The following is a 55,970-nucleotide window of genomic DNA, read 5'->3' as shown; positions in this document are numbered from 1 at the left end:
CCGGAGCAGGGGCTCTGGGTGGTCGCGGACGGCATGGGCGGGCATCAGGGTGGCGACATCGCCAGCCAGTTGATCGTCGCCAGCCTGGCCGAGTTGCCGGCGCAAGACAGCTTCGACGAGCGGCTCAAGGGCCTGCGCCAGTGCCTGCACTGGCTCAACCGGCGCCTGGGTCAGGAGTTGACTGTCACCGCCGAGCGCCACGACAGCATCATGGGCAGCACCGTGGTCGCGCTGTTGCTCGAAGGCGACCGCGCGGCGTGCATCTGGGCCGGCGACAGTCGTTGTTACCTGTGGCGCGGGCAGCGTCTGTACCAGCTGTCCAAGGACCATTCGCTGCAGCAGCAACTGATCGACGAGCAGCAGATGAGCGTCGAGCAGGCGCGGGCCCATCCGGCGGCCAATGCCCTGACCCGGGCGGTGGGCGCCAGCGAGCAGCTGACCCTGGATGTGCTGGAGTTGCAGGTCTACCCCGGCGATGCCTTCCTGCTGTGCAGCGACGGCCTGTACCAGGGCCTGACTAGCGATGCGCTGGGCAATGCCTTGAGCCTGGCTTCGCCGCAGGTGGCGCTGGAGCGTCTGTTCGACGGCGCCCTGCGTGGTTCGGCGCGGGACAATCTGACCGCCGTGGTGATCCGCCAATGAGTGATCTCAAATCCGGTCTGGATAACATCCTGATGAGCGAGGAAGAGGCCAGCAACCTGACCTATTTCGCCTTCGCCAAGGCCAATGAGGCGCCGCGTCCCGTGGCGCCCAAGGCCAAGGGCAAGGGTCGCAACCGCTCCAGGAACCGCCCCCGTTCCAAGGCCCAGGCCGTGGCGCCGGTGGGCGGGTTGCCGAACGTATTGGCCGGACGTTACCGCCTCGAGCGCCTGCTCGGGGCCGGTGGCATGGGCGCGGTCTACCGCGCGCGGGACCTGCTGCATGAGCAGTTCGGCGATCCCGACCCTTATATAGCGCTCAAAGTCATGAGCGAAGAATTCTCCGAGACGCCGGATGCCAGCGCCTTGCTCTACAGCGAGTTCGCCCTGACCCGACGCCTGCGCCACCCGAACGTCGTGCGCCTGCACAGCTTCGAGGTGGACACCCAGTGCCAGCGCGCCTTCATCACCATGGAGCTGATGCGCGGCCTGACCCTGGACAAACTGCTCTGCGAGCGGCCATTGGGGCTGCCGTGGAAAGAGCTGCGCGATGTGGTGCGGCCACTGCTCGATGCCCTGGCGTACAGCCACGCTCGCGGTGTGCTGCACGGCGACCTGAAGCCGAGCAACGTGATGCTCTGCGAAGACGGCGTGCGGCTGTTCGACTTCGGCCTGAGCCAGGCCGAGGAGGGCATCCTTCCTGGCCTGCCGCAACTGAGCCGCAGCCGCTTCAACGCCTGGACGCCCGGCTATGCCGCCCCCGAATTGCTGGAGGGCGGCGCCTTGTCGGCCAGTGCCGACCTGTACGCGGTGGCCTGTGTGATCTATGAACTGGCCTGCGGCAAGCACCCGTATCGCCGGTTGCCGTCGACCCAGGCCCGCGACGAATGCCTGGACCGCTCGCTGCAAGCGCCTAGGCATTTACCCAGACACTGTTGGCCAGCCCTGCGTGCGGCGCTGGCCTTCGACGTGGCGCAGCGCACCATCTCCGCCCAAGCATTGCGCGACGCCATGCGCGCGGACTCGTCCTGGCTGCAACGCTGGTTCCATCGGCGTAACGGATGACCATCGAACAGGGAGCAAGCTATGTTCAATCCTTCCAATGAAACCCATTTCAGCCTGACGGTCGACGACTTCCAGGGTGACTTGCAGGTGCTGTCTTTCGAGGGGATCGAAGGCATCAGCCAGCCGTTCCGTTTCGATCTGGAGCTGGTCAGCGAGAACCCCGACCTGGACCTGGAAACCCTGCTGCACAAGCAGGCTTTTCTAGCGTTTGATCCGCAAGGCAGTGGCATCCACGGCCAGATCTACCGCGTGGCCCAGGGCGATGCCGGCAAGCGCCTGACCCGCTACCAGGTGTCGCTGGTGCCGCAGCTGGCCTACCTCGAACACCGCACCAACCAGCGCATCTATCAGCAGCTGTCGGCGCCGAAGATCATCGCGCTGATCCTCGAAGAGCACGGCATCCAGGGCAACGCCTACCGGTTCCAGCTCGGCACCCCGTGCCCGGAGCGCGACTACTGCGTGCAGTACGACGAGACCGACCTGCACTTCATCCAGCGCCTGTGCGAAGAGGAAGGCCTGCATTACCACTTCCAGCACAGCCCGCAGGGCCACTTGCTGGTGTTCGGCGACGACCAGACGGTGTTCCCCAAGCTCGGCCAGCCCACCGCCTATATCCAGGGCAGCGGCATGGTCGCCGACGAGCCGGTGATCAAGGGTTTCAACCTGCGCCTGGAAACCCGCACCCGCCGTACTACTCGCCGCGACTACGACTTCGAGAAGCCGCGCCTGCAACTGGAAGCGGCCTATAAACCCGAGACCGACAGTGAAGAGCCGGACCTGGAAGACTACGACTACCCGGGCCGTTTCACCGACCGCGCGCGCGGCAAGTTCCTCAGCCAGCGCGCCCTCGAACGCCACCGCGCCGACTACCAGCAGGCCGAAGGCTGGGGCGACCAGACACGGCTGGTCAGTGGCCACTTCCTGGAACTGTCCGAGCACCCGCGCAGCGAGTGGAACGACCTGTGGCTGCTGACCCATATCGTCCACGAAGGTAAGCAGCCGCAGGTGCTGGAAGAGTCGGTGACCAGCGACACCACCGACAACAAGGATGACTTCCACCAGGGCTACCGCAACCGCTTCCTCGCCACGCCCTGGCAGGTGTTCTACCGCCCGGCCCTGAACCACCCGAAACCTCGGGTGCTGGGCAGCCAGACCGCGGTGGTCACCGGGCCCAAGGGCGAAGAAATCCACTGCGATCAGTACGGCCGGGTCAAGGTGCAATTCCACTGGGACCGCGAGGGCAAAGCCGACGACAAGACCAGCTGCTGGCTGCGCGTGTCCTCCAGCTGGGCCGGCGACCGCTACGGCGCCCTCGTCATCCCGCGCATCGGCATGGAAGTGCTGGTGACCTTCCTCGAAGGCGACCCCGACCAGCCGTTGATCACCGGTTGCCTGTACCACAAGGAACACCCGGTGCCTTACGCCCTGCCGGCGAACAAGACCCGCACCGTGTTCAAGTCCATGAGCTCGCCGGGCGGCGCCGGCTTCAACGAACTGCGCATCGAAGACAAAAAAGGCGCCGAGCAGATCTTCATCCACGCCCAGCGCGACTGGGATGAAAACATCGAGCACGACCAGAAAATCCGCATCGGCCATGAACGCCACGACACCGTGGTGAAGAACACCTACACCGAGCTCAAGGCCGAAGAACACCGCATCACCCACGCCGACCGCAAGACCGAAACCAAGGTCGACGACCACCTCACCGTGGGCGAAAACCAGCACATCAAACTCGGCACCGCGCAACTGACCAAAGCCGGCCAGGAAATCCACCTCAAGGCTGGCGCCAAGATGGTGATCGAGGCGGGCAGCGAACTGACGATCAAGGCCGGCGGCAGCTTTATCAAGCTGGATGCCGGCGGCGTCACAGTGGTGGGGCCGGTGGTGAAGATCAACGCGGGGGGCTCGCCGGGGAGCGGGACGGGGATTGGTATTAAGCCGCCGACATTGCCGGGGTTGGTGGACAAGGACAAGGCGGGGAGTTTGATGGATGAGGCGTTGGTGAATGCGGTGGCAGAGCAGGCTAAGCGCAAGCCGAAACGGATGCTCAATTTTTCTGGTTAACAGGCCTTGAAAAGCGCCCAAGCCACCAAGGATCAGGATTCAGGTAAGTAGTTATGGCAGAGACAACAAGCAGCAAGGTTGAAAAGTGGGCATACCCTCTGAAAGCTGGAGCTTCAGAGGTCACAGATTCGATGCAGTATTACAAGGCTTTGGCCAAGGCCAAGGATGGGTATTACCCGCTTGGTTCCAATGGCTTGTGGCACGGAGGTGTTCATTTCGATGAGGACACCGGGTTAATCGCAGACAAGAGCGAAGTTCGTTGCATCGCCGATGGCGAGGTGGTCGCTTATCGAATTGATGAGAAGTACCCGACCTCGAATTACGGTTCAACGCCGTCAGTATTCTCGACCGGTTTCGTGTTGGTTAAACACCGTCTTGAGCTGCCTGCGCCTCCTGCTCCAGCAGGCAGCCCACCACCAGCAGCCGGTCCAAGCCTCACCTTCTTCAGCCTATACATGCATCTGCTGGACTGGGAGGGTTACAAGGCCAGTCCTGCGCTTAAGAGGCCTGCGTTCTGGGGTAAGGGCTCTTATCAAGTGAAAGCAAATGCGCCAGACAAGTCGTTAGGGCTGCGAGTTCGCAGCGGTAACTCTAAGCAGACGCCGGTATTAACGGTTCTACCCCGTGGCACCACCGTAACCACCAAGCCGGCTCCGGCTACACAGAAATGGCTCGAGATTGTCAGTGTCACCCCTGAAGTTGCAACTCTGCCAGCGAATACCGGCTGGATATTCAAGGGGGAAATGAAGCACCTGTCCGGAGATATTTACTTTGTAGGAGAGCAGGCCAACGACGTTCCTCCAGGGCAGCAAAAAGGGGCGTACGTCCGTAGTGCCGTCACCCATGGACTGCCTTTAGGCTTTCTGCCGGCAGGTACACAAATCAAAATCAGCGATGAGCCCACGGCCAACAAATATCGCAAATTGTTGGAAATCGTCACCGGCGAATCCGTCCCTGCTTTAACGCTGGGGGCAGATGGAACATTGCCTGGATATGTTTCGCTCGATTCTCTGGAGGCAAAAAGCGAGCCCAAAACCCCGGGGACGATTGTCCCGTTGACACCGGTTCATAAAATCAAAGCCGGTGAACTCATCGGACATGTGGGGAAGTATCAGAACTACTCGGACGCTGCTCCGAAAAACTTGCTGCATCTGGAAGTGTTTAGCTGTGAGGACATCAAGGCTTTCATCGACCAGACCAAAGAGCAGGCCGTCAGACTGCCAGCAACAGAAAAGACACTGGTCAAAATCCTGCCAGACACCCCGCTGATTACTCATGTGCCGGGTATGAATGCTAGCAATCCCCCCAAAGCGAACGATGCTAGCAAAAAGGTCGGTTATGGTCTGCTCATTCCTGTGAGCGTATTGGAAGCCCTGCCTGCCGAGAAAAAAATCAAAGCGCCGGTGGTGATGAATGGAGTCACTACCTATACGCAGTGGTGGCATCTGGAAGGGCTACTCGCCGATGCTCAAGGAGAGAGCATCGATGGCTGGTTTGCCGAGCCTAACACCACGTTGTACCGCCACTCGCCTTTTGAATGGGAAAACTTCACCTTCATTGAAGAAACTGGGAGCAATGTCGATCTCTACGCAGATTTTCTTCATGCGCAAGAGAATATGACGGATGAAGAGCGCAAGGCTTACCACCCAAATATCGTGACTGCCGGGGCAGGTCCGACAAAACAATCTCTCTACACCATCCTTGATCGAAATCGCGACACGAAACTTCCACCGGAAGAGATAAGAAATGCCCTAAGCAAGCCTTGGTTTGCCCAACCGGTCTCACAGATGATTATCAAGTATGAGAGTGAGTGGGATTACAAGGCAGCGAAGTGGGACTCATTGGATGAGTTGATGGGGCATAGTAATTCGAATCCTCATAAAGAGTGGGTGGAAGAGAAGGCTCGCATAGGTAAGTTGAAATGGCTCCGTGAATTAATTGAGAAGGGATGTATCGCGGGGGATGAGAAAGTTTGGCATATTCACCCTGTAGGCCTGCTGGGGAATTTTGCTTCCGGGTGCCCGGAAAAATGTAAGGCTACAGTGCATGAATTGCAAACAACCGTGGGGAAATATGTAGTCTCTAAAAAACTTTTCGAGTTTATTTTGGAGATTGAAGCTTATAGAGAGCATCCTTATGCGTTGTCTGATAATAATAGTGGTGTAACTATTGGTTATGGCTATGACCTGGGACAACAAACTGCGACGTCAGTGGATAATGATCTTGAGGGTTTGTATACCGCTGATGAAATAACAAGCCTTAAAGGCGCGTTGGGTAAAAAAGGACAAGATGCTCGTGACTATGTTCACAATGTGAGCTCTATTTCTATAAGTAAAGATAATGCGCTGAAGCTTGCGCTAATTATGAAGAAAAGATATGCCCAGCAGGTCGTTGATGTCTATCCTCAAGCAATAAACCTGCATCCTGATTGCCAAGGGGCCTTGTTGTCTCTTGTCATTAACCGGGGCAATGCTTTAAGTGGCACTACTCCAGCTAAAGCAGAAAAGCGCTTAGAAATGAAGCAGATAAAAGAAGATTTTGATGCTGGCAAACCTGAGTTAATACCCTCCCGCTTTCGTAGCATGAAAAGGCTATGGGAGAATAATTCATCGACTAGTGGTCTCGTTACGAGGCGTGAGAAAGAAGCAGTATTTTTCGAGGAGGCACTGAAATGCAATTGCTGGAGATAACTGGTAAGGCTACGGCGTTTTTAGGGTGTCTAATGATGTTCGCTAGCCCAGTGATGGCAGATACTAAGTGTGATGCTAATACAACAGTAAACGCAGATATAGTGCGTTGCTCTCAAGCTTCTCTTTCAAAAATCGATAAGATTTTGAATGAGCAATATAAAGCTCTTTCTGATGAGCTAGCCTCTGATTTTAAGGCTGACTTGGTTTCTGCACAAAAAAGCTGGATTCGTCTGAGGGACGAGCAATGTAATGATGAGGATGAGGAGTCTTCCGGTCAAGAAGCTCCCATTGAAAGACTTTCTTGTTTGAACCAGTTTACGAGCTTTCGTGTAAATGAAATTGTATATCTGCGAACTGGAGTCATTGGGGATGGGTTCTATAAAGCGGTATCCATTGTGAATAAAAAAGCAACCTCTATGGATTATGCTAAAGCTGTTGCATATGTGGGCGGAGATATGGATTTTGGATCGGGCTGGTCTGAATATGCCAAAAAGAACTGTGTGATGACACAGAAAATTTATGGTGAAGCTACTGAGCGGTGTTTGTCTAGGATGCGTTTTCAAATGCCGATCTATTGAGTGACTCTCTGAGATTACACTAGGCAAGCCATTAGTTTTAATGGCTTGCCTTCTATGTATCAAATGTTCATTGAGTACTGTTTTTACTGACTTGGCGAAATGGCATTCGAAAGGTCATCCACTACAGCTTTGCCCATTTCGCACAGATAGTAAGCTGGCCAAGCATAACGCTCTCCTTGCTCCTCCATCGCGGCATCGAGCATGAGTTTCTTGGCGTAGTAGAACAGGTTGGAAGCATGCTCCAAGGCTTCCCGAGCTGGGATATCTGGATTGACGCGGAACAAGCTTTGTTCTTTTTCGCCGCAGTCGGCGAAGGTGACGATGCCGATGGTTTTGATGGTGCTGGTCATTGCTCACCTCCTGCTGTTTGCAGAGGGTGGATCTTGGGCTGATGGGTGATGTACATGGCAGTAACTCCGTTTACTGGGTTATAGCCGCCACTTCGTTACCAAGCGAATGGGTGGCAGCTGTACGCAGGTTGGTAAACCGGGGTAAACGAGCCCGGCAGACCCGAAGGTCTCCCGCGCACAGCTGCCATAACGAAAATGCAGGCGCAAAAAAAGCGCCAGCATTCGTTATGGAGGGCGCTTACGCGCCGTTTACTCGTCGGGTTACCAAGCCCGGCCGCTGATTTTGCAGCGACGGCGGAAGGATAGCGGGGAGGCTGGGCAGCTGCAATGACAGGATTACCGCATTTTATGACGATGTATTTTCGACGTGTTCAGTGGGCTTTGGCGGCAGCGTCAGGCAGATCTTTGTGAGTCGCGTATCAAATTAGGAATCATCCTGCCGATGCTCGGTGTTTTCCTACAATCGTTATGCGTTCTACTTGATAGCGTCTGTATTCTGAGGACCACCTTTTCATAGCGCCACCGATGTCATGGATGATCACCAAGCAGGGAGCAAGCTATGTTCAATCCTTCCAATGAAACCCACTTCAGCCTGACGGTCGACGACTTCCAGGGTGACTTGCAGGTGCTGTCTTTCGAGGGGATCGAAGGCATCAGCCAGCCGTTCCGTTTCGATCTGGAGCTGGTCAGCGAGAACCCCGACCTGGACCTGGAAACCCTGCTGCACAAGCAGGCTTTTCTAGCGTTTGATCCGCAAGGCAGTGGCATCCACGGCCAGATCTACCGCGTGGCCCAGGGCGATGCCGGCAAGCGCCTGACCCGCTACCAGGTGTCGCTGGTACCGCAGCTGGCCTACCTCGAACACCGCACCAACCAGCGCATCTATCAGCAGCTGTCGGCGCCGAAGATCATCGCGCTGATCCTCGAAGAGCACGGCATCCAGGGCAACGCCTACCGGTTCCAGCTCGGCACCCCGTGCCCGGAGCGCGACTACTGCGTGCAGTACGACGAGACCGACCTGCACTTCATCCAGCGCCTGTGCGAAGAGGAAGGCCTGCATTACCACTTCCAGCACAGCCCGCAGGGCCACCTGCTGGTGTTCGGTGACGACCAGACCGTATTCCCCAAACTCGGCCAGCCCACCGCCTATATCCAGGGCAGCGGCATGGTCGCCGACGAGCCGGTGATCAAGGGCTTCAACCTGCGCCTGGAAACCCGCACCCGCCGTACTACTCGCCGCGACTACGACTTCGAGAAGCCGCGCCTGCAACTGGAAGCGGCCTATAAACCCGAGACCGACAGTGAAGAGCCGGACCTGGAAGACTACGACTACCCGGGCCGTTTCACCGACCGCGCGCGCGGTAAGTTCCTCAGCCAGCGCGCCCTCGAACGCCACCGCGCCGACTACCAGCAGGCCGAAGGCTGGGGCGACCAGACACGGCTGGTCAGTGGCCACTTCCTGGAACTGTCCGAGCACCCGCGCAGCGAGTGGAACGACCTGTGGCTGCTGACCCATATCGTCCACGAAGGTAAGCAGCCGCAGGTGCTGGAAGAGTCGGTGACCAGCGACACTACCGACAACAAGGACGACTTCCACCAGGGCTATCGCAACCGCTTCCTCGCCACACCCTGGCAGGTGTTCTACCGTCCGGCCCTGAACCACCCGAAACCCCGCGTCCTCGGCAGCCAGACCGCCGTAGTCACCGGCCCCAAGGGCGAAGAAATCCACTGCGATCAGTACGGCCGGGTCAAGGTGCAATTCCATTGGGACCGCGAAGGCAAAGCCGACGACAAGACCAGCTGCTGGCTGCGCGTGTCCTCCAGCTGGGCCGGCGACCGCTACGGCGCCCTCGTCATCCCGCGCATCGGCATGGAAGTGCTGGTGACCTTCCTCGAAGGCGACCCCGACCAGCCGTTGATCACCGGTTGCCTGTACCACAAGGAACACCCGGTGCCTTACGCCCTGCCGGCGAACAAGACCCGCACCGTGTTCAAGTCCATGAGCTCGCCGGGCGGCGCCGGCTTCAACGAACTGCGCATCGAAGACAAAAAAGGCGCCGAGCAGATCTTCATCCACGCCCAGCGCGACTGGGATGAAAACATCGAGCACGACCAGAAAATCCGCATCGGCCATGAACGCCACGACACCGTGGTGAAGAACACCTACACCGAGCTCAAGGCCGAAGAACACCGCATCACCCACGCCGACCGCAAGACCGAAACCAAGGTCGACGACCACCTCACCGTGGGCGAAAACCAGCACATCAAACTCGGCACCGCGCAACTGACCAAAGCCGGCCAGGAAATCCACCTCAAGGCTGGCGCCAAGATGGTGATCGAGGCGGGCAGCGAACTGACGATCAAGGCCGGCGGCAGCTTTATCAAGCTGGATGCCGGCGGCGTCACAGTGGTGGGGCCGGTGGTGAAGATCAATGCCGGGGGCTCGGCGGGGAGTGGGACGGGGATTGGCATCAAGATACCGGGTCTGCCAGGGGCGGCCGATGCGGACAAGGCTGGCAGCCTGATGGAGGAAGCATTGGCCAACCCGGCGAAAGAAACCGTGCCGGGTCAGCTGTGCATTCGTATTTCCCCGTTGCCCAACATGCCGGGGTATCCGGATGAGCCCTATCAGCTCTACGCCGATGGCGCACTGATCGACAAAGGCTTCAGCGACGAGAAGGGCAATGTGCTTTTCCAGCATATTCCCGGTACCCGCAACTATTCGGTGGAAACGGTGAACGGACACCGTTTCAACCTGGACATGAGCGAAACCTCGACCGAACAGACGCGCCAACGCAGTGAGCGCCTGGGGCGTGAGGGATATCGCGACTTCCCGGGTGCGGCTGCCTCTCTGGAGGCGTTGAGCAGCAGTGAGGCGTTCCGCCAATTGTGGGCGGATCAAAGCGAGCAGGAAGAGTAAAGGAAGCACTCCATGACATACCTCGATCAGAAACTGTCGATCTCGCTTGAAGAAAGCGCCGCAACCCTGACTTCGGATTGGTTCGCCCACAAGAACAATCCGCTAAGCCCGCCACGTCCGGCAGGCAACGTGGTGACGCCGCTGGTGTGTGGCGAGGAAGCCTTCAAGAAGGTCTATGAATGCATCCAGGCAGCTACGAAAAGCATTGACCTTATCAGTTGGGGCTTCGACCCGGGATTGCGTCTCGACCGGGCCTCGACCGACAGCCCCAGTCTGGGAAAACTGCTCAGGCAGAAGGCCGAAAGTGGTGTCGAGGTACGGGTACTGATCTGGAACAACCGGCTGGCCCAGCTCGGTGAAAACTCGGTGATCGGCGAGGGCTGGAGCGGCGCCGGCGGAACATCGATGGGTTCCGGAATGACCGCGGGCAAGCCGGCTGACACCAGCGCCCTGGGTGAAAAACGGAAAAAGCTCCTGGAAAAACAGCAGCAGGAGCAGGCACGCCTGGAAAAACTTCCGGCAAACGACGAGGCCGGCCGACGAGCCACGCGCGACCGTCTGATCGACATCCAGCAAAGCCTGGATGCCCTGGACAGCGGCTACACCAAGGGCCGTGATTCGGGAGGGACGGTTCAAGCCCCGAACGAACAGGTCGAGACCCGAGATTGGTATCGCTGGGTACACAGCCGCGAAGCCCGCAATATCGAGTTTCGTACGCGGGACTTCAAACTCGTAGGAGAGTTGACCTACGACGATCAAAATGGCCTGCGCATGCATTGGGGGCGTCTTGCCATCCTGTGGCGACTGCTCAAGGACGAGTCTCACGATGTGCCCTTCATGCAGATGCTGGCCCTGAGCCTATTTCCCAGCCATCACCAGAAAACCCTGGTGGTCGACTACATGGACCCGCAAAAAGCGAAAGGTCTTGTGATGGGCCACAATCTGCAGCGCAACTACTGGGACACCACCGCCCACGCCTATGACGATGCAGCCGGCAAGCGCGATCTGGGCTTCGGCCCCTGGCAGGACCTTTCCCTATTTGTACGCGGTCCGGTGCTGTTCGATCTCAATCACAATTTCTGCAATGCCTGGGACAAGAGCAGCAGTTGGATACGCCGTGTCTTCAAGGGGACCCTGAATCACGAGCGGTCGTCGGTCAAACCACTGAGCCTGATCCTCGATGGTGGAGAGCCCGCGCAGATTTGCCGGACTCAACCGGAAGAAGGCCCGGAAAAAACCATTCTCGAGGTATATGAAAAGGCCCTGGGCAATGTGCATCAGTACGCCTATATCGAGAACCAATACTTCCGCTACAAACCGCTGGCCGAACGCCTGAAGAAAGTTGCCGCCGACTATGTCGCTGCCGGCAAACAACAGGACTTGCACCTGTTCGTGGTCACCAACAACCCGGAGAGCGGGCATTTCTCCAGTTCCACCTACGAGATGCTCGACACCCTTGGCCAGGGCGAACTGATGCCCCTGGCCCACCGCGACCTGCTCTACGATCAACGCCAGCTTGCCTATCGCCAGCGCGAACTGAAGGCCCGCGACGAATCGCCGACACGCGATCAGGAGCTGGCCAAGGTACAGACGCAAATGCATGAGCAGGGTATCGATCCGAGTCGCGCCGATGAACTCCTGGCCATGGACCCCAACAAACACTACAACCAGGCCGCGGCTCGCGAACTGGAGCCGGAGATGCTGCCGCCCAAGGGGTTGAAAATCATTGTCGCGACTCTGGTCAGTTGCAAGGACGGCGGCGAAACCGCTACTGCCAAGACGCGCGAGCAGCGCCAGACCGAACGCGATATCACCGAACATCTCGGCCCGGAACAAGGAATGGCGCAGTACAAGTCCATCTATGTACACAGCAAGCTGCTGCTGGTGGACGACCTCTTCTTCACCCTGGGCTCCGCCAACATCAACGAACGCAGCCTGAACTCCGACTCCGAACTGAATATCGCCATGCCAAGCCCGCAAACCACCCGGACCTGGCGGGAGCGGTTGTGGGGGATGCATTCGGGGAAAGCAATCAATACGAGCAAAAGCAGCTTAAGTGAGAACATTGCATTCGATTATGAAAATTGGGAGCAAGTGGTAACTGATAACTGGAGAAATCAGAAGAAAAACTTACCGCTTAATGGAAATTTGGTCAGATTTTGGGACGTGGTGACACCTTATGCAAAAGCCCTTGATTAAATATTTATCTTTTTTGTTCTTTTGTTTTTTTGGAGCAGCTATGGCTGATGAATTCAAGTGTGTCCATGAAATTAATACGGCTCCCCCTCTTGATCAGCAAGCCGATCAATGGTTTAAGCAGGCAAGGGGTATGAGTAAAGAGAGACTTCCTGACTGGGTAAAAATTGCTGGTCTCTATCAGCAAGCAGTAGATAAAGACCATTGGAAAGCAATGCATAACTTAGCAGAGCTATACCTCCGTGGTGATGGCGTAACCAAAAATACAAATAAAGCCATCGATCTATATTTGCATATGGTCAAACTACAAGTTCCGTTGGGTTATTATGATATGAGTGTGATGACTCAGAGAGGTGTTGGGGTAGTTCAGTCAAATAGAGATGCTATGAATTTTTTGCTCAAGGCGGGTGACTTGGGTAGCCCGCTAGCCCAGACTAGGCTGGGTAATATATATATATATGAATTAAATAAAGATAAGCTCGGCGAGTCTTATCTGCGTTGCGCGGCACATCAGAATGACGCCGAGGCGAATTACGAACTTGCCGCATACTATAAAGTAGTAGACAAGAATTACCCTGTCGCCATGCATTATTATCAAAATGCTGCGGCTCTAGGTTTGAAAAAAGGCTCGTTGTTAATTGAAAATACTTTCAGGGATGGCGACTTTGGGTATGTGAGAAATGAAAAAATAGCAAATACCTACAGTGATATTTCTAGTCGGCTATATAAAGATCCTGATCTCCGATTTCCTAATTTGGCCAAAGACCATCCACTTCCACCGCACCCTATTCAGGGCTATCACGCCGACAAAGACATCAACTGGAAACCGACCGGACGTGATGACGACTATTAAAGCACTGTTGGCTGTTGTGCTATTGGGCGGTAGTGGCTTTTCCATGGCATACGATTTCAAGTGTGTTCATGAAAAAGATATTGCTCCACCCCTGGACCAGCAAGCAGACCAATGGTTTAAACAAGCTCGGGTGCTTAGCAAAGAGCGTCCGGCCGATTGGAGCAAAGTGGCCAGCCTGTACCAGCAGGCTGTAGAAAAGAACCATTGGAAAGCAATGCACAATCTTGCAGAGCTATACTTACGTGGTGATGGGGTTGTTAAGGATACGAACAAGGCTATTGACTTGTATCTGGAAATGATCAAGCTACAGGTACCGCTGGGTTATTACGATATGAGTGTAATGACCAAAAGAGGCGTCGGTGTGGTGCAGTCTGATAAGCAGTCAGTAATATATTTGCTCAAGGCGGGAGATGTAGGTAGTCCTATGGCTCAAGTCAGGTTAGGGAATATCTATATTTATGAGGCCAAGAAAAGAGATCTGGGGGTTTCCTACCTACGCTGTGCTGCAGATCAGAACGATGCAAGTGCAAATTATGAGTTGGCCACATACTACGAGATCTTGGATAGAAACTACCCTGTTGCCTTGCATTATTATCAAAGAGCTGCAGCTCTAGGTGAGCGGAAAGGTGCCATGGAAATAGAAGATGTATTTCAAAATGGTAAGTTTTCTTATAATAAAGACAAGAAGACTGAAGATGCATACTACAAAGTATCCAGGGAGCTAGCCAATAATCCAGACTTGCTCTTCCCCAATCTGGCCAAAGACCACCCACTGCCACCGAACCCTGTGCAGGGCTATCACGCCGACAAAGACATCAACTGGAAGCCGACCGGACGTGATGACGATTATTAAAAGAAAACCCATAACGAGAAACATCCCGAAAAAATAGCTTCAACGAGCCTATGCGAATCATCAAAGCGCAACTTATGGGCCGTCCCGATAAAGGAGCCGCACAATGCATAAGATATTCACGGTACTGGCGATCTTACTGCTAGCGATCTCGATACTCAGCACGTTACTTGGGTTGGCTGGCATTGCTGGCGGGGCAAGCGGCAGTGGGAGGATCTCCGATTCCGTTGACGTTGCGTTCCTGATTGCCAAAGTACTGCTCGCCTTGAGCCTGTTGTCTGGAGTGCTGGCTATTGCCTGGCCGAGGAGTGGATGAGGATCAGGTTTCAGGATTCACAGGGCTATAAGCGGACCGCTTCTCGCCCGATTTGTAAGGTTGCTGGTAAATGAGTGTGACTTGGTAGTCATAATCCCCAATAACGCACTCATCTTCCCTTAACATTGCATAACGGTGGCGTTCCCCTCCGAAGCCGCTACACTGCGCCAGCCGTTCATTTTTCCTTTGGGGCTTTGCGCATGAAATTTCGTTTTCTTCTGTGGATGCTGGGGCTGTTGATGGGCAAGGCCAGTCGGACCAATCCGGCGTTCCAGCAGCAGTTGGGTGACAAGGAACTGGTGTTCCAGCTGCAGACGCTGGATGGCAAGGTGGCGCGGCATTTCCGGGTGAAGGATCAGCGGATTACCAGCAAGGCGGGTGTGTATCCCGAGCCAGCATTCGCCATTGCCTTCAAGGATGCGGCCTATGGTTTTGCCACGATGCAGGCGAAGAACAAGCAACTGGCCTTTATGACCGGGATTCAGGACAAGTCGATCCAGATCAAGGGCAACCCGGCGCTGGTGATCTGGTTCCAGGGGCTGACCAAGTACCTGAAGCCGAAGAAGGCCAAGCCGAAGGCTTGAAGGCGAGCGGTATACACGCCGCAAGATGATCGCGGGCAAGCCTCGCTCCTACGGGAGCGGGGCTTTTTTCTGGGTGTCAGTGCTGGCTGAACTGCGAGGCCAGTTCGCGCAGCAGCACTTCGGCTTCGAGGACTTTGCTGACCACGTCTTCGGCTTTGTCGCGGGACAGGCCGAGGCGTTCGAGCAGGGCTTCAGGGATGTCTTCGACAGGGCCGGAGCCAATGCCGCGGCTGCGCAGCAGGCGCACGGCCAGGCACACCAGGTTCGGGTATTCGGCGTAGGCGCCGTCGTAGCTTGGGTCGTGCTGGAAGCGCAGGGCGGTGGACAACTCGTCCGGCATGTCCCAGTAGCGCATCAGCCAGGCGCCGATCTGTTCGCGGCTGATGCCCAGCAGGTGCTGTTCGACGTAGCTGTGACACAGGTGCGGGTTGACCTCCAGGTGGCGGCAGATCAGCGAGAAGTGCGGCGGGAAGACGTGGGCCAGCAGCAGGTAGCCGAAGTTGTGCAGCAGGCCGGCGAGGTAGGTCAGGCCGGCTTCCGGGCGCTGGGCGCGCGGCATGGCGCGAGTCAGGCCTTCGATGACGGCGGCGGTATAGATCGACTGCTGCCAGTACGGTGTGCTGTGTTGCGGGTGGTCCTTGGGCAGGCTCAGGGTCTTGCCCAGGGCCAGGCCCAGCGCCAGGTTGATCACCAGGTCGAAGCCCAGCACGCGGACGATGGCGTCTTCCACCGAGCGGATCTTGCCCGGCGAGGCGTAGTAGGGCGAAGCCGCCCAGCTGACGACTTGCGCGGCCAGGGCCGGGTCGGTTTCCACCACGCCGGTGATGTCGTCGATGGTGGCGTTGGGGTCGACCCGCAGCTTGATGATCTTCTGCGCGGTTTCGGCGAGCGGCGGAATCTCGATGGTCGCTTCCAGGCGTTGCTGGATGCGCCGGGCGGTGAAGGCCTGCATCGCCTGGGTGATTTCCTCGCGGTCGTCGTCCGGACGGTCGAGGTTCGGGCGGATGCTGCTCAGGGCCTCGCCGAAGTTGCCGGCGCTGGCCTTGCTCAGCATGCCCTTGAAGGCGTCGCTGGTGATTTCCAGCAGTAGGCCCGGCTCGCCGGAGTTGATCAGCAGGGTCGGCTCGCGCAGCAGGCTTTCGTCATACAGGCAGGGCGAGCTGGTGAGCGCCGGCAGGCCGGGCAGCAGGCTCAGGTTGTGTTTGCCGAGCATGCGCTCCAGGCGTTCCGTGGAGACGGCGGTCAGGCGGCGGCCGGTCAGTTCGGCGAGGCGGTTGAGGTCCAGCAACTGGCTCTGTGGGAACAGCACCATCAGCGCGCCGACGGCGTCGTCCAGCAGGACCGCCTGTACCTTGCGCGCGGCCGGCAGGCCAGGATGGTCGAGGACTTCCGTGAAGCCGATGTCCAGCTTGCCGAGCAGCAGCCGGATTACAGACGGAGCGTGCGGGGCTGCGGTGGCGAGGGCAACTTCTGTCATGGTCTGTATCCGTTTTCAAACAATTTCAGGAGTATAACCAGCTTGATCGGGGCATTCGCCCCTTAACTGAGACGCTGCTCACACTTGGCCGTATTGCTGCCCGTGGCGCAGCCAGCGCTCCAGCAGCGGGCTGACGTGGTGCGGCCAGCGCTCGAGCAAGGCCTGGGCGGCATCGCGCACGGCCGGCAGCAGGTCGGCATCGCGCATCAGGTCGGCGACCTTGAATTGCAGCAGGCCGGTCTGGCGGGTGCCGAGCATCTCGCCGGGGCCGCGCAGTTCCAGGTCCTTTTCGGCGATGACAAAACCGTCGTTGGTTTCGCGCATGATGCCCAGGCGCTGGCGGCCGATCTGCGACAAGGGAGGATGGTAGAGCATGACGCAATGGCTGGCGGCGCTGCCCCGACCAACGCGACCGCGCAACTGGTGCAGCTGGGCCAGGCCCAGGCGCTCGGGGTTCTCGATGATCATCAGGCTGGCGTTGGGCACATCGACGCCGACTTCGATCACGGTGGTGGCCACCAGCAGCTGCAATTCACCGGCCTTGAACTGGCCCATGACCTCGGCCTTTTCCGTCGGCTTCATGCGCCCGTGGATCAGGCCGACCCGCAGTTCGCCCAGGGCGCTGCTCAGGTCTTCGTAAGTGGTTTGCGCGGCCTGGCAGGTCAGCTCTTCGGATTCCTCGATCAGCGTGCACACCCAATAGGCCTGGCGCCCTTCGGCGCAGGCGGCGCGCACCCGCTCGATGACTTCGACGCGCCGCGAGTCGGTCACCAGCACGGTGTTCACCGGCGTACGGCCAGGGGGCAGCTCGTCGAGGATCGAGGTGTCCAGGTCGGCGTAGGCACTCATCGCCAGGGTCCGTGGGATCGGCGTGGCGGTCATGATCAGTTGGTGCGGGCACAAGCGTCCGCCCACGCCTTTCTGGCGCAGGGCCAGGCGCTGCTGCACGCCGAAGCGGTGTTGTTCGTCGATGATCACCAGCGCCAGGTTCTTGAACTGCACTTCGTCCTGGAACAGCGCGTGGGTGCCGACCACCATCGGCGCGCCGGCGGCGATCTGTTCCAGGGCGGCTGTGCGGTTCTTGCCCTTGAGCTTGCCGGCCAGCCAGGCGACTTCCAGCCCCAGCGGCTCGAGCCAGCGCTTGAAGGTGATGAAGTGCTGCTCGGCGAGGATCTCGGTCGGCGCCATCAGGGCCACCTGATAGCCAGCCTCCAGCGCCTGCAGGGCGGCGAGGGCGGCGACCACGGTCTTGCCGGCCCCTACGTCGCCCTGGATCAGCCGCAGCATCGGCTCGGGCTGGCTGAGGTCATAGGCGATCTCGTTGCCGACCCGTTGCTGCGCGCCGGTGGGTGGAAAGCCGAGGTTCTTCAGGTACAGCGCCGGCAGTCGGGTGGCCTTGGGCAGCGCCGGGGCGAGTTGCGAGCGCAGGCTTTCGCGCAGGCGCTGCTGGGACAGCTGATGGGTCAGCAGTTCTTCGAACGCCAGGCGATGCTGGGCCCAATGGTGTCCCAGGGCCAGTTCGTCGACATCGGCGTCGGCCGGCGGGTGATGCAGGTAACGAATCGCATCGTCCAGCGGCGCCAGCTGGTAATCCCGCGCCAGCTCTTGCGGCAGCCAGTCCGGCAGGCTGCGCGGGCCGAGCAGGGCCAGGCTCTGCTGGCACAGCATGCGCAGGCGCTGCTGGGTCAGGCCTTCGGTGAGCGGGTAGATGGGGGTCAGGGTCTGGTCCACGGGCGGCGGTTCATCGCCGCTGATGGCGCGGTATTCCGGGTGGTAGATTTCCAGCCCCGAGGCGCCTGGGCGGGCTTCGCCATAACAGCGCACGCGGGTGCCACGCTTGAGGCCTTCCTTCTGCGCGTTGCTGAAATGGTAGAAGCGCAGGCTGAGCCCGCCGGTGCCGTCCTGCAGGCGCACCAGCAGGCTGCGGCGCTTGCCCATCACCACGTCGGCGCCGCTGACGGTGCCTTCGATCACCGCGTCCTGCCCGGGGCGCAGCGCGCCGATCGGCACCACGCGGGTGCGGTCCTGATAGCGCAGGGGCAGGTGGAACAGCACGTCCTGCAGGTTCTCCAGGCCGACCTTGGCCAGCTTTTCGGCCATGGCTTCGCCGACGCCCTTGAGTGCCGTGACCGGCACGTTCGACAGCTCAGTCATCGCGACGGCTTAGCTCGCGGCAGGCGGCTTGGCCACCGAACACAGGCGGATCGAGTCGGCGAGGATTTCGATGGCTTTCGGCCGCGGGAAGCTGGCACGCCAGGCTATCGCTACGGTGCGGAACGGCACGGGCGCGGTCAGCGGCCGCACTTCGATCACGCCCGGAGCGTAGTGATGGCTGTCCACCGCCGAGAGTGGCAGGATCGAGACGCCAAGGCCGGAAGCGACCATATGACGGATGGTTTCCAGGGAACTGGATTCCACCGTGGTGTGCTTGGCGCCGTCGTTGCCCTTGGTCAGGGTCGGGCAGGCTTCCAGGACCTGGTCGCGGAAACAGTGGCCTTCGCCCAGCAGCAACAGGCTCTTGTCGTTGAGCAGGTTGGCGTCGATGGTCTCTTTCTGGGTCCAGGGGTGGGTGCTGGGCATCAGCACGTAGAAGGGTTCGTCGTATAGCGGCAGGGTCAGCACGTCGGCTTCGTTGAACGGCAGGGCGATGATGATCGCGTCCAGTTCGCCGTTGCGCAGCTTGTCGCGCAGCACGTGGGTGAAGTTCTCTTCGATATACAACGGCATCTGCGGGGCGACCCGGTGCAGTTGCGGGATCAGGTGCGGGAACAGGTACGGGCCGACGGTGTAGATGGCGCCGACCTTCAGCGGGGCGGTCAGCTGGTTCTTGCCGGCCTGGGCCAGTTCGCGAATGCCCTGGGCTTGTTCGAGGACCTTTTGCGCTTGGGCGACAATGCCTTCGCCGACCGGCGTCAGACGTACCGCACTCTTGCTGCGCTCGAAAATCAGCACACCGAGTTCGTCTTCAAGCTTCTTCACGCCCACCGACAGGGTCGGCTGGCTGACATGGCAACGCTCGGCCGCGTGGCCGAAGTGCTGCTCTTGGGCGAGGGTAACGATGTAGCGTAATTCAGTAAGAGTCATAGCGGACGTCCATGAGGTTGCGGGCCAAGCATACCGGCTGCAATCGATAGACGCACGTTATCAGACTCAATGCTCGCTGTGACACCGGGCAATGCATGCCGGTCATGCCTGGAAAAGCAAAAAGGCACCTTTGGGTGCCTTTAATAGGTTTGCGCTGCCGCCCTCATGCCCTGTAGGAGCGAGCTTGCTCGCGATCCGCCTAAGCGGCCAAATGCCCGCTTATCCGGCGGTAGCTGCGCTGGCCTCATCGCGAGCAAGCTCGCTCCTACAAAGGCGCTGGTGCTGTCAACGGCGACGTTTCTCCAGGGAGTAAACGAAGGGCGCGACGATCTCGATCGAGCCGTTGTTGAGCATGTCCGCCGGCGGCTTGGGCAGCGGCTGGGCGCGGCGGATCATTTCCAGGGTGGCCCGGTCCAGATCGGCGTTGCCCGAGCGTCCTACCAGTTCATAGGACAGCACGTTGCCTTGCGCGTCGACCACGAAGCGCAGCCGGTTCAGGCCTTCCTTGCCGCGCGCCTGGGCACCCGGCGGGTACTTCTTGTACTTGGCCAGGTGCGCCAGCAGCGTGCCTTGCCAGCTTTCCTTGGCGGCGATCTGCGCCGGCGACGGGCCCGGAGCAGGTGCCGAGGACGGTGCCGCGGTGGGCGTCGGCGGAGCGTCGCTAGGCTTCTCTTCGCTCGGCTTTTCCTTCGGCGGTTCCGGCTTTTTCTCCACCGGCTTGGGCGGTTGAGGCTTGGGCTTGGGTTTGACCGGCTTGGGCACGGAAATCGTCGGTTTCGGCGCTTCCGCGAGTTTGGGCAGCGGCAACTCTTCGACCGGAGCCGGCGGCTGCGGTGGCGTCACAACCTTGGGCGGCGCGGGAGGAGGCGGTGCCGGAAGCGGCGCCAGCTCGACCATCATCGCCTGCGGTGGCAGCTCGACCGGCATGGGGGAGCTCCAGTTGAGCGCGAGCAGGATCGCGACCGCATGGACCCCCAATACGATGGCCAGGCTACCGCTGTAACGCGTCAGTTTTTGGCGCGTCGTGATCATTTCTTGGTAGCCGTCTCAAGTCCGACCAGGCCGACCTTCAGGTATCCGGCGGCCCGCAGGGCATCCATCACGCTCATCAGGTCGCCGTAATCCACGCCTTTGTCGGCCTGGAAGAAGATCGTCGTGTCTTTCTTGCCCTGGGTCTTGGCGTCGAGGGTGGCGCCGAGGGCTTCGGCCTTCACTTCGTCGTCGCCGAGGTACAGGCGTTGGTCGGCCTTGACGCTGAGAAACACCGGTTTCTCGGGGCGTGGTGCCGGTTTGGCCGTCGAGGCCGGAAGATCGACCTTGATGTCCACGGTCGCCAGCGGCGCGGCGACCATGAAGATGATCAGCAGTACCAGCATCACGTCGATGAACGGCGTGACGTTGATTTCGTGGTTTTCGGCGAGATCGTCTTCTGCGCCTTCTTTCAAATGCAGGCCCATGGCGGATTACCCTACTTTGGCCACATGAGGTTGCGCAGAGCGCTCGGCGGTCGGCAGGTGATCGAGATCACGGCTGACCAGCAGCAGGACTTCCGCGGAGGCGTCGGAGACCTGGGCCTTGTAGCCGGCGATGGAGCGGGCGAAGACGTTGTAGATGACCACCGCCGGAATGGCCGCGACCAGACCCAGGGCGGTTGCCAGCAGAGCTTCGGCGATGCCGGGGGCGACGACGGCGAGGTTGGTGGTCTGGGTTTTGGCGATACCGATGAAGCTGTTCATGATGCCCCACACGGTACCGAACAGGCCGACGAAGGGCGCGGTGGAACCGATGGTGGCGAGCACGCCGGTGCCGTTGCTCATGTTGCGGCCGCAGGCGGCTACCAGGCGCTCGAGGCGGAAGCTGACGCGTTCCTTGATGCCTTCTTTCTCGCGGCTGTTGGCCGACAGGCGCATTTCTTCCAGGGCGTCGTGGACCAGCAGGTTGGCCAGGGTGCCTTCTTTGGCGGCGGTGACGCTGGCTTCCTTGAGGGTGGTGGCCTTTTTCAGGTTGAGGATTTCACCGCGCAGGCGACGCTTGGCGCCCATCAGCTCGAAGCCTTTGGCGATCCAGATGGTCCAGGTGATGATCGAGGCGATGGCCAGGCCGATCATCACGAGCTTCACGATGATGTCGGCGTTCTGGTACATGCCCCAGGGAGACAGGTCGTGGGCCATGCCCAGGGAGTTGTCCGCTTCGAGGACTTCAGGTGCATCGACGGCTGCTTCGCCTTCGGCAGGTGTCGGTGCTGCAGCGACCGGGGTGGCTACCGGCGCCGTGGCGTCGGCCGGCGCGTGGGCTGCCGCAGGTGTCGCAGGTGTCGCGGCGCCAGCCGGGGCCTGCTCATCGGCGAAGGCCGCGGTCGGTGCCAGCAGCAGGCTGAACAGCAACGCTGCAGCCGCGCTCATGGCGCGCAGCGGGCTTGGGCGTTGGGTTGGCGAAGCGGAGATTTGATTGCGTGTCATGCTGGCCGGACCTGAGAGGGAAAAGGGTAAGTGTCCTTCTAGGCCTCGCAGGGCCGAGAACAAATGGGCCGTCATTATTGCAACTAATTCTTGTTAACAGAAGTAATAGAGTATCTTTTTTTCTTTGATTGCTAGCCGCTCGTCCATTGCCGACGCTAGTCTGTGCCTTTCTGATAGGAGTTTTCTGATGTCCGCCCCTTCTGTTCTGATCGCTGGCTGCGGTGATGTCGGCAGCCGTCTGGCGAAGCAACTGCTGGCTGAAAACTGGCAGGTCTACGGCCTGCGGCGCACGGTTTCGCAATTGCCGGAAGGGGTGATCGGCGTGGCGGGCGATCTTTTCAGTGAGCAGTGTCCGCCAGCCTGGCCCACTACACCGCTGGATTACCTGGTGTACAGCGCGGCCGCCACCGAGCATGACGAGGCGGGCTATCGTGCGGCCTATGTCGAGGGGCTGACCCATGTCCTGGGCTGGCTCAAGCAGAACGGGCAGTCGCCGAAACGCTTGCTGTTCGTTTCCAGCAGCAGCGTATACGGGCAGAAAAATGGCGAGTGGATCGACGAGACCTCGCCGGCCCAGGCCGACGGCTATTCCGGGCGGCTGATGCTCGAGGCCGAGCAAGTGGCCTTGCAGAGTGGCATTCCAGCCAGCCTGGTGCGGTTGACCGGGATTTACGGTCCGGGGCGGGAATGGCTGTTGAATCAGGTGCGTCAGGGTTATCGCGTCGCCATCGATCCACCGCTGTATGGCAACCGCATTCATGCCGACGATGCCGCGGGGTTGCTGGCCTTCCTGTTGCAGGCCGATCGGCGCGGCGTGGTGCTTGAGGATTGCTATATCGGGGTCGACGATGCACCGGTGCCTTTGGCCGAGGTGGTGGGCTGGCTACGGGAGTACCTGGGCGTGACCGAGTGGGCGGACAGCTCGAGCGTGCGGCGTTCCGGCAGCAAGCGCTGCAGCAATGCCCGCGCCAGGGCCCTGGGCTGGGCGCCGCGTTATCCGAGTTTTCGCGAGGGGTATGCGCAGATTATCGAAGGGCAGGGCTGAGCCGCATCATGAATAAAGAAAAAGGAGCCTTTCGGCTCCTTTTTGCTGGATCACTGTTTTTCCAGTAGCCACTGGCGCGTACCCGGGGTGAGGGAAGGTACCTCGTTCGCCTGGGAGGCGTTGATGGGCTGGAAGATCTCCAGTTGCTTGCCGTTGCGCGCAAAGATCCATGGGTTGCCCTGGCCGTTGAGCTGCAGCCACAGGTTGTCGTAGCCGCCGCTCATCGAGGCGCAGTCGCCGGCGAGGCACAGTGCGTAGCGATCGGCGCCCGGCAGGCCCATGACCTGGCCGTTGGACTGGAACAGCACGGTGCCGCCTTCGCCCGGGCCGTTGACGATTTTCCATTCGCCGCCCAGGTAAGCCGAGTACAGCGCGCGCTCGAAGTTGGCGCCCAGTGGCGCGCCTTCCGGGGCCGGGTCCTTGGGACGATCGAAGACCTGTTCCGGCTCGTTGTCGTTGGCTTCTTGCAGCAGCTGTTTGCCGTCGCGCTTCAATTCGCTGGCGGAGCTGCCGTAGAAATCGATTTTCCAGGCGCCGGACTCTTCAGCCAACACCTTGCCTTCAACGTTTTCGAAGCCATTGGTGTAGCGCGCCTGGCTGGCCTTGGTGTTGACGTCCCATTCCAGGTTCGGGCCGTAGCCTTGCAGGGCTTCGCGCAGCGGTCCGCCTTTGGCGGCGGCGTCGATGGCGACCTGGTTGATCCAGGTACCACTGATGTCACGGTCGGCGGGATCGCTGGCGCAGCCACCGAGGAACAGGGCGCACAACGAGAGGGCTAGCGCTTTGCGCATGAGAAAATCCTTTCAGAACGGAGACGGCACGGCCTGGGTAGCCGCGCCGGACGTGTTACTCGATGACCAGGATGGCATCCATTTCAACCTGCGCGCCTTTTGGCAGGGCGGCAACGCCGATGGCGGCACGGGCAGGGTAAGGCTGCTGGAAGTACTTGCCCATGATCTCGTTGACCTTGGCGAAGTGGCTCAGGTCGGTGAGGAAGATGTTCAGTTTGACGATGTCCTTGAACGAACCACCGGCGGCCTCGGCCACGGACTTGAGGTTCTCGAATACCTGGACGGTCTGGGCTTCGAAGCCTTCCACCAGTTCCATGGTCTTTGGATCGAGCGGGATCTGGCCGGACATGTAGACGGTGTTGCCTGCCTTGATCGCCTGGGAGTAGGTGCCGATCGCGGCGGGTGCCTTGTCGCTGGTGATAACGGTCTTGGTCATGAATGACTCCTTGTAATGGGCGGGCTATATAGCGAGCTATGCACGCATGCGAGTGATGCGAATGACGCCGGTCAGGGCGCGCAGTTTCTTGATCACGCGGGCCAGGTGCACGCGGTCGTGCACGCTGACCACCAGTTGGACCACGCTGATGCGACCATCCCGTTCGTCCATGCTGATTTTCTCGATATTGCCGTCGGCCGCGTTGACGCTGCTGGCCAGCAGGGCGATCAGGCCGCGCTGGTGCTCCAGCTCGACGCGCAGCTCGACGTTGAATTCGCCGGTGACATCCTTGGCCCACGAAAGCTGGATGCATTTTTCCGGGTTGTGGCGGATTTCGCTGATGTTGCGGCAGTTGTCTAGGTGCACCACCATCCCTTTGCCCGCGGACAGGTGGCCGACAATCGGGTCGCCCGGGATCGGCGTGCAGCACTTGGCATAGCTCAGGACCAGGCCTTCGGTGCCGCGAATGGCCAGCGGACCTTCCGGGCTTGGCAGCTGTTCGCCTTCGCCGAGCAGGCGGCGGGCGACCACATAAGCCATGCGGTTGCCCAGGCCGATGTCTTCCAGCAGGTCTTCGATCAGCTCCAGGCGATACTCGGTGAGCATCGCTTGCACGCGTTCGGCCGGAATCTTTTCCAGGGCGCTGTCAAAACCGTTGAGCACCTTGTTCAGCAGGCGTTCGCCCAGGCTGATGGACTCGGAGCGGCGTTGCAGTTTCAGTGCGTGGCGGATGTGGGTGCGAGCCTTGCCGGTGACCACGAAGTTGAGCCAGGCCGGGTTGGGGCGTGCGCCCGGGGCGCTGACGATTTCCACGGTGGAGCCGCTTTGCAGCGGTTCGGACAGCGGCGCCAGGCGGCGATTGATCCGACAGGCGATGCAGCTGTTGCCGACGTCAGTGTGTACCGCATAGGCGAAGTCCACCGCCGTGGAGCCTTTGGGCAGTTCCATGATCCGGCCTTTCGGCGTGAACACGTAGACCTCGTCCGGGAACAGGTCGATCTTCACGCTTTCGATGAATTCCAGGGAGTTGCCGGCGCGTTGCTGCATCTCCAGCACGCCCTTGACCCATTGGCGAGCCCGGGCGTGGGTGCCCTTGGGCTGCTCGTCGCCGCTGGATTTGTACAGCCAGTGGGCGGCAATGCCGTTGTTGGCCATCTCTTCCATTTCGCGGGTGCGGATCTGGATCTCGATCGGCACGCCGTGCATGCCGAACAGCGTGGTATGCAGCGACTGGTAGCCGTTGGCCTTGGGGATCGCGATGTAATCCTTGAAGCGACCCGGCAGCGGCTTGTACAGGTTGTGTACGGCGCCGAGCACGCGGTAGCAGGTGTCGACCTTGTCGACGATGATCCGGAACGCGTAGACGTCCATGATCTCGTTGAAGGCCCGGCGTTTGCCGCGCATCTTTTTATAGATGCCATACAAGTGCTTCTGGCGGCCGCTGACCTCGCCCTGGATACCGTCGATGGCCAGGCAGTGGCTCAGGGATTCTTCGATCTTGTTGACGATTTCCTTGCGGTTGCCCCGGGCGCGCTTGACCGCCTGGTAGATCCGCGCGGAACGCATCGGATGCATGGCCTTGAAACCGAGGTCTTCGAATTCGATGCGGATGCTGTGCATGCCCAGGCGGTTGGCGATGGGTGCATAGATCTCCAGGGTTTCCTTGGCGATCCGCCGGCGTTTTTCGCCGGACAGCACTTCCAGGGTGCGCATGTTGTGCAGGCGGTCGGCCAGCTTGACCAGGATCACGCGAATGTCGCGCGCCATGGCCATGGCCATCTTCTGGAAGTTTTCCGCTTGGGCTTCGGCCTTGGTCTCGAAATTCATCTGGGTCAGTTTGCTGACCCCGTCGACCAGTTCGGCCACGGTTTCACCGAACTGCGCTTGCAGCGCTTCCTTGGCGATACCGGTGTCTTCGATCACGTCATGCAGCATGGCCGCCATCAGGCTCTGATGGTCCATATGCATGTCGGCGAGAATGTTTGCGACCGCTAACGGGTGCGTGACGTACGCCTCGCCGCTGCGACGGCGCTGACCGTCATGGGCTTGTTCGGCGTAGAAATACGCTCGGCGGACCAGATTGACCTGGTCCGTGCCGAGATAGGTCGATAAGCGATCGGCGAGGGCGTCTATGCTCGGCATGATGACTCCTGCCGTAAGCTGTGATCCCGCGCCGTGCTACGTCGACCAGGCATAGGCTTAGACGGCCTCGTTGGACTCGTCCTCGAATGCAGCAAAAAGCGGTTCATCTTCAACGATTTCGGCTTCGGCGATAGCTGCGTAGTCGATCAGGCCTTCAGCGATTTCGCGCAGGGCGACGACGGTAGGCTTGTCGTTTTCCCATGCTACTTTCGGCTCTTTGCCGCCGGTTGCCAGTTGACGGGCACGCTTGGTAGAGAGCATGACCAGCTCAAAGCGGTTATCCACGTGTTCTAGACAGTCTTCAACGGTTACGCGGGCCATGGTCTTCCTCGTAGCAAATGCAATATGCGCGCTGCCCGGATGGGCGAGCGGACTCAACAGTTTAAAAAATCACCAGCGATTAGGGAAGCGCTGATTTTTTAACCAAGCTTTCCGACCCGCTACAAGTGCCAATGTAAAGCCCTTGCAGCGGGTTTGGGAAGTGCTATTCAGCCCAGCAATTCGGCGAGCAATTTGCCGAAACGCTGTTGCTGGCGCTTCTGATGCAGCTGGTTGGTGCGGAAAATCGCCTTCAGATCGTCCAGCGCATGGGCGAAATCGTCGTTGATGATCAGGTAGTCGTAGTCGACGTAGTGGCTCATCTCGCTGACCGCTTCGCGCATCCGGCCTTCGATGATCTCGTCGCTGTCCTGGCCGCGGTTGGTCAGGCGCTGGCGCAAGGCCTGCTGGGACGGCGGCAGGATGAAGATCGAACGAGCCTGGGGCATCAGCTTGCGCACCTGCTCGGCGCCTTGCCAGTCGATTTCCAGGATCAGGTCGTGACCTTCGTCCAGGGTCTGCTGCAAGTGGCTTTGGGAGGTGCCATAGAGATTGCCGAAGACTTCGGCGCGCTCGAGGAAGTCGCCGTGTTCACCCATCTTCACGAACGCTTCGCGCGAGACGAAGTGGTAGTTCACGCCGTCCACTTCGCCCGGGCGCATGGCGCGGGTGGTGTGGGACACGGAAACGCGGATCGACGGATCGGCGTCGATCAGGGCCTTGACCAGGCTGGTCTTGCCCGCGCCCGAAGGGGCGGAAATGATGTAGAGGGTGCCGGTGCTGTGGTTCATGTCGGGGTAGCCTTACTCAATATTCTGTACTTGTTCGCGCATCTGCTCGATCAACACCTTGAGGTTGACCGCAGCCTGGGTGCTACGCGGGTCGAAGGCCTTGGAGCCCAGTGTGTTGGCTTCGCGGTTGAGTTCCTGCATCAGAAAGTCCAGGCGCCGGCCGGCGGCGCCGCCGGACTTGAGCACGCGGCGAACTTCGATGATGTGGGTGCTCAGGCGGTCCAGTTCTTCGGCGACGTCGCTCTTCTGGGCGAGCAGCACCATTTCCTGTTCCAGGCGTGTTGGGTCCAGCTCGGCCTGCATGTCGGCGAAGCGGTCGAGAACCTTCTGGCGCTGGGTGGCGAGCATCTGCGGGACCAGTTCGCGCAGGGTCACGACGTCTTCCTCGATGGAGGTCAGGCGTTCGTTGATCAGGCGGGCCAGCTCCGCGCCTTCGCGCTCGCGGCCGCTCTTCAACTCTTTCAGCCCCTGGTTGAACAGGCTCAGGGCTTCGTTGTTCAGCGCCTGCGGGTCGCTGGCGTCGGCCACCAGGACGCCGGGCCAGGCCAGCACTTCCAGTGGGTTCAGCGCCGCTGGCTGCTTGATCAGGCTGGCAACGGACTCGGCTGCCGCCACCAGTTGCGCGGCGCGCTCCCGGTCGACCTGCAGTGGTTTGCCGGTGGTTTCTTCGGTGAAGCGCAAGGTGCATTCGAGCTTGCCGCGCGACAGTCCCTGGCGCAGCGCCTCACGGACCGCGCCTTCCAGGTCGCGAAAGGATTCCGGCAAGCGCAGGTGCGGTTCCAGGTAACGGCTGTTGACCGAGCGCAGTTCCCAGCTCAGGGTGCCCTGAGTGCCGGCCCGTTCTACCCGGGCGAAGGCGGTCATGCTGTGCACCATGGAGGTACCTCCGATACAGGTCCGCCGCCAACCGCGGAGGGTTGCACGGGCCCGATATGAATGAATTGAAGCCGACAGGCTGCGAAGGCGCAGGATTGTAGCGCAGTGCGGTGGATGCTCCCAAACTGCGGGTGTGACAAAGCGCTGCGGGGCGACCGGAGGGCCGTTCCAGAGGCGTCGCCGACGGGCCGGGGTTTTTAGAACTGCCCAGGCAGGGCCGCGGGCTCTATAATGATCGGCAGTTTTCCGTCCCCGTACAGGTATTTCCCTATGAAACGTCCAAGTGGTCGCGCTGCCGATCAGCTCCGCTCGATCCGCATCACCCGCAACTACACCAAACACGCCGAGGGATCTGTACTGGTCGAGTTCGGTGATACCAAAGTGATCTGCACGGTCAGCGTCGAGAACGGCGTACCCCGCTTCCTCAAGGGCCAGGGCCAGGGTTGGTTGACCGCCGAATACGGCATGCTGCCGCGCGCCACCGGCGAGCGTAACCAGCGTGAAGCCAGTCGCGGCAAGCAAGGCGGCCGCACCCTGGAGATCCAGCGTCTGATCGGCCGTTCCCTGCGCGCTGCGCTGGACATGACCAAGCTGGGCGACGTCACCCTGTATGTCGACTGCGATGTGATCCAGGCCGATGGCGGTACCCGTACCGCGTCGATCACCGGTGCCATGGTGGCTCTGGTGGATGCGCTGAAAGTGATCAAGAAGCGGGGCGGCCTGAAGGGCGGCGACCCGATCAAGCAAATGATCGCAGCGGTGTCCGTGGGCATGTACCAGGGCGAGCCGGTGCTGGATCTGGATTATCTGGAAGACTCGGCGGCCGAGACCGACCTCAACGTGGTCATGACCAGCACTGGCGGTTTCATCGAAGTCCAGGGCACTGCCGAAGGCGCGCCGTTCCAGCCGGAAGAACTGAACGCCATGCTGGCGCTGGCCAAGAAAGGTATGAGCGAGATCTTTGAATTGCAACAGGCAGCCCTGGCTGACTGATTGCCCGGTAGCTTTCAGCAAGGAGAGCCGCATGAACGACGACCAGCTTCCGCAACCTGTCCCGAGCCATGAGGTGCGTCAGTGGGCGATGTTCTGTCACCTGTCGGCCTTGCTGGGCATCTGGATTCCGTTCGGCACCCTGATCGGTCCGTTAGTACTCTGGCAGATGAAGCGCGAGACCGATCCGTTCATCGATGCCCAGGGTAAGGAAGCGCTGAACTTTCAGATCACCGTGGCCCTGGCCTCGCTGGTCTGCTTCCTGCTGATGGTGGTGCTGGTGGGTTTCCTGCTTTTCGGTCTGCTGGCGATCGGCGCCTTGGTGCTGACCATCATCGCCGGGGTCAAGGCCAATGAAGGGGTGGCGTACCGTTACCCGTTCACCTGGCGATTGATCAAATAGGCCGAGCGCCCACAAAAAAGCCGACACTGATGTCGGCTTTTTTGTGGCTGCGAAAAGACGCTTAGATGGTCAGCGTCCAGTCGTAGTCCACGATCAGCGGCGCGTGCTGCGAGAAGCGCGGCTGGCGTGGCAGGCGTGCGCTGCGCACGAAGCGACGCAGGCCCGGGGTCAGCAGCTGATAGTCGAAGCGCCAGCCCAGGTTGAGCATCTCGGCCTGTTCGTTGTCCGGCCACCAGCTGTATTGATCGCCTTCGCGGCTGACTTCGCGCAGGGCATCGACATAACCCATGTTGCCGACAATCTCGTCCATCCAGGCACGCTCAGGCGCCAGGAAACCCGGAGATTGTTGGCTGTCACGCCAGTTCTTGATATCCAGCTTCTGTTGCGCCACGTACAGCGAGCCACAATAAATGTACTCGCGACGTTTGCGCCGCTGTTTATCCAGGTAACGGGCGAAGTCGTCCATAAGCTTGAACTTCTGGTTCAAGTCTTCATCGCCGTTCTGCCCGGAAGGAAGCAGCAAGGTCGCGATGCTGACCTTGTCGAAATCGGCTTGCAGGTAGCGCCCGTAGCGGTCGGCCGTCTCGAAGCCGAGACCGCTGATGACAGCCTTCGGTTGCAACCGCGAATACAAAGCCACACCGCCTTGGGCGGGAACTTCGGCATCGCAGGCATAAAGGAAGTAGCCATCCAGTTGGAAGGCTGGATCGTCCAGTTCAAAGGCGGAGGCGCGGGTGTCCTGCAGGCAGATGACGTCGGCATTCTGTGCTTGCAGCCAACTGAGCAAACCTCGCTCCACTGCAGCCTGAATACCATTGACGTTCACACTGATGATCCGCATAAATGGCCCCAAAAATCACGTGCGTGTATGATACCCGAGGTCTACCTAATTAGCTAAATCCGTGGTATTTGGGGCTTTTTCATGCAGGCGTATCAGCGCGATTTCATTCGTTTTGCCATCGATCGCGGGGTTTTGCGCTTCGGTGAGTTCACCCTGAAGTCCGGGCGTACCAGTCCTTACTTCTTCAATGCCGGCCTGTTCAACAGCGGCTCGGCCCTGGCGCAGCTGGGGCGTTTTTATGCCGCGGCGATCGTCGACAGCGGCATTTCTTTCGATGTGCTTTTCGGTCCTGCGTACAAAGGCATTCCTTTGGCGGCGGCGACGGCCGTGGCCCTGGCCGAGCATCATCAGCGCGATCTGCCATGGTGTTTCAACCGCAAGGAAGCCAAGGCTCACGGCGAAGGCGGCAGCCTGGTCGGCGCGCCATTGACTGGCGACGTGCTGATCATCGACGACGTGATCACCGCGGGCACCGCGATCCGCGAAGTGATGCAGATCATCGAATCCCAGGAGGGCGCCAAGGCCGCGGGTGTGCTGATCGCCCTGAACCGCCAGGAGCGTGGCAATGGTGAGTTGTCGGCGATCCAGGAAGTCGAGCGCGACTTTGGCATTCCGGTGGTGAGCATCGTTTCCCTGACCCAGGTCCTGCAGTTCCTGGCGGACGATCCGGCGCTCAAGCAGCATCTGCCGGCGGTGGAAGCCTACCGCGCGCAATTCGGCGTCTGAGTATTGTAGGAGCGAGGCTTGCCCGCGATAGCGGTCTGACCTGATACACCGCTATCGCGGGCAAGCTCCGCTCCTACGGAAGGCGCAATAAAAAGCCCCCGCCTGGCTTGCCAGACGGGGGCTTTTTATTTGCAGCGCTTAAGGACGCTTGCGATTGCTGATCAGGGTACCGACACCGGTATCGGTGAAGATCTCCAGCAGAATCGCATTGGGTACCCGACCGTCGATGATCAGCGAGCTGCCCACGCCACCCTGTACCGCTTCCAGCGCGCAGCGAATCTTCGGCAGCATGCCGCCGTAGATGGTGCCGTCTTCGATCAGGGCATCGACCTGCTGGGTGGTCAAGCCGGTCAGCACCTTGCCCGACTTGTCCATCAGGCCGGCGATGTTGGTCAGCAGCATCAGCTTCTCGGCTTTCAGCGCCTCGGCCACCTTGCCGGCCACCAGGTCGGCGTTGATGTTGTACGACTCGCCGTTGGCGCCGACACCGATCGGCGCGATCACCGGGATGAAATCACCTTTGACCAGCAGGTTCAGCAGGTCGGTGTTGATGCCGACCACTTCGCCTACGTGGCCGATGTCGATGATTTCCGGGGTGGTCATTTCCGGCGTCTTGCGGGTGACGGTGAGCTTCTTCGCGCGAATCAGCTCCGCGTCCTTGCCGGTCAGGCCGATGGCGCTGCCGCCATGGCGGTTGATCAGGTTGACGATGTCCTTGTTCACCTGGCCGCCGAGGACCATCTCCACCACGTCCATGGTCGCCGCGTCGGTGACGCGCATGCCATCGATGAAGTGGCTTTCGATGGACAGGCGCTTGAGCAGGTCACCGATTTGCGGGCCGCCGCCATGCACGACCACCGGGTTGATCCCGACAGCCTTCATCAGCACGATGTCGCGGGCGAAGCCGGTCTTCAGCTCCTCGCTTTCCATCGCGTTGCCGCCGTATTTGATCACCAGGGTCTTGCCGACATAGCGGCGAATATAAGGCAGCGCTTCGGACAGGACCTTGGCGGTATTGGCGGCGGCATCGCGTTCGAGGGTCATTCAGGGCTCCGGCACTTCAATAAAGGCGCTTGAAGAAAATCAAAACGGTAGTTGGAGGTCAGGTGCAACACGTTTCAGCTGGGTGTGGAACACATCCTTGATGCGCTGCAGTTCGGCTTCGTCATCGGCTTCGAAGCGCAGTACCAACACCGGCGTGGTGTTGGAGGCGCGAACCAGGCCCCAGCCTTTGGGGTAGTCGACTCGTACGCCGTCGATGGTGGTCAGGTCGGCGCCTTCGCCCCATTGCGCGTCGTGCAGCGCATCAATGATGCTGAATTTGCTCTCTTCGGTCACATGGATATTGATTTCCGGCGTAGAAATATCGTTCGGGAAGGTGGCGAACAGCTCTTCCGCGTTGGATTTTTCCTTGCTGAGGATCTCCAGCAGCCGCGCGGCGCTGTAGATACCGTCGTCGAAACCGAACCAGCGTTCCTTGAAGAACACATGCCCGCTCATTTCACCGGCCAGCAACGCACCGGTCTGCTTCATTTTCTTTTTGATCAGCGAGTGACCGGTCTTCCACATGAGTGGGCGACCGCCGTATTCCTTGATCAGCGGGATCAGGCGGCGGGTGCATTTGACGTCGAAGATGATCTCCGCGCCCGGGTTGCGCGCTACGACATCTTTGGCGAACAGCATCAACAGGCGATCGGGGAAGACGATGCTGCCGGTGTTGGTCACGACGCCAACGCGGTCGCCGTCACCGTCGAAGGCCAGGCCGATATCGGCGTTGGTCTCGGCGACCTTGGCGATCAGGTCTTCCAGGTTCTCGGGCTTGCCCGGGTCCGGGTGGTGGTTGGGGAAGTTGCCGTCCACTTCGCAGAACAGCGGGATGACTTCGCAATTCAGCGCTTCGATCAGCTGAGGCGCGATGACGCCGGCCGCGCCGTTGCCGCAATCGACCACCACTTTCAGGCGACGGGCGAGTTTGACGTCGGCAGTGATTTCCTTGCCGTAGCGATCGAGGATGTCGACCTTGGTGATGCTGCCCTGGCCGCTGCTCAGGTTGTTGGTCTTGAGGCGATCGTGCAGGGCCTGGATCTGTTCGTTGGCCAGGGTGTCGCCGGCAATGACGATCTTGAAGCCGTTGTAGTTCGACGGGTTGTGGCTACCGGTCAGCATCACCCCGGATTTGCCAGCCAGCACATTGGCCGCGTAATACAGCGCCGGTGTCGGTACCAGGCCGACATCGCTGACGTGGCAACCACTGTCGTGCAGGCCCTGGATCAGTTGCGCCACCAGCTCGGGGCCGGACAGGCGACCGTCACGGCCTACGCAAACGTTGGGTTCGCCCTGGGCCAGGCTCTCGGAGCCAATGGCGCGACCGATCCAGTAGGCGGTTTCAGCGTTCAGGGTTTCCGGAACGGTTCCGCGAATGTCGTAAGCGCGAAAGATGCTTTCAGGGAACTTGGGTACGACTTGGGCTGCATTGCTCATCACTGGGGGTGCTCCGTCTAAAAGGGGGCAGGACAGGCCGGAATACTGACCGGAAGGCTCAAACTGAAGGGTATGACGGCGTTTTTGCCCTTGGGTTCATGGTGCAAAAATGCCATCTGATGAGCGTCAGCTCTTTTTCGATCACCTGTGCCGTGATTCCGGGTGGTCAAGTCCGCGAATAAACTTGCTGAGTGTTCGTGCTGAAACGCAGCCTACCAATCTTAGGCGAGCCGCTGGCGCGGCCCGGATTTTTTGTTCAATGGCTGCCGGAGTGACCGAAACCGCCCGCGCCGCGCTGGCTTTCGTCGAAGGCTTCGACCACTTCGAAGTGCGCCTGGACCACGGGTACCAGAACCAACTGGGCAATGCGTTCGCCCACCGCGATGTTGAAGGCGGTCTGGCCACGGTTCCAGCAGGAAACCATGAGTTCGCCCTGGTAATCGGAGTCGATCAGGCCGACCAGGTTGCCCAGGACGATGCCGTGCTTGTGACCCAGGCCGGAGCGCGGCAGGATCAGCGCGGCGAGGCCTGGGTCGCCGATGTAGATGGACAGGCCGGTAGGAATCAGCAGGGTCTGGCCCGGTTCCAGGAGGGTGTCCTGCTTGAGCATGGCGCGCAGATCGAGGCCGGCGGAGCCTGGCGTGGCGTACTGCGGCAGGGGGAATTCGTTGCCGATGCGTGGGTCGAGGATCTTGGCTTGTAAAGCGTGCATGCGAGTTAAACCTGGTTCAGCCGTTCGGCGATGAAAGAGATCAGTTGGCGGGCAATCTTGCCCTTGCTGGTCTGGGCGAAGAGAGTTGCGTGCAACTCCCGGTCAATCACGCTGCAGGCGTTTTCCTCACTGTTGAAGCCAATGCTCGGGTTGGCCACGTCGTTGGCGACGATCAGGTCGAGGTTCTTGTCTTTGAGTTTGCGTGCAGCGTAGTCGAGCAAGTGTTCGGTTTCAGCGGCGAAGCCGACGCTGAACGGACGGTCGGGGCGGGTGGCGATGGTGGCCAGGATGTCCGGGTTGCGCACCATCTGCAGCAGCAGGCCGTCGCCGTTCGTAGGGTCTTTCTTCAATTTCTGTGGGGCGACGACTTCCGGGCGGTAGTCCGCGACCGCGGCCGAGGCGATGAACAGGTCGCACGGGATGGCGGCCTCGCAGGCGGCGAGCATGTCGCGGGCACTGACCACGTCGATCCGGGTCACGCGATCCGGGGTCGGCAGGTGCACGGGACCGGTGATCAGGGTGACCCGGGCACCGGCTTCGACCGCGGCTTCGGCCAGGGCAAAGCCCATTTTTCCGGAGCTGTGGTTGGTGATGTAGCGCACCGGGTCGATGTTTTCCTGGGTCGGGCCGGCGGTAATCAGCACGTGTTTGCCGGTCAGCGCCAGATGCTGGAAGCAGTCGGCGGCGCACAGCGCCAGATCGTTGGCCTCGAGCATGCGGCCCAGGCCGACGTCGCCACAGGCCTGGCTGCCGGAAGCCGGGCCGAAGACCTTCAGGCCACGGCTTTGCAGCAGTTGGGTGTTGGCCTGGGTAGCCGGGTCGCGCCACATGGCCTGGTTCATGGCCGGGGCGATGGCGACGGTGGCGTCGGTGGCCAGGACCAGGGTGGTCAGCAGGTCGTCGGCGATGCCTTGGGCCAGGCGGGCGATCAGGTCGGCGGTGGCCGGGGCGATCAGCACCAGGTCGGCCCATTTGGCCAGTTCGATATGGCCCATGGCGGCTTCGGCCGCGGGGTCGAGCAGGTCCAGGTGGACCGGGTGCCCGGACAGGGCCTGCATGGTCAGCGGGGTGATGAATTCACTGCCGCCACGGGTCATGACCACACGCACTTCCGCGCCGTGGTCGAGGAGTCGGCGAACCAGCTCGGCGCTCTTATAGGCAGCGATGCCGCCGCCGACGCCGAGAACGATGCGTTTCCGATACAGCCGCTGCATAGGCCTGCCTTTCAGTTCAATGATTGCTGCGTGTAACACCCCCTCCCCAGGGGAAATTCCACGCAAAAAGATGGGCTAAGATAGCACAGCGACCGCTATGGAACAGCGGCGCCCACACACATGGAGGTGCTATGAGCATTCGCGACTGGCCTGCGGCGGAGCGCCCGCGGGAGAAGCTTCTCGAGCAGGGCGCGCTGGCCCTTTCCGACGCCGAATTGCTGGCGATTTTCCTGCGCACCGGGGTCGCCGGAAAAAGCGCGGTCGACCTGGCGCGACACCTGTTGCATCAGTTCGGCAGCCTGCGTGGCCTGCTCGAGGCGGACCAATTGACCTTCAGTCGGCAGCTTGGCTTGGGCCCGGCCAAGTTCGCGCAATTGCAGGCGGTGCTGGAAATGGCACGGCGGCATCTGGCGGAAAAACTCAGTCGCAATTCGGTGCTGGAAAGCCCGGTGGCGGTCCGCGACTACCTCAAGGCGATGTTGCGCCATGAACCGCATGAGGTCTTCGGTTGCCTGTTTCTCGACTCCAAGCACCGGGTGCTGGCGTTCGAGGCGTTGTTCCAGGGTTCCATCAACACCACCAGCGTCTATCCGCGGCAAGTGGTCAAGCGTGCCCTGGCGCACAACGCGGCCGCGCTGATCCTGTGCCACAACCATCCTTCGGGCGTTTCCGAGCCGAGCCAGGCGGATCGGGTGCTGACCCGCAGGCTCACGGAGGCGCTGGACCTGGTGGATGTGCGCGTACTCGACCATTTCATCGTCGGCGAGGGCGAGCCGCTGTCGATGGCCGAGTACGGCTGGATGTAGCTCGCGGCTCAGGGCTTGAGGCTGACCTTCGAGTAGTCCTGGCGACCGAACGGGCTGACCTGATACCCATGGACATCCTTGCGCGTCAGGGCGAAGGCGGTCGGGTGGGCAAGCGGTAGCCACAGGGCCTGCTGCTGGATCTGGGTTTGCGCCTGCTGGTAAAGCTTGCTGCGCACGCCCTGCTCGGTGGTGGTCTTGCCGGCGGTGATCAGCTTGTCCAGGCCGGGGTCGCAGTAGCGGGCGAAGTTGGTCCCGGACTTCACCGCCGCGCAGGTGAACTGCGGGGTGAGGAAGTTATCCGGATCGCCGTTGTCGCCGGCCCAGCCCATGAACAGCAGGTCGTGCTCGCCGGCCTTGGCCCGACGGATCAGTTCGCCCCATTCGATCACGCGGATCTCCGCCTGGATCCCGACTTGTGCCAAGTCTGCTTGCAGCTGTTGCGCGCCCAGGCTCGGGTTGGGGTTCAACAAACTACCGGAAGGGCGGGTCCAGATCGTGGTCTGGAAGCCGTCTTTCAGGCCGGCCTTGGCCAGCAATTGGCGGGCCTTCGCCGGATCATGGGCGTAACCCGGCAGCTCCTTGGCGTAGCTCCAGGTGTTGGGCGGGAAGGGGCCGTTGGCGGGTTCGGCGGTATTTTCGAAGACCGCTTTCAGGTAGTTGGCCTTGTCGAAGGCGAGGTTGATGGCCTGGCGTACTTCAGGTTTGTCCAGCGGTGGGTGCTGGCTGTTGATGGCGACGAACGCGGTCATGAAGGCCGCGGTTTTCTCGACCTTGAGCGCAGGCTCCTCAAGCGCGGCGGTCACGTCCAGCGGCTTGGGCGACAGGGCGATCTGGCATTCGTTGCGGCGCAGCTTCTGCAGGCGCACGTTGGCGTCCGGGGTGATGGCGAAGATCAGCGAATCCACCGCCGGCTTGCCGGCAAAATAGTCGGGGTTGGCCTTGTAGCGGATCGATGCGTCCTTCTGGAAGCGGCCGAACACGAAGGGGCCGGTGCCGATCGGCTGGCTGTTGAGCTTGTCCTGGGTGCCGGCTTTGAGCAACTGGTCGGCGTATTCGGCGGAGTAGATCGACGCAAACCCCATGCTCAGGGTGGCGAGGAAGGTCGAATCGGCGTGGTCGAGGGTGAAGCGCAGGGTCAGCGGATCCAGGGCGTCGATCTTCTTGATCAGCGCCGGCAGCTGCAGCGACTGGGCATGGGGATAGCCGCTCTGCGCCACTTTATGCCAGGGGTTGGCCGGGTCGAGCATGCGGTCGAAGCTGAACTTCACGTCTTCGGCGGTCAGCTCGCGGCTCGGATTGAAATACGCGGTGCGATGAAACTTCACTTTCGGGTGCAGCTTGAACACATAGGTCAGGCCGTCGGCCGAGACTTCCCAGCTGTCGGCCAGGCTCGGTACCACCTTGCCGCTGCTGGCGTCGAACTCCACCAGGCGATTCATCAGCACGTCGGCCGAGGCGTTGGTGGTGGTCAGCGAGTTGTACTGCACTACGTCGAAACCTTCCGGGCTGGCCTCGGTGCACACGCTTAATGCGGCGGCGTGGGCCAGCGGGCTCAGAAGAAGAGGGGCGAACAGGAGCGGGAGGGCAGCGAGGCGCATGTTTGGCTTCCTTTGCAGATCGAAGGCCCATCTGCGAGTGCAGTCTGGAAAAAGGCTTACCCTAGTGGCCCCGTTGAAAAATGACTATCCCCTTTTTTCGCTCGTGGGCCGGATACGTTGGCATTTATTGCAGCGTCGAGCCTGTTGGCGGCCGGCAGTCATGGCCACATTAGGCATAAATTGACAGAGGTTTTTTCCATATATTGACGTGGAACGAGCGGTGCGGTGGCTGTGCATGGTGATTCTGCCGCTTGTTTCACCCACGCAGAATTTATTCTGCGACGAGCGGTCAGCCATGGCGCCAGCCTTTGGTGCAGGCATCCGGAGCAAGAAAACAGGGACTTTTCGAAATCCAAAGCACACCGGCTGTTGTTGCTACGGGGTCTTTCTGGTATAAAGCAGCGCTCTTTTCTAGGGGCCCGGTTCCTTCGCTTGTAGGTGTAGCCGGTAAGACCCTAAAGAAACGCGGCGCCTGGCGCCAAATGACTGAGAGATTAAGCGGCCAACCCATGCCGGGTTGGGCATGTGGTTTTAGAGGGCTGAGGCATGTCGAGAGTCTGTCAAGTTACCGGTAAGGGTCCGGTGACTGGGAATAACATTTCCCACGCAAACAACAAAACCCGTCGTCGTTTCCTGCCGAACCTGCAGCATCACCGCTTCTGGGTTGAGTCCGAGAAACGTTTTGTGCGTCTGCGCGTATCTGCCAAAGGCATGCGTATCATCGACAAGCGTGGCATTGATGTCGTGCTGGCCGAACTTCGTCGCGATGGCAAGGTTTAAGGGAGCTAATCATGCGTGAATTGATTCGTTTGATTTCGAGCGCCGGTACTGGTCACTTCTACACTACCGACAAGAACAAGCGCACTACTCCGGACAAAATCGAGATCAAGAAATATGATCCGGTTGTTCGTAAGCACGTGATCTACAAGGAAGGCAAAATCAAGTAATTGATTTTTCTTCTGACAAAAAAACCCGCCTTCAAGCGGGTTTTTTTGTGCCTGCGATTCAGGCTTTCGGTTCGAAGATCACATAGATCTTGCGGCACGGTTCCAGCACCTCCCAGGTGCCGCGAAAGCCTGCGGGAATGACGAAGCGATCGCCGGCGCGCAAGGTCTTGGCATTGCCTTCGCCGTCACGCAGGACCGAAACCCCCTGCACGATCTCGCAGTACTCGTGCTCGGTGTAGTTCACCGTCCACTGGCCGATCGCGCCTTCCCACACCCCGGCGTTCATCTGGCCGCACGGACTGTTGTAGTGGTTGAACACGGTTTGCTCAGGGTCGCCCTTGAGGACTTTTTCCTGGGCGGGGCGATACCGCTCGGCCGCAGTGTTGGCCTGATTGAAGTCGACGATGTCCTGGATGCTCATGCTGGTATTCCCCCCTGATTGCGCTGCGAATGGCTGGAAAGCCCAAAGTCTATGTTTATTAAAATGAACATAGCAATGGCGTTTTCCTGGCCGCTGTCAAATATATTGAAACTTCGGGTGCCGCTGGTTTAGGGTGGCGAATGCCATGGGCCGAAGCAGGCTGGCCGGGCAGAATTCCTGAAGGTGCCGGCATCGATCGCGTGGCGCCTGTATCCAACAAGAGGAGGACACTCGCATGACCACCCTGACTCGAGCCGATTGGGAGCAACGCGCCCGCGAGCTGAAAATCGAAGGCCGCGCCTACATCAATGGCGAATACACCGCCGCCGTTTCCAACGAAACCTTCGAATGCATCAGCCCGGTCGATGGCCGTCTGCTGGCGAGTATTGCCAGCTGTGACGCCGCCGACGCGCAACGTGCCGTGGAAAACGCCCGCGCCACTTTCAATTCCGGTGTCTGGTCGCGCCTGGCGCCGGCCAAGCGTAAAGCCACCATGATTCGTTTTGCCGGCCTGCTGAAGAAGCATGCCGAAGAACTGGCCCTGCTCGAAACCCTGGACATGGGCAAGCCGATCAGCGACTCGCTGGGTATCGACGTTCCTGGCGCGGCGCAAGCGCTGAGCTGGAGCGGCGAAGCCATCGACAAGATCTACGACGAAGTCGCCGCCACGCCCCACGACCAACTGGGCCTGGTGACTCGCGAGCCGGTGGGCGTGGTCGGCGCCATCGTGCCGTGGAACTTCCCGTTGATGATGGCCTGCTGGAAGCTCGGGCCGGCGCTGTCCACCGGTAACTCGGTGATCCTCAAGCCGTCGGAAAAATCGCCGCTGACCGCTATCCGCATCGCCGCGCTGGCTGTCGAGGCCGGGATCCCGGCGGGCGTGCTCAACGTGCTGCCAGGTTATGGCCACACCGTGGGCAAGGCCCTGGCCCTGCACATGGACGTCGATACCCTGGTGTTCACCGGTTCGACCAAGATCGCCAAGCAGTTGATGGTCTACTCCGGCGAATCGAACATGAAGCGCGTCTGGCTGGAGGCGGGCGGCAAGAGCCCGAATATCGTGTTCGCCGATGCCCCGGACCTGCAGGCAGCGGCCGAATCCGCGGCCAGCGCGATAGCCTTCAACCAGGGCGAAGTCTGCACCGCCGGTTCGCGCCTGCTGGTGGAGCGTTCGATCAAGGATAAATTCCTGCCGCTGGTGATCGAGGCCCTCAAGGCCTGGAAACCGGGCAACCCGCTGGACCCGGCCACCAACGTCGGCGCGCTGGTGGATACCCAGCAGATGAACACCGTGCTGTCGTACATCGAGTCCGGTCATGCCGACGGCGCCAAGCTGGTGGTGGGCGGCAAGCGCACCCTGCAGGAAACCGGCGGGACCTACGTTGAGCCGACCATCTTCGACGGTGTCAGCAACGCAATGAAGATCGCCCAGGAAGAGATCTTCGGCCCGGTGCTCTCGGTCATCGCCTTCGACACCGTGGAAGAAGCCATCCAGATTGCCAACGACACGCCTTATGGCCTGGCCGCGGCGGTATGGACGGCCAATATCTCCAAGGCTCACCTGACCGCCAAGGCTCTGCGGGCCGGCAGTGTCTGGGTCAACCAGTATGACGGCGGCGACATGACCGCGCCCTTCGGCGGCTTCAAGCAGTCGGGCAACGGTCGTGACAAGTCGTTGCACGCGTTCGACAAGTACACCGAACTGAAGGCGACCTGGATCAAGCTGTAATTCAAGGGGCGCGGATATCGGGCGTCTGAACAGACGCCACCCCGCGCACCGTTACCCGATCCATATCGCAGCCGGACTTTCCGCAGGGGAGGTCCGGCTGCGTTGTCTCTGTATTAAAAAAACCATCCACAGGAGCGTGGAAATGCGCTGGGCAACTTATTTCGCCGTTTGGCGGCTGTCCTGAGTGTGGGGCTGGCCTTGGGCGTGAGCATGCCGCTGGTGTCGTTCCGCCTGGAGAGCTGGGGGTATGGGCCCTTTGCAATCGGCGTGATGGCCTCGATGCCGGCGATTGGCGTCTTGCTCGGGGCGAAGGTGTCCAGCCGCCTGGCGGCACGCTTCGGCACGGCGGGGCTGATGCGCCTGTGCCTGTGGGGCGGGGCGATCTCCATTGGCCTGCTGGCGCTGTTGCCGAGTTATCCCCTGTGGCTGGTGCTGCGGCTGATGATCGGCGTGGTGCTGACCATCGTCTTCATCCTCGGCGAAAGCTGGATCAACCAGTTGGTGGTGGAGCAGTGGCGCGGTCGCCTGGTGGCGCTGTATGGCAGTAGCTATGCCTTGAGCCAATTGGCTGGCCCGCTGCTGCTGGGCGCCTTGGGCACCGAGCATGACTACGGTTTCTGGGTGGGCGTCGTGCTGCTGGTGGTGTCTCCCTTGTTGCTGATGGGCCGCAGCGGCGCGCCGAGCAGCGAGTCTTGCAGCGTGACCTTCGGTGATCTGTGGCGCTTCTGTCGTGGCCTGCCGGCCATTGGCTGGGCGGTGGCGCTGTTCGCCGCGTTCGAGGCGATGATCCTGACCCTGTTGCCGGTCTATTGCCTGCGCCAGGGGTTTACCGAGGACATTGCCCTGGCGATGGTCAGCACCGTTGTGGTGGGCGATGCCTTGTTGCAACTGCCCATCGGCGCCCTGGCCGATCGCGTATCGCGGCGCGCCTTGTTCGCCGGCTGCGCGGTAATCCTGCTGCTGTCGAGCCTGGCCATTCCGTTGCTGCTCGACACCCTGCTGATCTGGCCGCTGTGGGTGCTGTTCGGCGCCAGCGCCGGTGGCCTGTTCACCTTGTCGCTGATCCTGATCGGCGAGCGCTACCGCGACGATGCGCTGGTGCGTGCCAATGCCCACGTCGCCCAGCTGTGGGGCATTGGCTGCCTGATCGGGCCGCTGGTGGCGGGGGCGGGCAGCCAGTGGGTCAGCGGGCATGCCTTGCTGTTGCTGATGGCGGCCGGGGCCCTGGGGCTGATTGTGCTGTTGTTGCGCGAAGGCGCGTTTGGCGCGGCCCAGCCACAAACCCTGTAGGAGCGAGGCTTGCCCGCGATAAGGGGCTGACAGTCAACAGCCTGGCTGAGTGTGATTCCGCCATCGCGAGCCAGCTTGTTCCTACAGGCGCTCAGAGCATCCGTTCGAGGCCGATGGTATTGCTCATCCAGGCATTGAAGCGCCGCCACCAGCTGCCAGGCTCGCGGGTCAGGGTGTGCAGTTGCTGGTTGTCTTCGGTGACCCAGACCAGCTTGCCGTCCTGCAGCTTCGCCTCGTAGCTCAGGGCCGGCGCCATGCCTTGCAGCGCCAGGCCGCGAACGCGTTCGGCCAGCTCGGGGCTGTCCACCAGCACCCCGACTTCGGTGTTCCACAGCACCGAGCGCGGGTCGAAATTGAAGGAGCCGATAAAGGATTTCTGGCGGTCGAAAATCATCGCCTTGCTGTGCAGGCTGGAGTCCGAGCCAGGATACGACGCGCTATGGAACAGATGAGGACCGCTGCCGCCGCCGTTACCGGGTTGGCGTCGCAGTTCATAGAGTTTCACGCCGTGTTGCAGCAGCGCCTTGCGATACGGCGCGTAGCCGCCGTGGACCGCCGGCACGTCGGTGGCTTCCAGGGAGTTGGTCAGCAGGCTCACCGCAACCCCGGCGTCGGCACGTCCGGTGAGGTAGACCAGGCCTGGCTGGCCGGGGACGAAATAGGCCGAAACCATCATCAACTCTTTACTGACGCTCTGTAGCTCCGGCGCCAGCTGGGTGGTCAACAGCAGGTGCGGGTCGGGCTCGCCGTTGGACAGGACCTTGCTCGGGGCATCCCACAGCGCCTGGTTCCAGGCCCAGATCAGCTCTTTGCGCCAGACGTCCATGCGTGGCTGGGTCCGATAGGCCTTGAGTTCCTGGAACAGGGCATGCTCCTGCTGCTGGGCGTCGTCCAGCGATTGCTGCAGGCGCAGCCGGGTGTTGGCCAGCTCCCGGGCCGATGGCAGGCGCGACAGAAACTCGCCGATGGGTTTGCTCAGGGCGCTGTTCCAGTACTGGTCGAAGCTGTGCCCGAGCTGCTCGGCCACCGGGCCGAAACCGAGGATGTCGATGTCGGTGAAGTTCAGGTTGGGTTCGGCGTCGAAGTACTCGTCCCCCAGGTTGCGCCCGCCAACGATGGCCGCGCTGTTGTCCGCCAGCCACAGCTTGTTGTGCATGCGTCGATGTTGCAGCGACAGGTTGAACAGACGACCCATGGTACGGGTCACGCCAGTGCTGCGCCCCAGGTGCAGGGGGTTGAACAGGCGGATCTGTATCCGCGGATGGGCGGCGAGGGTGGCCATGATCTGGTCCAGGCCGTCGCTGGTGGTGTCGTCCAGCAGAATGCGGATGCGCACGCCGCGGTCGGCGGCCTTGAGCAGTTCGTCCACCAGCATCCGGGTGCTGATGCCGTCATGGACGATGTAGTACTGCAGGTCGAGGCTGCTTTGGGCGTTGCGGATCAGCTCGGCGCGGGCCATGAAGGCTTCGCTGCTGTCGGACAGCAGGCGAAAGCCCGAGCGTCCCTGATAGGGGGCGGCCTGGGCCTGGATCGAGCGACCGAAGGCCGAGTCGGTGGCCGGCAGTGCCTGGCTGGGCTCGTGAGGCACATCGAGGCTGACGCAGCCGCTCAGGCACAGCGCGATCAGCATAAGGAAGGCCAGGGCCTGTCTGGATCTCAAGTCAGCTCATCTCGAATCGCTGCGATGGTCTAGCTGTGACGCCGGTTTCACAGGAAAAGGTCAGTCCGTTGCGCAATCTTCAGCCAGCAGCTTGATGGCGGCTGCGCCGACTTTGCGCACGGCTTCCTCGATCTGTGCCGTTGGCTTGGCAGCGTAGTTCATCCGCAGGCAGTTGCGGTACTTGCCCGAGGCCGAAAAGATGCTGCCCACGGCAATCTGCACGCCCTGGCCGAGCAGCGCGCGGTTCAGGCGCAGGGTATCGAAACCTTCCGGCAGTTCGACCCACAGCATGAACCCGCCTTGCGGCCGGCTGGCGCGGGTACCCGTGGGGAAATAGCGGCTGACCCAGTCGATCATCAGGTCGCGATTGCGCTGGTACTGGGTGCGCATGCGCCGCAGGTGCGGCTCGAAATTGCCGCTCTTGAGGAACTCGGCGATGGCGATCTGCGGCTGCGGCGCGGTGGAGCCGGTGCTGATGTATTTCATGTGCAGCACTCGTTCCAGATAGCGCCCGGGGGCGACCCAGCCGATGCGCAGGCCCGGCGCCAGGGTCTTGGAGAAGGAGCTGCACAGCAGCACCCGGCCATCGTCGTCGAACGACTTGATGGTCCGCGGGCGCGGGTAGGTGTAGGACAGCTCGCCATACACATCGTCTTCGATGATCGCCACATCGAAGCGCTGGGCCAGGGTCAGCAGGGCCCGCTTGCGCGACTCCGGCATGATATAGCCCAGCGGGTTGTTGCAGTTGGGGGTCAACTGTATGGCCTTGATCGGCCATTGCTCCAGGGCCAGTTCCAGGGCGTCGAGGCTGATGCCGGTGAGTGGGTCGGTGGGGATTTCCAGGGCCTTCATGCCCAGGCCCTTGAGGGTCTGCATGGCGCCGTGGAAGCTCGGCGAGTCGACGGCGACGATATCCCCGGGCTCGCAGGTGGCACGGATGCTGGTGGACAAGGCTTCATGGCAGCCGGTGGTGATCACCAGGTCGTTGGCGCCGAGCTGGCAGCCGGAATCGAGCATCAGCCGCGCCAGCTGTTCACGCAGTTCGTGCACGCCGTAGATGGTGTCGTAATACAGACCGGGCATGTCCTGGCGCCGGCTGATGCGGGCGAGCCCGCGCAGCAGGGGCTTGAGGGTCGGGCTAGTGACGTCGGGCATGCCGCGGCCCAGCTGGACGATGTCCTTGCGCGGCACGCTGCGGATCAGTTCCAGCACCTGGTCCCACTGCGAAATCTCCACCGGCCGCTGCGCCGGGCGACCCACCGCAGGCAGTGCCGGCAGTTCGCGGCTGACCGGCACGAAGTAACCGGACTTGGGCTTGGGCGTCGCCAGGCCGCTGTCTTCCAGCACCCGATAAGCCTGCTGCACGGTGCTCAGGCTGACCCCGTGTTCGACACTCAAGGCCCGTACCGAGGGCAGTCGGTCGCCGGGGCGATAGAAGCCTTGTTCGATACGTGTGCCCAGCAGTTCGGCGAGATTGACATACAGGGTCATGGCGCAGCCTCGGGGTGATTGAATCGGGTAACCAGTACAGATGGCGCAAAATTACAGGATTCAGCCCGGATAGGGGAAATTCTGTATGGAGATAATAGCGGTACTTTGAATCTGTAATGGTTTTTGGCTCCCGTGCATGATGTCTGCTCATAGCGACCCAAGTAAACAGGAGCAGCAAAAATGAACGGCTTGAGCGATGTGCGTCTGTCGTTACACAGTCAGGAACTGGCGGCTGGGCAGGAGCGGGCAGCAGGGGCGACGTCCGTCCACAATGCGCCGTCCGGCCTCGGTCTCTGGGGCCTGTACTGGCATCGACTGCGTACACGCAAGGCACTGCTTGAGCTGACCACCGAACAGTTGCGCGATATCGGCCTGAGTCGCGAACAGGCGCGGCAGGAAGGGCTCAAGCCGTTCTGGCGGCTGTAGCCGCTGGCGCAGCCTGCGATCGGTTGCGCAGCGACCGCAAAAGGCCGCATCCGATTTCCCCGGATGCGGCCTTTTTCATACCTGTCGTGTGGCGGCTATAGATGCCTTCAGACCAGTTCTTTCAACCGATGCCAGAGCATCCCCAGCGCCAGCAGCGGCGAACGCAGGTGCTTGCCGCCCGGGAAGGTGATGTGCGGGACCTGGGCGAACAGATCGAAACCACCGCCCTGCTGGCCGCTGATGGCTTCGGCCAGCAACTTGCCGGCCAGGTGCGTGGCATTCACGCCGTGGCCCGAGTAGGCCTGGGCGTAATACACATTGGGCTGGTCTTTTAGACGGCCGATCTGCGGCAGGCGGTTGGCGCCGATGCCGATCATGCCGCCCCATTGATAGTCGATCTTCACCGCCGCCAGTTGCGGGAACACCTGCAGCATCTTCGGCCGCATGTAAGCGGCAATATCCCGCGGGTCGCGGCCGGAATAGTGGCAGGCGCCGCCGAACAGCAAGCGCCGGTCGGCCGAAAGGCGGTAATAGTCCAGGGCCACCCGCTGGTCACAGACTGCCATGTTCTGCGGCAACAGGGTGTGGGCCAGCTCTTCGCTCAAGGGTTCGGTGGCGATGATGTAACTGCCGGCGGGCAGCACCTTGCCACCCAGTTGCGGGTTGAGATCGTTGAGGTAGGCGTTGCAGCCCAGCACCAGAGTGCTGGCGCGCACTGAGCCCTGGGCGGTATGGACTTTGACCTGCGGCCCGTAATCGATGCGGGTCACGGCCGAGTGTTCGAGCAGGCGCACGCCCAGTTGCTGCGCGACCGCGGCTTCGCCCAGGGCCAGGTTCAGCGGGTGCAGGTGCCCCGAGCCCATGTCGATCAGGCCGCCGACGTAACGGTCGGAACCCACCACGCTGTGCATCTCATGGGCTTGCAGCAGGCGGGTTGCATGGCGATAGCTCAGGTCGCGCAACTCCTGGGCATCTTCGGCGAAACCTTCGAGGTCGCGCGGTTTATTGGCCAGGTCGCAATAACCCCAGGTCAGGTCGCAAGGGATCTGGAAGCGTTCGATACGCTGGCGGACGATTTCCACTGCTTCCAGGCCCATCAGTTTCATCTGGCGTACGCCGTCTTCGCCGATTATTGAGGCGAACTGCTCGAGGCCGTGACCCACTCCGCGAATCAGTTGCCCACCGTTGCGCCCGCTGGCGCCCCAGCCGATCTTGCGCGCTTCCAGCAGAATGACGCTGAGCCCGCGCTCGGCCAGCTCGATCGCGGTGTTGAGCCCGGAGAAGCCGCCGCCGACCACGCATACGTCCGCCTGATGCTCGCCGGCCAGCGCCGGATAATCGGGCTGGGGCAGGCTGCTGGCGGCGTAGTAGGAGGCGGGGTGCGAATGGCCTGGCCCCGACGGCTGAACACGGGTGTTCATGTGGATCATCCTGATTCGTGTGTTTGGAAAATTTGACGGAGCATAAGCCGGACCTTTCCGGCGCGGCAACATTGGTCGGCCAGTGCTGTCTGCCACAAGGCTTTTAGGGCAAAATCGCGGCCTCTCCAGACTCCCGGTAAACGCTTCGATGAGCTGCAACAGCCAGAAAATCCGCACGCTCCGACAGCAGATCCCCTCGTTCGAGTGCGTGCCCGGCTGTCACGACTGCTGTGGTCCGGTCACCACTTCGACCGAAGAGATGTCGCGCCTGCCGCGCAAGACCCGGGCCGAGCAGGACGCGGCGATGGAAGAGCTGAATTGTGTGCACCTGGGGCCCAATGGCTGCACGGTGTATGACGAGCGGCCGCTGATCTGTCGCCTGTTCGGCACCACGCCGAGCCTGCCATGCCCCAATGGCCGGCGCCCGGTGGAGCTGATCCACCCGCGGGTGGAGAAGCAGATCCATGAATACATGGCGAGCACCCGGCAGGTGTTGGTCTGACCCAAAGCAATCGCGGGCAAGCCTCGCTCCTACAGGTTGCACCGGTCCCGTAGGAGCGGCCGGTCCACGCTCGATTGCCCGCGATAGCGATTACCCTGACAACACTGGTCTCGGCTCGTTGCAATCAATCCGGAATCGGTAGGCTCAGGCTCTCTTTCACCTCTTCCATCACGATATAGCTCTTGGATTCGCGCACGTGGGGCAGCTTGAGCAGGATGTCGCCCAGCAGTTTGCGGTACGAGGCCATTTCGGAAATCCGCGCCTTCACCAGATAGTCGAAGTCCCCCGACACCAGGTGGCATTCCAGTACGTGCGGCAGTTTCAGCACGGCGCGGCGGAACTCCTCGAAGGTGTCGCCGGACTTGTAGTCCAGGCTGATTTCGACGAACACCAGCAGGCTACCCTTGAGGTGCTGCGGGTTGAGCCGGGCGTTGTAGCCCATGATGATGCCTTCGCGCTCCAGGCGGCGGACCCGCTCGGTGCACGGCGTGGTCGACAGCCCGACCTTTTCCCCCAGCTCGGTAAAGGAGATGCGCCCATCGGCCTGCAGGATGCGCAGGATATTGCGATCTATCTTGTCCAGCTCACGCTTTGTCTGGTGGTTGGTACGCATAGGGGATGCGCCTCCGTGAAAAGGGTTTTTGCCGAGAATTCTCGCCAAATATAGGCGTTTATATAGTGAAAAGCACTGGCTGTTGCTTTTTATACTGCGCGCATCTTCGCTCTGAATAACAAACGTCAGCGGTTATCCGCGATGAGGGATATGAAAATGCGCGTTCTGGTCTTGGGTAGCGGCGTGATCGGTACCACCAGTGCCTACTATCTGGCCCGTGCCGGTTTCGAAGTGACCGTCGTCGACCGTCAGCCGGCCGTTGCCATGGAAACCAGCTTCGCCAACGCCGGCCAGGTTTCGCCGGGTTACGCCTCGCCCTGGGCCGCGCCGGGCGTGCCGCTCAAGGCCATCAAGTGGTTGCTGCAGCGCCACGCGCCGCTGGCGATCAAGGCCACCGCCGACATCGATCAATACCTGTGGATGGCGCAGATGCTGCGCAACTGCACTGCTGCCCGCTATGCGGTAAACAAGGAGCGCATGGTCCGCCTGTCCGAGTACAGCCGCGACTGCCTCGACGAACTGCGCGTGGAAACCGGCATTGCCTATGAAGGCCGCAGCCTGGGGACCACCCAGCTGTTCCGCACCCAGGCGCAACTGGATGGCGCGGCCAAGGATATCGCCGTGCTCAAGGAATCCGGCGTGCCTTTCGAGCTGCTGGACCGCGAGGGCATCGCCCGCGTCGAGCCGGCCCTGGCCAGCGTGACCGACATCCTGGCCGGCGCCCTGCGCCTGCCGAACGACCAGACTGGCGACTGCCAGATGTTCACCACGCGCCTGGCGCAAATGTGCACCAAGCTGGGTGTGGAATTCCGCTTCGACCAGGACATCCAGCGCCTGGACTTCGCCGGTGACCGCATCAACGGCGTCTGGATCGACGGCAAGCTGGAAACCGCCGACCGCTACGTGCTGGCCCTCGGCAGCTACTCGCCACAACTGCTCAAGCCACTGGGCATCAAGGCCCCGGTGTATCCGCTCAAGGGGTACTCGCTGACCGTGCCGATCACCAACCCGGCCATGGCCCCGACTTCGACCATTCTCGACGAAACCTACAAGGTGGCGATCACCCGTTTCGACAACCGTATTCGCGTTGGCGGCATGGCTGAAATCGCCGGTTTTGACCTCTCGCTGAACCCGCGTCGGCGCGAAACGCTGGAGATGATCGTCAACGATCTTTATCCTCAGGGCGGTGATCTGTCTCAGGCCAGTTTCTGGACCGGCCTGCGTCCCACCACCCCGGACGGCACGCCGATCGTTGGCGCCACGCCGATGCGCAACCTGTTCTTGAACACCGGTCATGGCACGCTTGGCTGGACCATGGCCTGTGGTTCCGGTCGTCTGCTGGCCGATCTGATGGCGAAGAAAAAGCCGCAGATCAGCGCCGAAGGTCTCGATATTTCTCGTTACGGTAATCCTCAGGAGCCTGCAAAACATGCCAATCCAGCGCCAGCTCACCAATGAGCGCATGAGCCAGATCGTCGTCCACAGCGGTACCGTGTATCTGGCCGGGCAAGTCGGCGACGACCTGAACGCGGGGATTGAGCAGCAGACCCGTGAAACCCTCGCCAACATCGAGCGTTTGCTGGACCTGGCCGGCACCGACAAGTCGCGCCTGCTGTCGGTGACCATCTACCTGAAGGACATCGATGCGCACTTCGCCGGGATGAACAGCGTATGGGACCAGTGGCTGCCGAAAGGCGTCGCCCCGGCCCGCGCAACCGTCGAAGCCAAGCTCTGCGAACCGGAAATCCTGGTCGAGTTGTCCGTCGTGGCCGCTCTGCCTTAAGCAAGATCCCTCTCCCGGTGCTGTTAATGGATGGCTCACGCCATCCGCCAGCGCCGGTTTTTTCTTCCCACATGACCGCCTAGAAGTCTGCCGCCATGCGTCCTGCCCGTGCCCTGATCGATCTTCACGCCCTGCGTCACAACTACCAACTGGCCCGCGAAGCCTCGCCGGGCGCCCGTGCGCTCGCGGTGATCAAGGCCGATGCCTATGGCCATGGCGCGGTGCGCTGTGCCCAGGCGCTGGAAGCCGAGGCCGACGGCTTTGCCGTGGCCTGTATCGAAGAAGCCCTGGAGCTGCGTGCGGCGGGGATTCGCGCGCCGATATTGCTGCTTGAAGGTTTTTTCGAGGCCGATGAGCTGGACCTGATCGTCGAACATGATTTCTGGTGCGTGGTGCATTCGCTGTGGCAGCTGGAGGCCATCGAGCAGGCCACCGTCGCCAAGCCGCTGACGGTATGGCTCAAGCTGGATTCGGGCATGCACCGCGTCGGCCTGCATCCCAAGGATTACCAGTCGGCCTATCAGCGGCTGCTGGCCAGCGGCAAGGTGGCGAAGATCGTATTGATGAGCCACTTCGCCCGGGCCGACGAGCTCAGCTGCAGCAGCAGCGACGAGCAGGTCGCGGTGTTCGAGGCGGCGCGCCAGGGCTTGTCCGCCGAGATCAGCCTGCGTAACTCGCCAGCCGTGCTCGGCTGGCCGCACATTCCCAGCGACTGGGTGCGCCCCGGCATCATGCTGTATGGCTCGACCCCGTTCGAAGAACCGCATCCACTGGCCGCGCGCCTGCAACCGGTGATGACCCTGGAGTCGAAGGTGATCTGCGTGCGCGAACTGCCGGCCGGCGAACCGGTGGGGTACGGCGCCAAATTCGTCACACCACGGCCGATGCGTATCGGCGTGGTGGCCATGGGGTACGCCGACGGTTATCCGCGGCATGCGCCGACCGGTGCGCCGGTGCTGGTGGCGGGGCAGCGTACCCAGCTGCTCGGCCGGGTTTCCATGGACATGCTGTGCATCGACCTGACCGATGTGCCAGAGGCCGGGCTGGGTTCTACCGTCGAGCTGTGGGGCAAGAACATCCTCGCCAGCGAACTGGCGGCAGCGGCCGGCACTATCCCTTATCAGCTGTTCTGCAACCTGCGCCGGGTGCCACGCGTCTATTCCGAGGGCTGAGCGGCACAGTGCATTGCCGAAAGTCGCCTTGCCCCCTGGGATTGGGGCCCAAGTGTTGTAAATACTGAACGCTATCGCCATGATAACGCTCAACTACAACAACGCCTGATCCCTAGGAGGCTGCCGCATTGGACGTCGGTGAACGACTGCAATCCATCCGTAAACTCAAAGGCCTTTCCCAGCGTGAACTCGCCAAGCGCGCGGGCGTCACCAACAGCACCATTTCGATGATCGAGAAGAACAGCGTCAGCCCCTCGATCAGTTCGCTGAGAAAGGTTCTTGGCGGCATTCCCATGTCGATGGTCGAGTTTTTCTCGGAAGAAATCCTCCAGGAAAAACCCACCCAGATCGTCTACAAAGCCAACGAGTTGATCGATATTTCCGATGGCGCGGTGACCATGAAGCTGGTGGGCCGGGCGCATCCTAGCCGGGCGATCGCTTTTCTCAACGAGATCTATCCGCCGGGCGCCGATACCGGCGAAGAGATGCTCACCCATGAAGGCGAGGAAACCGGGATTCTCGTGGAAGGACGCCTGGAGCTGGTGGTGGGTCTTGAGACATTCGTGCTCGAAGCCGGTGACAGCTACTATTTCGAAAGCACCAAGCCGCACCGTTTCCGTAATCCTTTCGATGCACCCGCGCGACTAATCAGCGCAGCCACGCCCGCGAACTTCTAATAGAAGAGGCGTCCTGCAAGGATTGCAGCGGTGCCCGAAGCAGCATTTCGCCTCTCTCTAATCCCCCTTTGAATCTAGGGTTGTTTCGGAGTGGCGGGCTAACCGCTATACTTGCGCCCGCCCGCGAAACCGTGGCCGTGGGCGTGACTAGCCACCATTGAGGGTGTACGCGTGAACCTAATTATGAAAATGCTGGCTGCACCAGCAACCGTATTGGCCCTCTGGGCTGTCAGCGCTCAAGCTGCGACCAACGACGACATTGCCAAGCGCCTCGAGCCGGTTGGCCAGGTCTGCGTCCAGGGTCAGGAATGCAAGGGTATGGAAGTCGCTGTTGCCGCCGGTGGCGGTGGTGCGAAGACTCCAGACGAAGTGATTGCCAAGCATTGCAATGCTTGCCACGGCTCCGGCCTGTTGGGCGCGCCGAAAATCGGCGACGCCGCTGCCTGGAAAGAGCGCGCGGATCACCAGGGTGGCCTCGACGGCATCCTGGCCAAGGCCATTACCGGTATCAACGCGATGCCGCCTAAAGGCACCTGCGCCGACTGCTCCGATGAAGAGCTCAAAGGCGCCATCCAGAAGATGTCCGGTTTGAAATAAGCACGGATCTTGCGCAAAAAAGCCGCTCACGAGCGGCTTTTTTCATGCCTGCGATTCGGCCGCTACTGTTCATTGCAGCAAAGACCCGGCAAGCTCGGTCCAACCTCAAATTCATGGAAGGTTCTGGAGGATCGGATGGTGCAGTCATGTTCTATCGAGCTGGCGGTCGATGAGGTCCTGGCACGCTTGCCGGCGCATATTCACCTGGGCATGCCCCTGGGGCTGGGCAAACCCAACCGCTTCGCCAATGCCCTGTATCGTCGCATCGCGCAACTGCCCGAGCGCCAACTGACCATTTACACCGCCCTGAGCCTGGGCCGCCCGCCGCTGGGCGATGGCCTGCAACGGCGCTTCCTCGAGCCTTTCATCGAGCAGGTCTTCGGCGACTACCCCGAGCTGGACTTTCTCGCCGACCTGCACCGCAACCAGGTGCCGGCCAATATCCATATCGAACAGTTCTTCATGCAGCCCGGCAGCCTGCTCAACAGCCCGGCGGCGCAGCAGGATTATGTCTGCAGCAACTACAGCCACGCCGCGCGCGACATCAATGCCGCCGGCCTGAACCTGGTCGCGCAACTGGTGGCCCGGGACCCGCAGCAAACCGACCGCCTGAGCCTGAGTTGCAACCCGGACATCACCCTCGACCTGTTGCCGATGATCGCCGAGCGACGTGGCGCCGGCGAAACCATCCTGCTGCTGGGCCAGGTGCATCGCGACCTGCCTTACATGCCGGGCGACGCCGAAATCGACGCCGCGACCTTCGATCTGCTGATCGACGAAGAGGAGGGCAGCACGCTGTTTTCCACGCCGAACATGCCGGTGGGGTTCCAGGATCACTTTATCGGCCTGCACGCCAGCACCCTGGTGCGCGACGGCGGCACCCTGCAGATCGGCATCGGCTCCATGGGCGATGCATTGACGGCGGCGTTGCTGGCACGCCAGGCGGACAACGACGGTTATCGGGCGCTGCTGGCGGACCTGGAGATCCAGGGCTGGAAGCCGCTGATCGAGCGCGAAGGCGGGGTGGAGCCTTTCGCCAAGGGCCTGTATGGCTGCAGCGAGATGTTCGTCAACGGCCTGCTGGCCCTGGCCGATGCCGGCATCGTACGGCGCAAGGTCTACCCTTCGGTGGCCCTGCAGCAACAGGCCAACGCCGGGACGCTGGATGAAAACCAGGCGCTGGGCGGAGTGTCGGTGCATGGCGGCTTTTTCCTCGGGCCACGCAGCTTCTACCAGCGCCTCAGGGATCTGCCCAAGAGCAAGCTCGGCGAGTTCAACATGACCGCCATCAGCTACATCAACGAGCTGTACGGCCACGAAGAACTCAAGCGCCTGCAGCGCCTGGACGCGCGCTTTATCAACAGCTCGATCATGGTCACCCTGCTGGGCGCCGGGGTGGCGGATCAGCTGGAAGACGGCCGGGTGCTCAGTGGCGTCGGCGGGCAATACAACTTCGTCGCCCAGGGCCATGCGCTGCGAGGCGCGCGCTCGATCCTGATCTTGCGCAGCTGGCGCGAATCCGCGGGCCTGGTCAGCTCCAACATCGTCTGGGAATACGGCCACTGCACCATCCCGCGGCACCTGCGGGACATTGTGGTCACCGAGTACGGTATCGCCGATCTGCGCGGCAAGACCGATGCGAAGGTCATCGAAGCGCTGCTCAATATCAGCGACTCGCGTTTCCAGCCGGGCCTGATCGAACAGGCGCAGAAGGCCGGCAAGCTGCACAGGGATTTCCGCCTCGATCCGCGTTTTACCGACAACCACCCGCAACGCCTGCTGGCGATCCAGGCGCGGCACCGGCACCTGTTCCCGGAATATCCGTTGGGCAGCGACTTCAGCGCGGAGGAGCGGGATTTGCTGCGGGCGCTGAACTGGCTGAAGAGCAAGTTCAAGCTCAGCGAGATTCTCGAATTGGGCAAGGCGGCGCTGGATGCCCCACCGCCCGAGGCGTTTCCGGCGCATCTGCAGCGGATGCAGTTGGTGAAGCCCGATGGCTGGCGCGAGGAGATCTATCAGCGTTTGCTGCTGGCGGCGCTGCGGGAGACGGCGCAGGCATGAGGTAGACGCCTGGCGGCGTCATCGCGGGCAATCGAGTGTCGACCGGCTGCTCCTACAGAAGCGGGTGGTCTCTGTAGGAGCAAGGCTTGCCCGCGATCAAGGGCGAGGCCTCTTAGATAAAGGTCACCACGCCATCGGCCAGGGACTTGACCCGGGCCAGGGATTCCACGCGGTAGCCTTGCGCGTCCAGTTCGGCGCGGCCGCCCTGGAACGACTTCTCGATCACGATGCCCAGGCCGGCCACGGTGGCACCCGCCTGCTTGATGATCGAGATCAGCGCCTGGGACGCCTTACCGTTGGCCAGGAAGTCATCGATGATCAGCACGCGGTCGCTGCTGGTCAGGTGGCGCGGGGAAATCGCCACGGTGCTTTCGGTCTGCTTGGTGAACGAGTACACGGTCGCCGACAGCAGGTTCTCGGTCAGGGTCAGGGACTGGTGCTTGCGCGCGAAGATCACCGGTACGCCCAGGTTCAGGCCGGTCATGATCGCCGGCGCGATGCCCGAGGCTTCGATGGTGACGATCTTGGTGATGCCCGAGTCCTTGAACAGCGTGGCGAATTCGTCGCCGATCAGCTTCATCAAGGCCGGGTCGATCTGGTGGTTCAGAAAGGCGTCGACTTTCAGGACCTGGTCGGAAAGCACGATGCCTTCTTCGCGGATTTTCTTGTGCAGTGCTTCCATGAAGCTTTCCTCTGTTGACGCCTTGTGCGCCTGAGCTCTGATAAAAGGTGTTCGGTTAAAAATGCTGCGGTTAAAAAATGGCCAATTCTAGCGCTTTAACATCGCCCGTATATCCGCCAGTGCGTTGTTGCCGCGCACGGCTTTGACTTCGGTCGGGGTGTCGTCGTTGCCTTCCCACGCCAGGTCGTCCGGCGGCAGTTCGTC

Annotated in this window: 52 protein-coding genes and 2 pseudogenes (2 of these 54 only partly in view); 28 read left to right on the top strand and 26 right to left on the bottom strand. The window is 61.1% G+C overall.

The genetic code is table 11. The annotated features are described in order from the left end of the window. The 5 genes in view from PMI20_RS02330 to PMI20_RS02310 are tightly spaced (at most 53 nt apart) and all read left to right on the top strand, a layout consistent with a single transcriptional unit that may run on beyond the window. Positions 1-642, top strand: partial view of a PP2C family protein-serine/threonine phosphatase gene (locus PMI20_RS02330; protein ID WP_007930264.1) — the 3' portion only. It extends 87 nt beyond the left edge of the window; only the last 642 of its 729 coding nucleotides appear in the window; its start codon lies off the left edge, out of view; it ends in the stop codon at positions 640-642. Then, complete coding sequence (locus PMI20_RS02325; protein ID WP_007930263.1) at positions 639-1,703, top strand: serine/threonine-protein kinase; 1,065 nt, start codon at positions 639-641, stop codon at positions 1,701-1,703. Before PMI20_RS02330 ends, PMI20_RS02325 begins: the two co-directional genes overlap by 4 nt. A gap of 21 nt (positions 1,704-1,724) precedes the next feature. Next, positions 1,725-3,767 (top strand): type VI secretion system Vgr family protein, encoded by a 2,043-nt coding sequence (locus PMI20_RS02320; RefSeq protein ID WP_284171518.1) that lies wholly within the window; start codon positions 1,725-1,727, stop codon positions 3,765-3,767. Positions 3,768-3,820: 53 nt separating this feature from the next. Further along, the gene (locus PMI20_RS02315; RefSeq protein WP_007923697.1) at positions 3,821-6,457 is read left to right on the top strand and encodes a pesticin C-terminus-like muramidase; all 2,637 of its coding nucleotides are present in this window, start codon (positions 3,821-3,823) and stop codon (positions 6,455-6,457) included. Beyond that, positions 6,439-7,035 carry a lysozyme inhibitor LprI family protein gene (locus tag PMI20_RS02310; protein ID WP_007923698.1) on the top strand — a complete coding sequence of 199 codons (597 nt, stop codon included), beginning with the start codon at positions 6,439-6,441 and terminating at the stop codon, positions 7,033-7,035. Before PMI20_RS02315 ends, PMI20_RS02310 begins: the two co-directional genes overlap by 19 nt. Before the next feature lie 83 nt (positions 7,036-7,118). Here the strand turns inward: PMI20_RS02310 and PMI20_RS02305 are convergent, their stop codons facing one another. Then, a complete protein-coding gene (locus PMI20_RS02305) occupies positions 7,119-7,385 on the bottom strand; it encodes a DUF3077 domain-containing protein (protein WP_007923700.1) in 267 nt (88 codons plus the stop codon). 559 nt (positions 7,386-7,944) lie between these two features. Here PMI20_RS02305 and PMI20_RS02300 point away from each other — a divergent pair. The 6 genes from PMI20_RS02300 (at position 7,945) to PMI20_RS02275 (ending at position 15,104) form a co-directional block, all read left to right on the top strand. Next, a complete protein-coding gene (locus PMI20_RS02300; protein WP_284171516.1) occupies positions 7,945-10,305 on the top strand; it encodes a type VI secretion system Vgr family protein in 2,361 nt (786 codons plus the stop codon). A gap of 12 nt (positions 10,306-10,317) precedes the next feature. Then, positions 10,318-12,504: a phospholipase D-like domain-containing protein gene (locus PMI20_RS02295; protein ID WP_007921176.1), complete on the top strand. Its 2,187-nt coding sequence runs from the start codon at positions 10,318-10,320 to the stop codon at positions 12,502-12,504. Beyond that, positions 12,485-13,354 carry a tetratricopeptide repeat protein gene (locus PMI20_RS02290; protein WP_238543401.1) on the top strand — a complete coding sequence of 290 codons (870 nt, stop codon included), beginning with the start codon at positions 12,485-12,487 and terminating at the stop codon, positions 13,352-13,354. Before PMI20_RS02295 ends, PMI20_RS02290 begins: the two co-directional genes overlap by 20 nt. Then, positions 13,341-14,207: a tetratricopeptide repeat protein gene (locus PMI20_RS02285; protein WP_037033713.1), complete on the top strand. Its 867-nt coding sequence runs from the start codon at positions 13,341-13,343 to the stop codon at positions 14,205-14,207. The genes PMI20_RS02290 and PMI20_RS02285 overlap by 14 nt, the downstream gene beginning before the upstream one ends. 103 nt (positions 14,208-14,310) lie before the next feature. Then, positions 14,311-14,520 carry a hypothetical protein gene (locus PMI20_RS02280; RefSeq protein WP_007921173.1) on the top strand — a complete coding sequence of 70 codons (210 nt, stop codon included), beginning with the start codon at positions 14,311-14,313 and terminating at the stop codon, positions 14,518-14,520. Between the two features lie 200 nt (positions 14,521-14,720). Then, positions 14,721-15,104, top strand: coding sequence for a hypothetical protein (locus tag PMI20_RS02275; RefSeq protein ID WP_007921172.1), 384 nt, complete (start codon positions 14,721-14,723; stop codon positions 15,102-15,104). 76 nt (positions 15,105-15,180) lie between these two features. On the opposite strand, the gene PMI20_RS02270 is transcribed toward PMI20_RS02275, so the two are convergent. The 6 genes from PMI20_RS02270 to exbB all read right to left on the bottom strand — a co-directional run bounded on the left by PMI20_RS02270 (position 15,181) and on the right by exbB (position 22,124). After that, positions 15,181-16,581: an aminoacyl-tRNA deacylase and HDOD domain-containing protein gene (locus PMI20_RS02270; protein ID WP_007921151.1), complete on the bottom strand. Its 1,401-nt coding sequence runs from the start codon at positions 16,579-16,581 to the stop codon at positions 15,181-15,183. Between the two features lie 78 nt (positions 16,582-16,659). Beyond that, positions 16,660-18,735: an ATP-dependent DNA helicase RecG gene (recG, locus tag PMI20_RS02265; protein ID WP_007921149.1), complete on the bottom strand. Its 2,076-nt coding sequence runs from the start codon at positions 18,733-18,735 to the stop codon at positions 16,660-16,662. Positions 18,736-18,744: 9 nt separating this feature from the next. After that, complete coding sequence (locus tag PMI20_RS02260; protein WP_007921147.1) at positions 18,745-19,665, bottom strand: hydrogen peroxide-inducible genes activator; 921 nt, start codon at positions 19,663-19,665, stop codon at positions 18,745-18,747. Between the two features lie 285 nt (positions 19,666-19,950). Continuing rightward, positions 19,951-20,697, bottom strand: coding sequence for an energy transducer TonB family protein (locus PMI20_RS02255; protein WP_007921144.1), 747 nt, complete (start codon positions 20,695-20,697; stop codon positions 19,951-19,953). After that, the gene (gene exbD / locus PMI20_RS02250) at positions 20,694-21,122 is read right to left on the bottom strand and encodes a TonB system transport protein ExbD (protein WP_007921142.1); all 429 of its coding nucleotides are present in this window, start codon (positions 21,120-21,122) and stop codon (positions 20,694-20,696) included. The genes PMI20_RS02255 and exbD overlap by 4 nt, the downstream gene beginning before the upstream one ends. A gap of 6 nt (positions 21,123-21,128) precedes the next feature. Then, positions 21,129-22,124: a tonB-system energizer ExbB gene (exbB, locus tag PMI20_RS02245; RefSeq protein WP_007921139.1), complete on the bottom strand. Its 996-nt coding sequence runs from the start codon at positions 22,122-22,124 to the stop codon at positions 21,129-21,131. 187 nt (positions 22,125-22,311) lie between these two features. Between exbB and PMI20_RS02240 the strand changes: the two genes are divergently transcribed. After that, on the top strand, positions 22,312-23,169 hold the full coding sequence (locus PMI20_RS02240) for an SDR family oxidoreductase (protein WP_007921137.1): 858 nt from the start codon (positions 22,312-22,314) through the stop codon (positions 23,167-23,169). A gap of 50 nt (positions 23,170-23,219) precedes the next feature. On the opposite strand, the gene PMI20_RS02235 is transcribed toward PMI20_RS02240, so the two are convergent. From PMI20_RS02235 to PMI20_RS02210, 6 genes are all read right to left on the bottom strand, one after another. Beyond that, positions 23,220-23,960, bottom strand: a complete 741-nt coding sequence (locus tag PMI20_RS02235) for a putative periplasmic lipoprotein (protein ID WP_007921135.1) — start codon at positions 23,958-23,960, stop codon at positions 23,220-23,222. A gap of 55 nt (positions 23,961-24,015) precedes the next feature. Beyond that, positions 24,016-24,396, bottom strand: coding sequence for a deaminase RidA (ridA, locus tag PMI20_RS02230; RefSeq protein ID WP_007921133.1), 381 nt, complete (start codon positions 24,394-24,396; stop codon positions 24,016-24,018). Positions 24,397-24,432: 36 nt separating this feature from the next. Beyond that, positions 24,433-26,538, bottom strand: coding sequence for a bifunctional GTP diphosphokinase/guanosine-3',5'-bis pyrophosphate 3'-pyrophosphohydrolase (gene spoT, locus PMI20_RS02225; RefSeq protein ID WP_007921131.1), 2,106 nt, complete (start codon positions 26,536-26,538; stop codon positions 24,433-24,435). Positions 26,539-26,595: 57 nt separating this feature from the next. Continuing rightward, positions 26,596-26,859 (bottom strand): DNA-directed RNA polymerase subunit omega, encoded by a 264-nt coding sequence (gene rpoZ, locus PMI20_RS02220; RefSeq protein WP_007921129.1) that lies wholly within the window; start codon positions 26,857-26,859, stop codon positions 26,596-26,598. 167 nt (positions 26,860-27,026) lie between these two features. After that, entirely contained in the window at positions 27,027-27,647 is a 621-nt protein-coding gene (gene gmk / locus PMI20_RS02215; protein ID WP_007921126.1) for a guanylate kinase, read from the bottom strand. A gap of 12 nt (positions 27,648-27,659) precedes the next feature. Then, a complete protein-coding gene (locus PMI20_RS02210) occupies positions 27,660-28,523 on the bottom strand; it encodes a YicC/YloC family endoribonuclease (protein ID WP_007921125.1) in 864 nt (287 codons plus the stop codon). Positions 28,524-28,793: 270 nt separating this feature from the next. On the opposite strand from PMI20_RS02210, the gene rph reads away from it, so the two are divergent. Both rph and PMI20_RS02200 read left to right on the top strand, forming a co-directional pair. Next, positions 28,794-29,516: a ribonuclease PH gene (gene rph / locus PMI20_RS02205; protein WP_007921124.1), complete on the top strand. Its 723-nt coding sequence runs from the start codon at positions 28,794-28,796 to the stop codon at positions 29,514-29,516. Between the two features lie 31 nt (positions 29,517-29,547). Next, positions 29,548-29,916 carry a DUF4870 domain-containing protein gene (locus tag PMI20_RS02200; RefSeq protein ID WP_007921123.1) on the top strand — a complete coding sequence of 123 codons (369 nt, stop codon included), beginning with the start codon at positions 29,548-29,550 and terminating at the stop codon, positions 29,914-29,916. A 61-nt stretch (positions 29,917-29,977) separates the two neighbouring features. On the opposite strand, the gene crc is transcribed toward PMI20_RS02200, so the two are convergent. Further along, positions 29,978-30,757, bottom strand: a complete 780-nt coding sequence (crc, locus tag PMI20_RS02195) for a catabolite repression control protein Crc (RefSeq protein ID WP_003176915.1) — start codon at positions 30,755-30,757, stop codon at positions 29,978-29,980. An 81-nt stretch (positions 30,758-30,838) separates the two neighbouring features. On the opposite strand from crc, the gene pyrE reads away from it, so the two are divergent. After that, entirely contained in the window at positions 30,839-31,483 is a 645-nt protein-coding gene (pyrE, locus tag PMI20_RS02190) for an orotate phosphoribosyltransferase (RefSeq protein ID WP_007921122.1), read from the top strand. Positions 31,484-31,621: 138 nt separating this feature from the next. Here the strand turns inward: pyrE and argB are convergent, their stop codons facing one another. From argB to coaBC, 4 genes and pseudogenes are all read right to left on the bottom strand, one after another. Further along, the gene (argB, locus tag PMI20_RS02185; protein WP_007921120.1) at positions 31,622-32,527 is read right to left on the bottom strand and encodes an acetylglutamate kinase; all 906 of its coding nucleotides are present in this window, start codon (positions 32,525-32,527) and stop codon (positions 31,622-31,624) included. A 39-nt stretch (positions 32,528-32,566) separates the two neighbouring features. Further along, positions 32,567-33,970, bottom strand: a pseudogene (locus PMI20_RS02180) (phosphomannomutase/phosphoglucomutase); the annotation flags it as partial. A 250-nt stretch (positions 33,971-34,220) separates the two neighbouring features. Beyond that, positions 34,221-34,676, bottom strand: coding sequence for a dUTP diphosphatase (dut, locus tag PMI20_RS02175; RefSeq protein ID WP_007921118.1), 456 nt, complete (start codon positions 34,674-34,676; stop codon positions 34,221-34,223). A 5-nt stretch (positions 34,677-34,681) separates the two neighbouring features. After that, positions 34,682-35,890 (bottom strand): bifunctional phosphopantothenoylcysteine decarboxylase/phosphopantothenate--cysteine ligase CoaBC, encoded by a 1,209-nt coding sequence (gene coaBC / locus PMI20_RS02170; protein WP_007921117.1) that lies wholly within the window; start codon positions 35,888-35,890, stop codon positions 34,682-34,684. A gap of 131 nt (positions 35,891-36,021) precedes the next feature. Between coaBC and radC the strand changes: the two genes are divergently transcribed. Continuing rightward, complete coding sequence (radC, locus tag PMI20_RS02165) at positions 36,022-36,696, top strand: RadC family protein (RefSeq protein WP_007921116.1); 675 nt, start codon at positions 36,022-36,024, stop codon at positions 36,694-36,696. A gap of 8 nt (positions 36,697-36,704) precedes the next feature. On the opposite strand, the gene PMI20_RS02160 is transcribed toward radC, so the two are convergent. Further along, on the bottom strand, positions 36,705-38,294 hold the full coding sequence (locus PMI20_RS02160) for an ABC transporter substrate-binding protein (RefSeq protein ID WP_007921115.1): 1,590 nt from the start codon (positions 38,292-38,294) through the stop codon (positions 36,705-36,707). 546 nt (positions 38,295-38,840) lie between these two features. Between PMI20_RS02160 and rpmB the strand changes: the two genes are divergently transcribed. Both rpmB and rpmG read left to right on the top strand, forming a co-directional pair. Then, a complete protein-coding gene (gene rpmB, locus PMI20_RS02155; RefSeq protein ID WP_007921114.1) occupies positions 38,841-39,074 on the top strand; it encodes a 50S ribosomal protein L28 in 234 nt (77 codons plus the stop codon). Between the two features lie 11 nt (positions 39,075-39,085). Beyond that, positions 39,086-39,241 (top strand): 50S ribosomal protein L33, encoded by a 156-nt coding sequence (gene rpmG / locus PMI20_RS02150; protein WP_003177274.1) that lies wholly within the window; start codon positions 39,086-39,088, stop codon positions 39,239-39,241. Between the two features lie 58 nt (positions 39,242-39,299). Here the strand turns inward: rpmG and PMI20_RS02145 are convergent, their stop codons facing one another. Further along, on the bottom strand, positions 39,300-39,662 hold the full coding sequence (locus tag PMI20_RS02145) for a cupin domain-containing protein (RefSeq protein WP_007921102.1): 363 nt from the start codon (positions 39,660-39,662) through the stop codon (positions 39,300-39,302). 235 nt (positions 39,663-39,897) lie between these two features. Between PMI20_RS02145 and PMI20_RS02140 the strand changes: the two genes are divergently transcribed. After that, on the top strand, positions 39,898-41,391 hold the full coding sequence (locus PMI20_RS02140) for an aldehyde dehydrogenase (RefSeq protein WP_007921100.1): 1,494 nt from the start codon (positions 39,898-39,900) through the stop codon (positions 41,389-41,391). A 142-nt stretch (positions 41,392-41,533) separates the two neighbouring features. Continuing rightward, positions 41,534-42,681 (top strand): annotated as a pseudogene (locus PMI20_RS02135) (MFS transporter). A gap of 91 nt (positions 42,682-42,772) precedes the next feature. Here PMI20_RS02135 and PMI20_RS02130 read toward each other — a convergent pair. Continuing rightward, the gene (locus PMI20_RS02130) at positions 42,773-44,311 is read right to left on the bottom strand and encodes a phospholipase D family protein (RefSeq protein WP_007921096.1); all 1,539 of its coding nucleotides are present in this window, start codon (positions 44,309-44,311) and stop codon (positions 42,773-42,775) included. 90 nt (positions 44,312-44,401) lie between these two features. Next, the gene (locus PMI20_RS02125) at positions 44,402-45,832 is read right to left on the bottom strand and encodes an aminotransferase-like domain-containing protein (protein WP_007921095.1); all 1,431 of its coding nucleotides are present in this window, start codon (positions 45,830-45,832) and stop codon (positions 44,402-44,404) included. A gap of 180 nt (positions 45,833-46,012) precedes the next feature. Between PMI20_RS02125 and PMI20_RS02120 the strand changes: the two genes are divergently transcribed. Beyond that, a complete protein-coding gene (locus PMI20_RS02120; RefSeq protein ID WP_007921094.1) occupies positions 46,013-46,258 on the top strand; it encodes a DUF1127 domain-containing protein in 246 nt (81 codons plus the stop codon). 107 nt (positions 46,259-46,365) lie between these two features. Here PMI20_RS02120 and PMI20_RS02115 read toward each other — a convergent pair whose 3' ends face one another. Continuing rightward, positions 46,366-47,679, bottom strand: a complete 1,314-nt coding sequence (locus PMI20_RS02115) for an NAD(P)/FAD-dependent oxidoreductase (RefSeq protein ID WP_007932447.1) — start codon at positions 47,677-47,679, stop codon at positions 46,366-46,368. Between the two features lie 148 nt (positions 47,680-47,827). Here PMI20_RS02115 and PMI20_RS02110 point away from each other — a divergent pair, with 148 nt between their 5' ends. Further along, positions 47,828-48,181, top strand: a complete 354-nt coding sequence (locus tag PMI20_RS02110) for a YkgJ family cysteine cluster protein (protein ID WP_007932445.1) — start codon at positions 47,828-47,830, stop codon at positions 48,179-48,181. Positions 48,182-48,305: 124 nt separating this feature from the next. Here the strand turns inward: PMI20_RS02110 and PMI20_RS02105 are convergent, their stop codons facing one another. Beyond that, a complete protein-coding gene (locus PMI20_RS02105; protein ID WP_007932443.1) occupies positions 48,306-48,794 on the bottom strand; it encodes an Lrp/AsnC ligand binding domain-containing protein in 489 nt (162 codons plus the stop codon). Between the two features lie 156 nt (positions 48,795-48,950). Here PMI20_RS02105 and dadA point away from each other — a divergent pair, with 156 nt between their 5' ends. The 6 genes from dadA to PMI20_RS02075 all read left to right on the top strand — a co-directional run bounded on the left by dadA (position 48,951) and on the right by PMI20_RS02075 (position 55,084). Then, positions 48,951-50,252 (top strand): D-amino acid dehydrogenase, encoded by a 1,302-nt coding sequence (dadA, locus tag PMI20_RS02100; RefSeq protein WP_007932434.1) that lies wholly within the window; start codon positions 48,951-48,953, stop codon positions 50,250-50,252. Continuing rightward, a complete protein-coding gene (locus PMI20_RS02095; protein WP_007932432.1) occupies positions 50,224-50,577 on the top strand; it encodes a RidA family protein in 354 nt (117 codons plus the stop codon). Before dadA ends, PMI20_RS02095 begins: the two co-directional genes overlap by 29 nt. Positions 50,578-50,672: 95 nt before the next feature. Further along, positions 50,673-51,749 (top strand): alanine racemase, encoded by a 1,077-nt coding sequence (alr, locus tag PMI20_RS02090; protein ID WP_007932422.1) that lies wholly within the window; start codon positions 50,673-50,675, stop codon positions 51,747-51,749. 128 nt (positions 51,750-51,877) lie between these two features. Beyond that, positions 51,878-52,426 (top strand): cupin domain-containing protein, encoded by a 549-nt coding sequence (locus PMI20_RS02085; RefSeq protein ID WP_007932420.1) that lies wholly within the window; start codon positions 51,878-51,880, stop codon positions 52,424-52,426. Positions 52,427-52,609: 183 nt separating this feature from the next. Next, the gene (locus PMI20_RS02080) at positions 52,610-53,023 is read left to right on the top strand and encodes a c-type cytochrome (protein ID WP_009046174.1); all 414 of its coding nucleotides are present in this window, start codon (positions 52,610-52,612) and stop codon (positions 53,021-53,023) included. A 135-nt stretch (positions 53,024-53,158) separates the two neighbouring features. Next, entirely contained in the window at positions 53,159-55,084 is a 1,926-nt protein-coding gene (locus tag PMI20_RS02075) for an acetyl-CoA hydrolase/transferase C-terminal domain-containing protein (RefSeq protein ID WP_007932418.1), read from the top strand. A gap of 112 nt (positions 55,085-55,196) precedes the next feature. On the opposite strand, the gene PMI20_RS02070 is transcribed toward PMI20_RS02075, so the two are convergent. Beyond that, positions 55,197-55,766, bottom strand: a complete 570-nt coding sequence (locus tag PMI20_RS02070) for a xanthine phosphoribosyltransferase (RefSeq protein WP_007932417.1) — start codon at positions 55,764-55,766, stop codon at positions 55,197-55,199. An 87-nt stretch (positions 55,767-55,853) separates the two neighbouring features. Then, a protein-coding gene (gene rep, locus PMI20_RS02065) for a DNA helicase Rep (RefSeq protein WP_007932416.1) crosses the window boundary here: on the bottom strand, positions 55,854-55,970 show its final stretch. Its footprint extends 1,893 nt past the window's final position; 117 of the gene's 2,010 nt are visible here — the last part of the coding sequence; the start codon falls outside the window, past its right edge; it ends in the stop codon at positions 55,854-55,856.

Source organism: Pseudomonas sp. GM17 (genome assembly GCF_000282175.2).
GTDB lineage: Bacteria > Pseudomonadota > Gammaproteobacteria > Pseudomonadales > Pseudomonadaceae > Aquipseudomonas > Aquipseudomonas chlororaphis.
The sequence above is the reverse complement of the archived record's forward strand: the minus strand, read 5'-3'. Positions and strand labels throughout refer to the sequence as shown.

Excerpts from the sequence above, each read along its gene's own strand:
- PMI20_RS02260 (WP_007921147.1), bottom strand. The coding sequence starts at position 19,665 with ATGACTCTTACTGAATTACGCTACATCGTTACCCTCGCCCAAGAGCAG.
- coaBC (WP_007921117.1), bottom strand. The coding sequence starts at position 35,890 with ATGCAGCGGCTGTATCGGAAACGCATCGTTCTCGGCGTCGGCGGCGGC.
- PMI20_RS02070 (WP_007932417.1), bottom strand. The coding sequence starts at position 55,766 with ATGGAAGCACTGCACAAGAAAATCCGCGAAGAAGGCATCGTGCTTTCC.
- PMI20_RS02110 (WP_007932445.1), top strand. The coding sequence starts at position 47,828 with ATGAGCTGCAACAGCCAGAAAATCCGCACGCTCCGACAGCAGATCCCC.
- rpmG (WP_003177274.1), top strand. The coding sequence starts at position 39,086 with ATGCGTGAATTGATTCGTTTGATTTCGAGCGCCGGTACTGGTCACTTC.
- PMI20_RS02285 (WP_037033713.1), top strand. The coding sequence starts at position 13,341 with ATGACGACTATTAAAGCACTGTTGGCTGTTGTGCTATTGGGCGGTAGT.
- PMI20_RS02130 (WP_007921096.1), bottom strand. The coding sequence starts at position 44,311 with ATGCTGATCGCGCTGTGCCTGAGCGGCTGCGTCAGCCTCGATGTGCCT.
- rpoZ (WP_007921129.1), bottom strand. The coding sequence starts at position 26,859 with ATGGCCCGCGTAACCGTTGAAGACTGTCTAGAACACGTGGATAACCGC.
- PMI20_RS02120 (WP_007921094.1), top strand. The coding sequence starts at position 46,013 with ATGAACGGCTTGAGCGATGTGCGTCTGTCGTTACACAGTCAGGAACTG.
- PMI20_RS02160 (WP_007921115.1), bottom strand. The coding sequence starts at position 38,294 with ATGCGCCTCGCTGCCCTCCCGCTCCTGTTCGCCCCTCTTCTTCTGAGC.
- PMI20_RS02080 (WP_009046174.1), top strand. The coding sequence starts at position 52,610 with ATGAAAATGCTGGCTGCACCAGCAACCGTATTGGCCCTCTGGGCTGTC.
- rph (WP_007921124.1), top strand. The coding sequence starts at position 28,794 with ATGAAACGTCCAAGTGGTCGCGCTGCCGATCAGCTCCGCTCGATCCGC.
- PMI20_RS02280 (WP_007921173.1), top strand. The coding sequence starts at position 14,311 with ATGCATAAGATATTCACGGTACTGGCGATCTTACTGCTAGCGATCTCG.
- PMI20_RS02270 (WP_007921151.1), bottom strand. The coding sequence starts at position 16,581 with ATGACAGAAGTTGCCCTCGCCACCGCAGCCCCGCACGCTCCGTCTGTA.
- gmk (WP_007921126.1), bottom strand. The coding sequence starts at position 27,647 with ATGAACCACAGCACCGGCACCCTCTACATCATTTCCGCCCCTTCGGGC.
- dut (WP_007921118.1), bottom strand. The coding sequence starts at position 34,676 with ATGCACGCTTTACAAGCCAAGATCCTCGACCCACGCATCGGCAACGAA.
- PMI20_RS02200 (WP_007921123.1), top strand. The coding sequence starts at position 29,548 with ATGAACGACGACCAGCTTCCGCAACCTGTCCCGAGCCATGAGGTGCGT.
- PMI20_RS02305 (WP_007923700.1), bottom strand. The coding sequence starts at position 7,385 with ATGACCAGCACCATCAAAACCATCGGCATCGTCACCTTCGCCGACTGC.
- PMI20_RS02095 (WP_007932432.1), top strand. The coding sequence starts at position 50,224 with ATGCCAATCCAGCGCCAGCTCACCAATGAGCGCATGAGCCAGATCGTC.
- PMI20_RS02210 (WP_007921125.1), bottom strand. The coding sequence starts at position 28,523 with ATGGTGCACAGCATGACCGCCTTCGCCCGGGTAGAACGGGCCGGCACT.
- exbD (WP_007921142.1), bottom strand. The coding sequence starts at position 21,122 with ATGGGCCTGCATTTGAAAGAAGGCGCAGAAGACGATCTCGCCGAAAAC.
- PMI20_RS02125 (WP_007921095.1), bottom strand. The coding sequence starts at position 45,832 with ATGACCCTGTATGTCAATCTCGCCGAACTGCTGGGCACACGTATCGAA.
- PMI20_RS02235 (WP_007921135.1), bottom strand. The coding sequence starts at position 23,960 with ATGCGCAAAGCGCTAGCCCTCTCGTTGTGCGCCCTGTTCCTCGGTGGC.
- PMI20_RS02325 (WP_007930263.1), top strand. The coding sequence starts at position 639 with ATGAGTGATCTCAAATCCGGTCTGGATAACATCCTGATGAGCGAGGAA.
- PMI20_RS02290 (WP_238543401.1), top strand. The coding sequence starts at position 12,485 with ATGCAAAAGCCCTTGATTAAATATTTATCTTTTTTGTTCTTTTGTTTT.
- argB (WP_007921120.1), bottom strand. The coding sequence starts at position 32,527 with ATGACCCTCGAACGCGATGCCGCCGCCAATACCGCCAAGGTCCTGTCC.
- PMI20_RS02105 (WP_007932443.1), bottom strand. The coding sequence starts at position 48,794 with ATGCGTACCAACCACCAGACAAAGCGTGAGCTGGACAAGATAGATCGC.
- PMI20_RS02255 (WP_007921144.1), bottom strand. The coding sequence starts at position 20,697 with ATGATCACGACGCGCCAAAAACTGACGCGTTACAGCGGTAGCCTGGCC.
- PMI20_RS02320 (WP_284171518.1), top strand. The coding sequence starts at position 1,725 with ATGTTCAATCCTTCCAATGAAACCCATTTCAGCCTGACGGTCGACGAC.
- dadA (WP_007932434.1), top strand. The coding sequence starts at position 48,951 with ATGCGCGTTCTGGTCTTGGGTAGCGGCGTGATCGGTACCACCAGTGCC.
- PMI20_RS02145 (WP_007921102.1), bottom strand. The coding sequence starts at position 39,662 with ATGAGCATCCAGGACATCGTCGACTTCAATCAGGCCAACACTGCGGCC.
- ridA (WP_007921133.1), bottom strand. The coding sequence starts at position 24,396 with ATGACCAAGACCGTTATCACCAGCGACAAGGCACCCGCCGCGATCGGC.
- PMI20_RS02140 (WP_007921100.1), top strand. The coding sequence starts at position 39,898 with ATGACCACCCTGACTCGAGCCGATTGGGAGCAACGCGCCCGCGAGCTG.
- PMI20_RS02240 (WP_007921137.1), top strand. The coding sequence starts at position 22,312 with ATGTCCGCCCCTTCTGTTCTGATCGCTGGCTGCGGTGATGTCGGCAGC.
- exbB (WP_007921139.1), bottom strand. The coding sequence starts at position 22,124 with ATGACACGCAATCAAATCTCCGCTTCGCCAACCCAACGCCCAAGCCCG.
- PMI20_RS02075 (WP_007932418.1), top strand. The coding sequence starts at position 53,159 with ATGGTGCAGTCATGTTCTATCGAGCTGGCGGTCGATGAGGTCCTGGCA.
- alr (WP_007932422.1), top strand. The coding sequence starts at position 50,673 with ATGCGTCCTGCCCGTGCCCTGATCGATCTTCACGCCCTGCGTCACAAC.
- PMI20_RS02115 (WP_007932447.1), bottom strand. The coding sequence starts at position 47,679 with ATGAACACCCGTGTTCAGCCGTCGGGGCCAGGCCATTCGCACCCCGCC.
- crc (WP_003176915.1), bottom strand. The coding sequence starts at position 30,757 with ATGCGGATCATCAGTGTGAACGTCAATGGTATTCAGGCTGCAGTGGAG.
- pyrE (WP_007921122.1), top strand. The coding sequence starts at position 30,839 with ATGCAGGCGTATCAGCGCGATTTCATTCGTTTTGCCATCGATCGCGGG.
- spoT (WP_007921131.1), bottom strand. The coding sequence starts at position 26,538 with ATGCCGAGCATAGACGCCCTCGCCGATCGCTTATCGACCTATCTCGGC.
- PMI20_RS02275 (WP_007921172.1), top strand. The coding sequence starts at position 14,721 with ATGAAATTTCGTTTTCTTCTGTGGATGCTGGGGCTGTTGATGGGCAAG.
- PMI20_RS02310 (WP_007923698.1), top strand. The coding sequence starts at position 6,439 with ATGCAATTGCTGGAGATAACTGGTAAGGCTACGGCGTTTTTAGGGTGT.
- radC (WP_007921116.1), top strand. The coding sequence starts at position 36,022 with ATGAGCATTCGCGACTGGCCTGCGGCGGAGCGCCCGCGGGAGAAGCTT.
- PMI20_RS02300 (WP_284171516.1), top strand. The coding sequence starts at position 7,945 with ATGTTCAATCCTTCCAATGAAACCCACTTCAGCCTGACGGTCGACGAC.
- PMI20_RS02315 (WP_007923697.1), top strand. The coding sequence starts at position 3,821 with ATGGCAGAGACAACAAGCAGCAAGGTTGAAAAGTGGGCATACCCTCTG.
- rpmB (WP_007921114.1), top strand. The coding sequence starts at position 38,841 with ATGTCGAGAGTCTGTCAAGTTACCGGTAAGGGTCCGGTGACTGGGAAT.
- PMI20_RS02295 (WP_007921176.1), top strand. The coding sequence starts at position 10,318 with ATGACATACCTCGATCAGAAACTGTCGATCTCGCTTGAAGAAAGCGCC.
- recG (WP_007921149.1), bottom strand. The coding sequence starts at position 18,735 with ATGACTGAGCTGTCGAACGTGCCGGTCACGGCACTCAAGGGCGTCGGC.